Raw genomic sequence first — 57,671 nt, 5'->3', positions numbered from 1 at the left:
ACAGGAAGCCGCCGGTGCCGAGGATCAGCGACCATGCCACCAGAACGTTGGCGGTGAAGCTGTCGATCTTGATGACGTTCTGCATGAAGAACAGGGCATAGAACTGCCCCGAATACCAGACGACGGCCTGGCCGGCGACGAGGCCGAACAACGCGATCAGGGCGATCTTGCCATTCTTCCAGGTCCCGAAAGCTTCACGCAGCGGAGCCTTGGAAGCAGCACCCTCTTCCTTCATCTTCTTGAAGGCAGGCGATTCGTTCATCTGCAAGCGGATGTAGAGCGAAACGAGCAGCAAGCCGATCGAGGCAAGGAACGGAACGCGCCAGCCCCACAGATCGAAGGCCTTGATCATCTTCTCCGTGCCGTCGGGGTTCATGACCACCGCGCCGGCCGCGTCGAGAACCGCCGTCGGCGCCCAATTGGCATTGACGTAGCCTTGCACCGACAGGATCACGACCAGCGACAAAAGCAGGCCAAGGGTCGCCGTGGTCTGGATGAAGGCGGTAAAGTAGCCGCGTTGGTTGGCTGGAGCGTGTTCGGCCACATAAACCGCCGCGCCGCCATATTCGCCGCCGAGGGCCAGACCCTGCAGCATGCGCAATCCAATCAGGATGATCGGCGCCGCAGCGCCCCAACTGCTGTAGGACGGAAGCAGACCGACGAGGAATGTTGACAGACCCATGATGAGAATGGTCATCAGGAAGGTATATTTGCGACCGACGATGTCACCCAGCGCACCAAAGACCAGCGCGCCGAACGGGCGCACGATGAAACCCGCCGCAAAGGCCAGCAGCGCAAACACGTTGCGGGTGGCTTCGGGAAAGGCGGTAAAAAACTGTGCGCCGATGATAGCGGCAAGCGAACCGTAGAGATAAAAGTCGTACCATTCGAAGATAGTTCCGGCGGACGAGGCCATGATGACCTTCCGCTCCTCTCCCGTCATCGGGCGCGAACGATCCGTCGCGTCTACCCCTGCTACTGCCATTGATTCCTCCTCCTTGTTCGCTGACCTTGCGATCCCATTGTGCCATTGACGGTTAAACCGCTCCCCAAAGGCACATTTCCTCCACGTAGACGGGGCAGACTAGCCTGAGCGCACAAGGTGCCAAGCCCACGATTGGTCGTAAGACGAAAGTCTTATGCAACCGAGCAGGTGTTTTCGAAGCCTTCAAGGGAAGTTGTACAGTTGGTTTTGCGTGCTCTGGATGAACTCAGAGCGCCGTCATGGGCGGGTACTCAAAACCGAGATCACAGGCGAAAAATCGATACATGATATCGCGCTTTGGGGTGCCAAAGCCCTTGCATTCGGCCGCTTACCTGAGACAGCGCCTCGAAGCTCAGCCGATAGCCGCAAGAAATCCCGCCGCCGTACATTTGCGGCGGCGAGTTAGAACTCGATCCAAGGAATATGTTTGCAGTCTGAACTCACACCAATGACGGAGACGCTTTGCCTGCCCAAAGCCACGGGCAGGTGAGGCGTCCGCCAGTGATTAAAGAACGCTGACGTTTTCGGCCTTCGACTTGCCGGTCTTGCGGTCCTGGCCGATTTCGAAGCTGACCTTGTCACCTTCTCTGAGCGAGCCGCCCCGCTGCAAGGAAGACACGTGAACGAAGACATCCGTTCCGCCGTTTTCCGGCGTAATGAAGCCAAATCCCTTGTCGTCGTTGAAAAATTTCACAGTACCGGTGGGCATGATAGTTCCTCTTAAATCCCCGGAGCCGTCTGGCCCCGCGACAAACTTCTTATAGCGCGATTGCTTTCTCATCAACCTCCAACACAGCGATAAAGGCTAAATGGTGGAGTTGAGGGCTCCCGCAAGCCCCTTCGTGCTTTACTTCACCCTTTCTTTCCCTAACGACCGTCGAAATACTTGGTTCCGGACACAGGAGTTCATCCGTGTTCGCCGCTTTTGGTTGGGATGCAGATGCATTGCATGCCAAGCCAGATTACGTCTCTCCATCCGACGTGCCGGCCAGGTCAAGGGCATCCAGAATGGCTGCCTGGACAGACTTATCCTGCGCAGCCACAGCCGCCGTCAGTTGCAACAAATGCCGGCGAGTTTGGTATAGCTGATCGACCAAAGAGAGTACGGTCGGCAGCGTGTCTTTATCGATCTCCAGTTCATAGTGCAGCGTGCAGATCAGGCGGATGCGGGCGCATTCCCTCTCCGAAAAGACGATCACACCGCCATCGTGATGCGGCACGATCAGCGCTTCTGTGATCCACACATCGAGATCGCTGCGCTGAAGCGCGTCTATTTGCTCCACAATATCCTCGACCCGCATCATTTCAGCATCTCCGCGCGCGGCGCGTCCGGCGTTCTTGGTTGCCAAGTCTCCAGAAACGCAGCCAGCTCCGGCTCCTCGCCCTGCGGAAGAACAACTTTCAACGTGACGAGTTGGTGCCCGCGCTGACCCGTTTTCCGGTTGAGAACACCCTTGTCACGAAGTCGCAGCGTCTGGCCGGTGTTAGCGCCTCTCGGGATCGTCATCGTGACCGGGCCGCCAATGGTGGGGACCTCGATCCGCCCGCCCAGTACGGCCTCCCTGACCGTGACTGGCAACTCGCAGTGAATATTGTCGTCCTTGCGATGGAAGAATGGGTGCGGCTCGATATGCAGCTCGACAAAGGCGTCCCCCGCAGGCCCACCGCCAAAACCGGGCAGTCCCTGCCCCTTCAGCCGCAGCATCTGCCTGTCGTCCGCGCCCTGCGGAATCTTGACCTGGAGCGTCTTGCCCTCAGGAAGCGTAATGGTACGCGTCGCACCGGTGGCAGCGTCCAGGAAGTCAACCGGCAACACATAGGTCACATCCTGCCCGGGCGCACGGAACGTGTCTTTCGTCCGTCTCGTTCCGCCTTTGAAGGCACGCGACAGAAAGTCTTCAAGATCCTCATTGCTGGCAAATCCATCCTGCGCTGCATGAGAGGTGTTGGACGGCCCATCGGCAAAATCGCGATAGAATCGCTGTTGTTTGCGTTCCACGCCGCTGGCATCAATTTCGCCTGCATCGAACCGCCGCCGCTTCTCCTTGTCCTTGAGGAAATCGTATGCGTTGGAAAGGGCCTTGAATGTCTCTTCGGCGGTCTTGTCGTCTGGATGCAGATCAGGATGGGTTTTTCGCGCCAGCTTTTTGAAAGCGTCCTTGATTTCCTTGTCGGTGGCGGAACGGGCAACGCCGAGAGTTTCGTAAGGGTCGTTCATGCAGCAATCTCACCTCAATCTCGCCTGATCTCACAATTTGATGGCTTCAGTCGGATCAGTTCTGAATTCGTCGTGGAATGGGGCCGACTTCGCCATGGAGGCACTTGTAGGAATGGGCCCAGCCAGAATGGACAATGAAGGCAGCCTGGATGGATTGTCCTATATGAACAAGCTCACACCCCGCAACAAACGTGCGACGACGCCCGTGCGGGGCGCCTAAGCGGGAGATCTCGCCACCTGGCGAGGCAACGAATGCACCGCGTTTGCGGGCTAGCGGTATCTTTTCCAAAAGCAGACCGATCTTCAGAACAAGCCAACACCTAGCATGAAAATTCGGACGGCAATTGATATTGATCAACACAGCTTAGCCGATAGTCTGGAAAGTTGCCCCTGCGCCGCTCAGGCGATGGACCAGGAAGGGCTAGCTTGAAATGTCTGATCACGACACCCATTCCGGAATAGCCGCGCTTAGCATTTGCGAGGCCCTGCTGCCGACGCCGAACGATGTTCGGGTCCTTCCGGAACGCAAGATCGTTGGCATTCTCCAACACGCGGCCGCCTCTCGTGCAAATGCAAGAGGTGCAAACGGAGGCCGAAGTTGAAATGCACACAGCCTTCGTGAAGCCGATCAATAACATCATCGCTGATGGAAATTCGGTCCGTAGGCCGTGAACCTGGCTTCATGGTTTCGGGCGATCGTGTTCAGCCGCCCAGCGTCTCAAGTCGTGGTGGTCCCCGACGCTTGGACAGGGTCGGATTGTTCACACCAGCCCTGACCTTTGAAGATAGGCAGGGCCACCAATTGGCGCAGACAGTACGCAGTTCGTAAAGGATCACAATCATGACAATGCAACGAGTAAAGATGGCTGCGGCGGTGCTGCTAATCCTCGCGGCCGGCGCCGGTGGCGGCTGGTATTGGTGGCAGAGCCAGCAAGACACGGTCCCGGAAGGTCTCGCATCCGGGAACGGACGCATTGAATCGGACCAGGTCGACATCGCCGCAAAGTCCGCCGGACGCGTTCGGGACGTGCTGGTGCAGGAGGGCGACCTCGTCGCGGCAGGACAAGTCGTCGCCCACATTGACAGTGCAGAATTGCAGGCCGAACGCGCCAAATATGCCGCTGATGTGCTTTCCGAAGAGGTCTCGATGCTGGAGGCGCAAGCCACCGTTTCCCAACGGCAGGCAGAATTGATCCTCAAGGAAGCAAATCTTCGTCGGGCGCTCACACTTTCCGGCACCGGTTCCATCAGCGAGGAATCACGCGACGAGGCACTCAGCGAACGCGACTCCGCGAGTTCCGTCCTTGAGGCTGCCAAAAAGAATGTCGAGGCCCGCGAGCAGTCGGTTGTGGCTGCGAAAGCATTGGTTGACCAGATCGATGCCCAGATTGCCGACAACACGCTGGTTGCACCTGTGAGGGGTCGGGTCCTCTACCGCCTTGCCAACCCCGGAGAAGTTGTCTCGGCCGGCGGCAAGGTCCTGACGCTTGTCAATCTGGGAGAGATTTACATGGAGATCTATCTTCCATCCGAGCAGGCCATGGGAGTGGCGCTCGGATCACAGGCGCGTATCGTCTTTGACGGCGCGGATTTCGCAGTGCCGGCCAAAGTCAGCTTCGTATCTCCGGAAGCACAGTTCACGCCCAAGCAGATCGAAACGCGCAGTGAACGGGACAAATTGATGTTCCGGGTCAAGCTGCGTATGCCGACGTCCCTCGTCGACAGTCATATTGAGCAGATTAAAACCGGTGCTCGCGGTGTCGGCTACGTGCGCTACGGCTCTAGCCAGCCTGACTGGCCTGCTTCCCTCCAAAAGCGAATCCCAGGCGACCCTCTTGATGCCGAGGATTGACCCATGGAGCATTCTGTAGCCACAGTTTCCAGCCTCACGCACATGTATGGCAAGACCACGGCTCTGGACGCGGTCTCGCTCACGCTGCCGCTGGGCCGGATGACGGGGATCATCGGTCCTGACGGCGCCGGAAAGTCGACGCTTCTGGGGCTCATCGCCGGTTCGCGAAAACTGCAGTCGGGATCCGTCGAGGTTTTGGATGGCAATATGGCAGATGGGCGGCATCGCCGCTCCGTCTGCACCAAGATCGCCTATATGCCGCAGGGACTGGGCAAGAACCTCTACCAGGAGATCAGCGTCAGGGAGAACCTGGTCTTCTTCGGGACTTTGTTCGGTCTGTCGGCGTCGGAACGTGACGCACGCATTCGCCGACTTGCCGGCTCGACGGGGCTCCTCCCCTTTCTTGACCGGCCCGCCGGAAAATTGTCCGGCGGCATGAAGCAGAAGCTCGGGCTGTGCTGCGCCCTCATTCACGATCCGGATCTACTCATTCTCGATGAGCCGACCACAGGTGTCGATCCGCTGTCACGCCGACAGTTCTGGAATCTTATCCGTGACCTGAGGCGCGAGCGTCCGACCATGAGCGTGGTCGTTTCCACAGCCTATATGGACGAAGCAGCCCATTGTGACTGGCTGATCGCAATGGATGGCGCCAAGGTGCTCGCCACAGGTTCGGCGGACGAGTTACGCGCCGCGACCGGCGAGCAGGATCTGGAAGCTGTTTTTGTTGCTCTCCAACCTGGCCAAACGGGAAAGCGCGAGCGCTTCGTCATTCCGCCGCGCGAAAAGAGTGCAGAGGCACCGGTAATCGTCGCCAACAATCTGACATGCCGTTTCGGCAACTTTACCGCCGTCGACAACGTGAGCTTTTCCATCGAACGGGGCGAAATCTTCGGTTTCCTCGGCTCGAACGGCAGCGGCAAGACGACGACCATGAAGATGCTGACCGGACTTTTGTCACCCAGCGAAGGAGACGCCAAGGTTTGTGGAAGTCCGGTCGACGCCAATGACCTGTCGATGCGCCGGCGCGTCGGTTTCATGTCCCAATCCTTCTCGCTCTATGGAGAGATAACCGTACGGCAAAACCTCCTCCTTCATGCCCGCCTGTTCAACATGAGCGAGGCGGACGCCAAGGCCCGCACCACGGAACTCGTGACGAAACTCGGCCTTGAGGCCTATGCCGACGCCGTGGCCAATTCGCTTCCGCTCGGGGTGAGGCAACGCCTCTCGTTGGCCGTCGCCATCGTGCATGACCCCGAGCTTCTCATTCTTGACGAGCCGACCTCCGGTGTCGATCCGCAGGCACGCGACGAATTCTGGGCTCTGCTCGGCGAACTCTCCCGCTCCCGCAATGTCACGATATTCGTCTCCACCCATTTCATGAACGAGGCAATGCGCTGCGATCGCATCTCGTTGATGCATGCCGGCCGCGTCCTTGTCTGCGACACGCCTGGCAATGTCATAGCCTCCAAGCATGCGGCAGATCTTGAGGAAGCGTTTGTCACCTACATCGAAGAGGCCGAAGGCTCCCAACCGCAGGCTCCCTCGCCTGAAGAGCCGGTCGCACCTGATGCCAATCAGGACGTGAAGCCGTCCCGGCCAGGCTTCATGCCGCTGCGACGCGTGCTGGCTTATTCGCAGTGCGAGACGCTATCGCTGATGCGCGATCCTGTGCGGTTGGCCTTTGCCTTTCTCGGATCGTTCATCATGCTGATGATCTTCGGCTTCGGCCTGTCGAGTGATGTGACCGAACTGAACTACGCAGTCTTCGATCAGGACAACACACCGGAAAGCCGGTCCTATCTCGCGAACTTCTCGAGCTCTCCCTACTTCATCGAGAAGTCGCCCATCAGCAATCTCGATGAGATGGAACAGCGCCTGAAGTCAAACGACATCGAACTTGCCATCGAGATCCCCCCCGACTTCGGCCGGATGGTACAGCGTGATTCGAGCTGGCAGATATCGGCCTGGATCGATGGCTCCAACACCTCCCGCGCCGCCACGATCGAAGGCTATGTCGAGAAGGCGCACAACCTGTTTTCTGAGCAACGCGATCGGGAGGCCAGCAGCCCGGCCACATCCAGCGCAACGACAAGCCTTCTGGTGCGCAATCGCTACAATCCGACATCTGAGAGCATCTATTCCATGGGGCCGTCCATTCCTGCCCTGCTGCTGATGATGTTCCTGGCGATCCTGATGGCCGTCAGCGTCGCCCGGGAAAAGGAAATCGGTACCATCACCAATTTCTACGCAACGCCGACGACGCGGCTGGAATTCCTTGTCGGCAAACAGCTGCCTTATCTCGGCATTGGCATGATCAATTTTCTCATTATGACCGCGACCGTCGTCTTCATATTTCAGGTGCCGCTCAAGGGCGACGGCTTAACTCTGGCGGTTGGAGCACTGTTCTACGCAGCTGCCGCGACCGGCTATGGGCTTTTCATTTCGAGCTTCACCTCCAGCCAGGTGGCAGCGGTCTTTGCCGGAGCGGTCCTGTCGATGCTTCCCACCATGCAGTTCTCTGGCATGTCGCAGCCCATATCGACACTTGAGGGCGGCGCGCGCCTCATGGGATCATTCTGGCCGACAACCTACTACATGCAGATCAGCGTCGGTGCGTTCACAAAGGGGCTTGGTTTCGGGGACTTGGCATACGATCTGTTGGCGCTTGCGGCTTTTAGCCCGGTCTTCCTGGTTCTGTCGATGCTACTCCTCAAAAAGCAGGAAAAGTAACATGCGAAGCCTTTCCAACATATTCTGGCTCGGCGCCAAGGACCTCCGCACGCTTTCGAAGGATCTGACGATGATCCTGTTCATCCTCTATTCCTTCGGCCTCAGCATTTATATGCAAGCCGTGGGAGGCGGCGAGACGGTGAATAATGCCTCCATCGCGATTGTCGACGAGGACCAGTCCAGGCTCTCCCGTTCGATCGCGGGAGCGTTCTACCCACCCTATTTCCAGGCGGTAAAAACCATCAGTGCTGCCGATATCGACCGCTCGATGGACGAAGGGCTTTACACCTTCGTCGTTGTCATCCCTCCCCACTTCGAAAAAGATACAAGGATGGGACGCGACACGGAGGTCCAGGTCAATGCAGATGCTACTGCGGTCCAGCAGGCGTCGCTCGGCTCCAGCTACATCCAAAACATCGTGACGGATGCGGTCAAGTGGTATCTCCAGGAGGCGGAACAGAACACGGGCCTTTCGTCCGACCTGGTCATACGCCGCGCCTTCAACCCCAACGGGACCCAGTCCTGGTTCCGGGCAATCGTGGGTCTTGCCGATCAGCTGTCGATGCTGGTCATCATCCTGACAGGTGCTGCCCTGCTGCGCGAGCGTGAGCATGGCACCATCGAGCATCTCATGGTGATGCCACTCACTGCGTTCGAGATCGCTCTGGCCAAAGTGTGGTCGAACGGCGTGGTCATTATCTTCGCCTTTATTTGCTCTCTGCTGTTTGTCGTCGAAGGAATGCTCGATGTTCCCATTGCCGGCTCGCGGGGGCTTCTGCTGCTCGGCACCGTCATCTATGTATTCGCCGCCGCGGCGATCGGCATTTTTCTCGGCACACTGGCTAGAACCATGGCCCAGTTCGCGCTGTTGATGATGATGACGATCATGCCGATGATGATGCTGTCAGGTGGCATGTCGCCTGTGGAGAGCCAGCCGCAGTGGGTTCAGTATTTCACGTGGTTCCTCCCGTCACGCCACTATGTGAGCTTCATGCAAGCGATCGTCTATCGCGGCGCTGACTTCAGCATTGTCTGGAAAGAGTTTTTGACTGTGCTGGTGATGGGAGTGACGTTTCTCGGTGCAAGTTTGATTTTGTTCCGGAGATCCGTTGCAACGCTGAAATGATCGGCTTCGAGACGAGGCCACGCTTGGGTCTGGCAGCTATGCGTTCGACCTGACCATGCATTACGACTGGGTCTGGATGATTTCGACCGGGCTTGCGGCCGGGGCCTTCGCCAGAACCAGTCATTTGAGACGTTTTCGCGAGTATCCCGATTTGGTCTGCTTTCTGCGGCCGTATAAACGACCGGTCCGAAATCAGGATCTGCTCGACAGAAGCGTCCGTTTGATAGCAGTGGGCGGGCGTTTGTAGACTTCCTGAAAGACCGCATTGAAGCGTCTGAGACTCCCGAATCCGGATTGCAGCGCGATGTCTGTTATCGGCAGGTTCGTTTCGGTCAGCAAGCGCTTTGCCCGTTGCACGCGAGCCGTCTTGGCGACCTGGATCGGGCTTGCCCCGAGATGCTTCTGAAACAGCCGGGATAAATGGCGTGCACCGATGCCGACGCGCTCCGCCAGAGTTTCCACTGTCGCACCGCGCTTATCAAGCGCGCCTTCCTCTCTTATGAGTCTGACTGCCTTTTCGACGATCGTTACGCTTCCCTTCCAGGCCGGACAAAAAGGGGCGGATTCGGGCCGGCAACGCAGGCAGGGGCGATAGCCGGCCAGTTCGGCCGCCGCTGCGCTCGGCAGAAACTCGACATTGCGGCGATAGGGAAGGCGCACCGGGCAGACGCAGCGGCAATAGACGCCCGTTGTTCGCACGCCGATGAAGAACCGACCGTCGAAAGCGGGATCACGCGCAAGCCAAGCCTGCTCGCATATGGAAACATCCAAACTCATGACGTCACCTTACAGCAGCGCCCGCCCTCGCAGAAGGACGGAGTCCGAATCCGGCGAGCAACCGGCACGGGGTCGGATAATCCTGCAGCATCGCGTCAAGGCAGGATCACACCATGCAAAAAACTCAAACCATTGGCCTTATCGATTGGGCTCTTCTTCTCATTCTATCCGTTCTATGGGGCGGCTCTTTCTTCTTCTCCAAGGTCGCCCTTTCAGAACTGCCGCCGTTTACGATCGTTCTCGCGCGGGTCGCGATTGCGGCGATCGCGCTGTTCATCTATCTGCGAGCAACTCGACAAGCCATTCCAACAGCGACCGGGACATGGGTCGCATTTCTCGGTATGGGGCTGTTGAACAATCTGATCCCGTTCAGCCTGCTTTTCTGGGGGCAAACGCAGATAGCAAGCGGCCTTGCCTCGATTCTCAACGCGACAACACCAATCTTCTCGATCGTCGTGGCACATGTCCTCACGACCGACGAACGGATAACACCGAACAAGGTCGCCGGCATTGTCCTGGGCTTTGCAGGTGTCGCAGTTCTCATGGCAGGCAATGCCCTCTCCTCGCAGGCGCTTCCTTACCTCGCCCTGCTCGCCTGCCTGGCCGCAGCTCTGTCATACGGGTTCGCGGGCGTTTTTGGCCGGCGGTTTCGGCGCATGGGGATTGCGCCGGCGACCAGCGCGTTTGGCCAGACGGCAGCAACAACGATCATGATGCTGCCGATTGTCGCGTTCGTCGATGCACCGTGGCATCTGGCGATGCCGAGTGGCATGACCATAGCTGCCCTCCTCGGATTGGGCCTGCTTTCAACCGCGCTGGCCTATATCATCTTCTTCCACATCCTCGCCGTAGGCGGCGCGATCAACAGCTCTCTCGTGACCTTATTGATCCCCGTGAGCGCCATCCTTCTTGGAGACTTTGTTCTGGGGGAGATACTGGCAATCAACCATTTTGCGGGCATGGCCCTGATTTCTCTGGGTCTGCTGTCGATCGACGGGCGGATTTTCCGATGGCTCCGCAGAAATGGAGCAAGTTGAGCTGTCCATGAACGGCGTGCGCTGGCTGTTTATGGATGCTTGATGCTGACAGGTGACGGCTGCCGGCTATCCCGAGTTGGTATCTTTCACGGCTTGATGAATGAGTCTTCGGCGAAAAGACGATGGCGGGCGTTTGTAGACGGCTTGGAAGGCATCGTTGAACCGGCGGACACTGCCGAAACCGGCCGTGAAAGCAATTTCGGCCAGCGACATGTCCGTTGCATCTATCAAGCGCTTTGCTGTCTGCACCCGTTTGGTCGCCGCGACTTCGCTTGGGCTCGCTCCCGCATGGCGCATGAACAGGCGTGACAGATGGCGCGGCCCGACGCCGAGTGCGGTCGCAAGATCGGCCACCGACCTTTGATCCAGGAAACCGTCCTCAATCATGCGCATTCCTCGCGCCACGGTCGTGGCCGTTCCCCTCCAGGCCGGTGATCCCGGCGCTGTTTCCGGCCTGCAGCGAAAACAGGGGCGAAATCCCGCTCGCTCTGCGGCGGCGGCAGTTGCGTAGAAGGTAACATTCTCTGACCGTGCTGGTCGCACCGGGCAGACCGGGCGGCAATAAATTCGTGTCGAGCGAACGCCGGAGAAAAACAAGCCGTCGAAGGCCGGATCGCGCGCCAGTCGCGCACGGTCGCATGTCGCCCAGTCAAGGTGTGGCGGCAAAGTCTGCACATGGGGTGAAACCTTCGTCATGTCAGCAGTTTATCTCTGCCGCCTTTTGCTGAGTAGCTGAAATCGGACATGACCGGGCGATGAGGTCCGATTCCGGCGAGCATACCTCGAAGTTCCGGATGATCCTGAAAGCCCGTTCGAGAGGAATCACCGTGAGTACAGAAATTTCAGCCGCCAGATCCAACGCGTCGAAAAGCGACCCGAAACAGTTCAATCTTGCCCTGGAGATCGGGCTTTTAATGTTGCTATCGCTGATATGGGGCAGTTCTTTCACCTGGATCAAAGTCGCGATCGATGCGATCCCGCCCTTGACCATGACGTCTGCGCGCGTCGCAATTGCAGCGCTTCTTTTGATCCTGATTGCAAGACTGCGCAGGCTTTCGCTGCCACGCGAGCGCGGGGTCTGGGCAGCCTTGTTCCTCCAGGGTTTACTGCAGAGCGCATTGCCATTCTCGCTCATCAGTTGGGGTGAGAAGCACATATCAAGTGGGCTTGCCGGCGTGCTGAATGCGACGCCGCCGATGTTCGTGTTGCTGATCGCCATTGTGACGGGGTACAGAGGTCAGCGCATCACAGGCCAGAATGTCTTGGGTGTCGGGCTTGGTTTGGTGGGCGTGCTCGTTACGCTTGGCTTTCAATCGCTGCAAGATATGCATACTGCCGCGCCCCTCGCCCAAGCCGCAGTCCTTGGCGCAAGTCTTTGCTACGCAGTAGCACCGATATGGGGACAGCGGTTTGCTGCGCTCCCGGCGATTGTGACGGCGGCCGGTGCCATGAGCTGTGCGGCTTTCATGATGGTTCCGGCAGCCCTCGTCTTTGAACGACCATGGACATTGACGCCAACGCCTGAAGCGGTCGCCGCCGTGATTGTCCTCGCGGTTCTCTGCACGGCGACCGCCATGGTCATCTACTTCCGCCTGGTGCGGACTCTCGGCTCCCTCGGGACAGCCAGCGGCAGCTATCTTCGCGCCGGATTTGCAGTCGCCCTCGGCATCATTTTCCTTGGAGAAGGCTTCGACTGGTCAGCCTTGGCCGGAATGCTGCTGATTGTTCTTGGCGTCATTGTGGTGACAGTCCCATTTCGTCGGCTTCGGCGAAAAGGCTGAATCTGTTGGAGCCGGCCTTGGCTTGCGGTGGCGAGAAACCTTGTCGAAGCCAAGGGCCGGACCATAGTCACAAGCAACCGCTCCGAGGGCCGCCCGTGTAGAACTGCGCTTCCCATTGGTCGAGCCTCAAAAGGGATCGGAAATCCCCTTGGAATTTTCCAAGGTCGGATGAAGCAGGCTGACGAAATCAAATTCGCCGGCCTCTCGATTCTGCAAGAATCCTGAATTTTGAGGTAGATTATGGCCCTAACCCAAGACCAGCCTCGCGCTCACGCGCGAACGCCTCCACCCGAGCACAGCATCCCTCCAGCAGAAATAGTTGTTGACGCGCGGCGTCTTCGACAATAATCTTTTTTACGCGCGGTAAAATTTAATATTGCGCGACGACACATTTATGGCTTGTGGGCGGTAGCTGGAGGTGCTCACCTCTCGAACGTCGTGTGAGATATATGTGTCGACCACTTCGATCCCTGGGAGGAGATCTTCAACTATGAGACACGTTGCCGTTAAAGTGGCGATAGGTGCGAGCCTTGCCGCGATCCTAACAAGCAGTGCCGCGTTTGCAGGCGATGCAAAAAACATCGCTGCGGTTATCAAGGGATTGGACAATCCCTTCTTTCAGACCATGCAGCAAGGCATTGAAGGGAGCGCCCAAGAACTTGGTGCCAAAGTAACTGTTCAAGCCGCGACCAACATGGGAGATGCGTCCGGTCAGGCCGACCGACTGTCGGCCATGGCCCTGCAGGACTACGGTTGCTACATTGTCAATCCAATCAGCGTCAGCAATCTGGTGCAAGCCTTGGTACCGCTTGCCAATAAAAAAGTTCCCATCGTCAATATCGACAGTTCGATCGATACGGCTCAGGCAAAAGCAGCTGGTTTCGAGGTCACAACCTATATCGGCACCGATAACGTTGCCGCCGGTCATCTTGCCGGCGAAGAAATGCTGCGAATTGTTCCGGCAGGATCAAAAGTTGCCCTGATCGCGGGGATTGTCGGAGACATCGGCAGCAATGCCCGTATCGAAGGCTTTCGGGAAGCGACAAAAGGCAAGCTTGAAGAGATCGTGATGGTCAGCGCGGACTGGGATCGAGAGAAAGCGCTCACGGCTGCGACCGATATCATCCGTGCAAACCCGGAGGTTGCAGGCTTCTTTGCCGCCAATGATATCATGGCATTGGGCGCCCAGCGCGCCGTCGACATGTCCGGCAATAAAGCTATCAAAGTCATCGGGCTTGACGGCATCGTCGATGCTATGAAGTCGGTTGAATCCGGCGGAATGGCCGCCACGGTGGCTCAATACCCATACATCGTTGGTGCAATGGGGACGGAAGCCTGTGTGGCGGCCTCGCAAGGCGCAACACTGCCGCCCAAGGTTAATGCCCCTGTGCTTGTCGTGAACAAGGACAATGCGGCGGCATCCCTGAAAAACTTCCCACGGCCTGGTGGAGATTATCCCGATCCGCTCCGAGATCTCATAAAATGACGAAGGCCACAAATTCCACTGGTGGTTCAGCGGAAAATACGGTCGGAAAACGCCGTTACCCTTCATGGGTAACGGCATTGTCCGAACCTTCTTTCTGGGCTGATTGGGCATCGGCAGTCGGGCTTCTCGGTCTGGTGGTCCTGTTCACCATTTTAAAACCTGTCTTCATCACCGGGCCAAATCTTCAGGCCTTGCTCGTTGCCGCCGCCATTTTGATCGTGCTGGCTGTTGGGCAGACATTCGTCATCATGACGGCAGGCATAGACCTTTCCTTGGCCGCTTCCGTCATGCTGGGTGCCATTGTGCTTGGCCTGACCAACAATGCCGGATGGGATATCGGCTATGCTTGCCTGTTTGCAGTCATGGCAACATGCGCCATCGGCTTCCTGAACGGGGTGTGCATTACAAGCGGCAAAATACCGGATTTTGTTGTGACATTGGGCTCTCTTTCCATTGTCACCGGCATTGGACTGATCTTGTCAGGCGGCAACCCGAACACCGTCAGCAGCCTGTTTCTCCTGAAACTGGCCTCCGGCTCGTTGGGGATCCTCGGCTACCCGTTTTTAATTGCATGCGCTGTCGCGATTGTTTCTCACGTTGTGCTTTTTCACACACGTTTTGGCGTTCATCTCATGGCAACTGGCGGGCAGCAGGAAAATGCGCGATCGCTGGGTATCCGCACGGGAAAGATGCGCATTGCCGCCTATACGATTTCCGGTGCTTGCGGTGGTATCGCAGCCATCTTGCTTGTCGCACGGATTGGATCCGCTGAGCCGACCATCAATACAAATCTCCTGCTTAATTCCGTCGCTGCCGTGGTGCTGGGCGGCGTCAGTTTGTTTGGTGGTCGCGGCAGTATTCTTGGACCCGTCCTGGGTGCCATTATGCTCACAACTCTAGTCAATGGCCTGACGCTGTTGAGCGTATCGGCCTTCTACCAGCCAATTGCCGTTGGCATGATTGTGGTTATGGCCGCCTTGATTATGCGGTATCAGAAATGAGGCCGGAAATGTCAAAATGCCCACCTGATGCTATTTTGTCTTGTGACGGACTGAGCAAAAGTTTCGGTGCCATTCAAGCTTTGTCAGATGTCTCCTTCTGGGCGCTGCCGGGTGAAGTCACGGCTCTCATTGGCGACAATGGAGCTGGAAAATCAACACTCGTGCGGTGTTTGGTCGGCGTCTATGAACCCACGACCGGCACACTTTCTATGGCTGGCAAAGCGAACCCTTATTCAACGCCTGACGAGGCGCGCAATGCCGGCATCGAAACCGTGCACCAGAATCTGGCCCTGATTGACGAACTCACGGTCGCACAGAACCTGTATCTGAACCGCGAGATCGTTTGGCGGCTCGGTCCGTTTCGATTTTTGAACCATCGCGCCATGCGGCATGGCGCCGAAGCCATGTTGTCGCGGCTGTCGATTAATGTTCCTTCCGTTCATCAACGAGTCCGGCGACTTTCCGGAGGCCAGCGCCAGGCTATTTCGATTTGCCGGGCCGTTGGTGCCGGAGCGAAGATCGTGATCATGGATGAGCCGACAGCAGCACTTGGCGTCCAGGAAACCGCCAATGTCGAGGGGCTGATCCGCAAACTGAAGGAGGAAAAAGTCAGCGTCATTCTTGTGAGCCATAATTTCGATCAGGTCCTGCGTCTGGCAGATCAGGTCTGGGTTATGCGCGCAGGCAAGGTTGCAGGCACAGTGCGCGCGGCCGAAACCACCGGCGAACATCTCGTTGCGCTGGTAACAGGTGCGGCCTGAACGGACATCCGAGACGCGATGACCTGCCCTGAACACTGACAGCTTAGCTGTCCATTGCCCGATTTATCAAAGGAGTTTTATCGTGAGCGCACTGCGTGTCGGCCTTCTGGGCCTGGGTGAAGTCGCCCAGTCAATCCACCTTCCGGTTTTGCGCGATCAGCGCCATCTCTGGAAAGTGGCGGGTCTTTTTGATGTCTCGAAAAAACTGATCGATCTGGGCCTGTCGCAAAATCCAGGCGCCGTCGGCTATGAGTCCGCGGCCGCTCTGATCAATTCGCCTGACATCGATGTTGTCTTCATCTTATCATCCGACGAAACCCATGCCCCCTTCTTGCATGCCGCCATCAATGCGAAAAAACACGTCTTGCTGGAAAAACCGGCATGTCTGACCACTGGTGAGCTCGATGCTCTGATCGAACATGCTAAGGGCTATGAAAAGACGATTTTTGTAGGCTACATGCGCCGCTATGCCTCGGCCTATCAAGCGGCAAGAGCGGAATTGCCGGCGTTTGAAGACATCACCCATGTCCGAATTTTCGATCTGATCTCGGAAGGGCGGCATTTCTTGAGCAAAAGCCAGAATGTTCTTTATCCCGATGATATCGACCCCGACCTTCTCCAGAAGGGTGCGATGGCGCGCGCTGCCTTGATTGGCCAAGTTGTCGGCGACAAAGCCCCCGCGGATCTTGTTCGCGCCTATCGTGGCCTGACTGCTTTGAGTTCGCACCACATCAATGCCATGCGGGGTCTGTTGGGGGAACCTGAGGGGGTTCTTGCCGCCCACCGCACCAATGCGGGTGCCAATACAACGGTGATGTTTGACTACGGTCACTTCGTCGCCAACTATGATGCTGTCGTCGATGATCTCGGGCTTTTCGATGCGATGATTGAGGTGCGTTCAAACACCAAACGCGTGCGCATCATCTATGACACGCCCTATATTCGCAGCCTGCCGACGCGCCTTGAGATTACCGAGGCCTCACCCACCGGGCCACGCCATCGCACCATGGACCCAATCTACTCCGATGCATTTTCCAACGAATTGCTGACGTTCCATCGCCATATCATGGATAAAACCGCGCCTGAGACCGATCTGGAGGATTCACGGCGAGATTTGGCCTTGATGGAAAAAGCGATCGCCAAAATGAAGGAAATTAGAGCGTCGTAACGTCAGGTTTCTCTGGCGGAACCATCAACGACCAGACCGTCCGGCTTGCGCCGCTTCTTGAAGGCGGAGGAAGGCTCGGTACCGATGTGCATGGGTCTGAGCGACCGGCTCGCCGGCCGGCTCGTAGACGGCGCAAACCGCCGATAGCGCCTCCATGGCGTGACGGACGTCGGGGAAGGCGCCGGCTGCAACGCTGGCCAGAATGGCAGAGCCGAGCAGCACGGGCTCTTCGGCCGCCGGCGCGATGACCGGCTTGCCGCAGGCATCCGCCAGGATCTGGCGGACCAAAGGACTGGCGCCCGCACCGCCGCTGATCACCACACGCTCGACCGATGCGCCCGCTTTCGCCTGCGTCTCGATGATCTGGCGCAGCCCGTAGCCGATGCCGCAGAGGCCCGCGACGTAGAGGGCCACAAGGCTGTCGAAGTCCCGCTCCATCCCGAGCCCGGCAATGACCGCACGGGCATGCGGGTCGGCAAAGGGCGCGCGGTTTCCGAGAAATTCGGGGACGACATGCAGGCCGTCGGCCAACTCGACAGCCTTGGAGGCGTCTGTGACCTTCTGCCCCGCAGCCTCGGCCATGAAGGCCGGCAGGGATTTCCCCTGCCCGCGCGCGGTGATCATCGCCTCGCTTGCGGCCGGATGAAAGGACAGCAACTGGTCGATGGCGGCACCGGCCGCACTCTGGCCGCCCTCGTTCAGCCACATGCCGGGCACCATGGCGGAGTAATAGGGACCCCAGACGCCGGGCACGAAAACCGGCTCCGCCGTAGAGGTCATGGTGCAGGAAGACGTGCCGAAGACATAGGCGAGGTTTTCCGATGGTGCGCCGCCGATGCCGACCGTGCCGATGCCACCGGCATGGGCATCGATCATACCGGCGGCAACCGGCGTGCCGGTCTTCAGCCCCATGGCGGCCGCAGCCGCCTCGGTGAGGCCCTGGGCAAGGCGCGTGCCGGGCTCGACAATCGTCGTGCCGATGCGGGCAAAGCCCTCGTCAGACAGTTCCTTCAGCCCGATCGTCTCGAAATAGCTCGCATCCCAGCGGGCCTCATGGGCGAGATAGGTCCACTTGCAGGTCACGGTACATGTCGAGCGGGACAGGTCACCGGTCGACTTCCAGGTCAGGAAGTCGGCGAGGTCGAAAAACTGCCAGGCGGCGGCGAATGTGGCGGGCCGGTTTTCCTTCAGCCACAGGAGTTTCGGTGTTTCCATTTCTGGCGAGATGCGCCCGCCGACATAGCGCAGCACGTCATGGCCCATGGCATTGATGCGCTCGGCCTGGGCGATGGCGCGATGGTCCATCCAGACGATGATGTCGCGTTCAGGCTCTTCCGAGGGTCCGACGGCAAGCGGCTTGCCGCCCTCCCCCAGCACGACCAGCGAGCAGGTGGCGTCGAAGCCGAGACCTGCGACATCGGCCGGATCGACGCCGGCCGATGCAACCGCCTCCCGGATGATGGCGCAGACCGCGTCCCAGATCTCGGTGCTCGATTGCTCGACGATCGAGCCTGCCTCGCGAAACAGCGTGATGTCCCGCTTGGCGACCGAGAGCATCTGGCCTTTGAGATCGAAGAGACCTGCCCGTGCGCTGCCGGTACCGACATCGACGCCAATGAGGTAACGCGGCGTCTGCGTCGGTGACGTGGTCTGGTCTTCGATCATCGTTCTATCACTCTGCTGGCGACGTTGTTCGGACGGTTCCGGCATTCGATGACAACACCTCAACCTGATCAGTTCGGGCCAATGCCATGGGTCCGTGCAGATGCACAAGGTCGCGTGCTGTGTTGGAAGGCGACCTCGAGCATATAGATCATGGCAACAGCTTAGCCACCAAGCACAAATCGAGAGAACGCGAGCGAATTGCGGGCATCCTCATCCATCTTGGCTTCGTCTGCGCCGTCTGTCAGGTCGCGCCAGACGCGGATGTCCGAGCCGATCGTTCCACCCGTCTTGACGAACGGTTCCATCACGACGGTACCCTGATAATTGATCTCGCGAAGGGCAAGGCCGATCTCATGCCATGGGATGCGGCCTTTGCCCGGCACGCGGCGGTTGCTTTCGCCGGTGTGGAAATGACCGAGCAGCGGACCGGCGGTGCGGATGGCATCGCCAAAACTGTCTTCCTCGATATTCATATGGAAGGTATCGAGCATCACCTTGACGTTCGGCTTGCCGACGTCCTTGACGAAGGCAACGCCTTCTGCGGCCGTGTTCAGAACGTGGTTCTCGAACCGGTTCAGCACCTCGATGCACAGGTTGATGCCCAGGTTGTTGGCAAAATCGGAAATGCCGTGAATGCCTTCAACGCCACGGGCCCTGTCGCCTTCCTTGTCAACCGGCTGCGAATAATCGACCGGCCAATAGGAATGCAGCGCGCCACCAATGGTCTTGATGTCCAGCTTGGCAACGTTGGTCAGCGTCTTCTCGAAGAAGGCCTTGCCCGCGGCACGCACCGAAGCGTCTGCCGATGCCAGGTTCTTGCTCTTCGAGGGACCAATGCCTGCCGTCAGGATGATGTTATTGTCGATGGCGCTCTGCCGGATGGCGGCAAGTTCAGCGTCGCTATAGTCATTGATATGGTGTGCTGCCACTTCGATCACGTCGAAGCCGAGCTTTGCCACTTTCTCGATATGGGGCCCGAATTTCGCGCTCCATTCATGCTCCCAGTACGAGTAGTAAATTCCGTGTTTCATGGATGGCTCCTTTTGATAGCAAATACTGGAAAGGGTGCCTCAGTCCCTTGGCGGTACCGTCGGACGGCCAAGGACCCGGGCAGTCTTATGCGCCGTTGTTGACGCGCAGATCGGGCTCCGCGCTATTCGACATAATGAAGATGCCGTTCGGCAGATCGTTCTCTTCCACCTTCTTGGCGATCTCCTGCGGATCGAGCCCGAACCCACGCCAGCGTTCCTGAAGGCGATGGCGCAATGTCTCGACATCGACGTCGACGAAAATGGTGAGGTCGAAGATCGGCTTCAGCCGGTCCCATGGCGCCTGGCGCGCGAGCAGGTAATTGCCCTCGCAGACGATGATTTCGGTCGACTGCGGGATCAGGCGTCCGCCGGCGCGGGCGATCTCGATCGAGCGATCGAAGACCGGAACGGCAATGAGGTCGTCTTCATTGGCCTTCAGCCGTGCCAGCATGTGGCGCAGTCCATGAGCGTCGAACGTATCGATGGCGCCCTTGAAGGGACGCCGCCCCATGGCCTCGAGCACGGCATCGTCATAGTGATAGCCGTCCATCGGGAAGAGCGCGGCACGACGACCATGCTGCCTCTGGAGCAGATCGACAGCCTGCTCGGCGAGCGTCGACTTGCCCGAGCCCGGAGCGCCTGCAATCGCCACGACAATGCGCGACCGGCCCAGCGCGCCGAAACGTTCGGCAGAGGCTGCCGCGATCGTCTTTGCCGTCGCCTCAATGCTGTTCGAGATATCCTTAGCCATGATGTCCAGTCTCCACGCCTCTTTCGGTGCGCTCACACCAGTCCATACTGGACCGCCTTGTTGCGGATAAAGGAGAGCCCATTGTCGAAGACTTCCTCCGCATCACGGGCAACCGGCCGCCATGTGGAGATGGCACCGGCCATCTCGACCGGCATGGCCGCGAAGCTTTCGAGCGTGAGCGCCCCCTTGAATCCGATGGCAGCGAGTGCGGCAAAGATCGCGTCCCACGGCACATTGCCGTAACCCGGCGTCCCACGATCGCTTTCTGAGAGGTGCATGTATTTGAGGTGGTCGCGCGCGGCGAGGATCCCGTTGGCAACGCCCTTTTCTTCCATCGTCATATGGAAGGTGTCGAGATGGACGAACACGTTGTCCATGCCGATCCGCTCCACCAGTGCCACGGCCTGCTCGGCGGAATTGACGAGATGGTTTTCGTAGCGGTTGACGGCTTCAATGCCGAACTGGAGGCCCAGTGCCTTGGCGTGCTTCGCTGCCGTCCCCAGTGCGCGGGTGAGGTTATCGTATTCGGCCTGCGTCGGCGGAAAGCCGGTGCGCTCGTTCGTGCCGCCATAGGTCACGCCGGTCAGGGCTTCGGCACCCATTTCGGCAGCCTTGTCCAGCGCCGACTTGAGATGGTCGATCGCCGCATCGGGCCGCACCGAGGCCCAGGCCGGCTCGGGCAGAACGAGGGAGCAGGCGGCGCGAAGCGCGTATTTCTCCAGCAAGTTCCGGCTGTATTTTGCGTCGACAGACGGGATGTCGATCAGGGGGATCTCGATGAAATCCTGCTTGTAGTGGGCAGCGCCGGCAATGGCTCGCTCTGCCCCGGCGTGATCCCACACCGTCGTCCACATCATTGCGTGAATGCCAAATCCCTGCACGTCAGGCCTTCTTTCTGCTGAAAATGGGGTAGTTGGATGCAAGCGAGCGTGCAGCCATGACGACGATCATCAGGACGCCCCAGAGTGCCGTGGCGAGGTGCTGGTTGGCGCCCATCAGGTTGAGGCCGGACGACAGCAGCTGCAGAACGATCAAGGCCACGAAGACCGGCAGGACGCGCCCAAACCCGCCGAACGGATTGACGCCACCCAGGAAGGCCGCGAGCACGGTGATCAGCAGGTAGGATTCGCCGTGCCCGACCCGCACGGAATTGAAACGGGCGAGCATGATGATGCCGGCGATGGCGCACATGATGCCAGACAGCGTGTAGACGAGCACGACGATCTTGCGTGTGTTCAGGCCGGAATAGTGGGCTGCCTCCATATTGGACCCGATCATCAGCAGTCCGAAGCCGAGCTTGCTGCGCGTCAGAAGCACGTGCCAGACGGCAACGCAGATGATGAAGATCAGCAGCGGGATGGGAAACCCCAGAAGCGAGCCGTGGCCGATCGGCGCTATGTAGCTTGGGAAGCCCGAGATATCGCCGCCCCGCGTCAGAAACTCTCCCAGGCCCCGAAGGAAGATCATCATCGACAGCGTCACCAGGATGGGGTGGGCGCGGGTAAAGGCGATTGCCAGACCGGTCAACGCCCCTGCTGCTGCGCCGGTCGCGATGGCGGCAAGGCATGCGAAGACGAAGACGCCGGCAGGAGCGTCCACACCGCCATAGGCTTGCAGCACCCAGGCGGCAGCCAGGCCGGAAAGATTGGCGGCAAAGGTGATCGACAGATTGATACCGCCGGTGAGGAGTGGCAGCAGCATCGCCAAAGTCAGCAGGCCCAGTTCAGGAAGCTGGAAGGCGACGGAGCCGAAAGTCGCCAGGGAGATGAAGTTATCCGCTGCGAGACCGAAGACGAGCATGACGGCGAGGAAGGCAATCGCCGGCCCGCCCATATCCGCGCCGAAGGTGGTCTTGAACTTGTCAACGAAGGCTTTCATGAGCGCTTGCTCCCCTTTTTCGCGGAGCTCTTCAGAGCCTCCGGCAACAGCGTGTCGAGCCTCGCCGAGGACAGCACGATGGCGGTGAGGATGATGGCGCCGACGATCATCTTGAAGGCGAACGGAGAGACGCCGATGAGGTTGAGGCCGTTTTGCGTAATGGCGACCAGAAGGACGCCGAGAACACATCCAAGGACCGAGCCCTTGCCGCCGCCGAGGCGAGCACCGCCGAGAACCGTGGCGGCCAGAACATCGAGTTCGCGTCCGTACAGGGCATTGGGCACGACTTCCTGGGCGTAATGGGCCTGCATGAGACCGGCAATGCCGGCCATCAGGCCCAGCCAGCCGAACGAGATATAGTGCATCGCGCCGATATTGATGCCGAAGCGGCGTGCGCCTTCCGGGTTGTCGCCAAAGGCATAGAGCTTGCGGCCGGTCGTCGTCCGCGAGATCATGAACGAGGTCGCAAGGCAGCACAGGATCATCACGACGACCGGCAGCGTGAGTTCCACCCAGGAACCGTCTGCCATTTCACGCTCGTAGAACACCACACGGGTGGAGAGCCAGTCCGGCAGATTGTAGATCGACACGCCTTTGGTGAAGAACATCAGCAGGCCGAAGAAGATGTTGAAGGTCGAGATGGTGGCGACGATCGAAATGATCTGGAACCGATAGATCAGCAGGGCATTGACCAGACCAAGGCTGATGCCGACGGCGCCGGCGATCAGAAAACCTTCCGCCCAATTGCCGCCGCCGAGCGCGGTCAGTGCCAGAACCGTGACATACTGCACCACGGACGCTGCCACGGCGAAGGAGATGTCGATGCCGCCCGAGATCAAGACAACCAGAAGCCCGACCGCGAAAATGATGTTGACGGCTGAGACGTTCAGGACGTCGAAGGCGTTGGATATCGTCAGAAACCGGTCCGTGCCAAAAGACAGGCCGATGCACAGCAGGATCGTGACCGCCAGAAGAATGAATTCGGTCGTATGATTGAGAATCAGCCTACGCATAGACGGCGGTCTCCAGTTCGGTAAGCGACGTGCTGCGCGGGTCGTAGGTTGTCTGGAAACGACCCTCCGCCATGTGGACGATCCGATCGGCGTTGAAATAAACTTCCGGCGGCTCATCGGAGATGATGATGATCGCAAGGCCTTCGGCAGCGAGTTTCCGGACGATCTCAAAAATGCCGGCTCTCGCTCCCACATCGACGCCCACGGTCGGGGCATCGAGGATCAGGATCTTGGGGCCGATCGCCAGCCATTTGGCGATGGCAACACGTTGCTGGTTGCCGCCGGAAAGGGTTCGGATCGGATCCTGCGGCGTGCCGATCTTGACTCCGAGCTCCGAGATCCAGTGAGAGACGACGGCCGCCTTCTTGGTCGGGGACAAAAGACCGCCCGAGAGTATCCGGTCGAGCGACGCCATGACGAGATTATCGGCAATGGATTGCGGCTGGTTGAGGCCGAGCGACAGCCGGTCCTCGGACAGATACGCCACACCTGCCGCGATGGCATCCCGGTTGGAGGTAAAGCTGACCTTCTGCCCCTCCAGGAGGATTTCGCCTTCATGGGGGCGGTGCATGCCGAACAGCGTCAGCGCAAGCTCTGTTCGCCCGGCGCCCAAGAGGCCGGTGATCCCCAGAGTTTCGCCACGCCGCAGGTCAAAGGAGACGTTGCTGAATTCACCGTGCCGGGTGAGGTTCCTGACCGAAAGAACAACCGGTGCCTGATCATGATCGCCGGCAATGACGCCGCTATCGAAATTGCGGCCTGTCATCAGCTCGGTCACCCGCGACTGTGTCATGCCCTCGACGGGATAGACGCCCACCAGCGCACCATCCCGCAGAACGGTGATGCGATCGGAGATCTCCAATACTTCGGCCAGGCGGTGGGACACGAAGACGACAGCGACACCTGACGCCGACAGATTGCGGACGATCTCGATCAGGTAATCTGCTTCCGACTGGGTCAGCGATGCGGTCGGCTCGTCCATGAAGACGAGACGCGCTTCACCCACCAGGGCGCGGGCAATCGCCACGATCTGGCGCTGCGCGATGGCCAGTTCCTTGAGCGGCCTGTGGATGTCGAGGCTGACGCCAAGCCGTGCGAGCGCCTTTTCTGCTGCTTGAGCGATGGCACGTTTGTCGATGAGGCCATACTTGCCGTTGACCGCCAGCTGAAAGCCGATGTTTTCGGCGACGGACATCTCTCCGAACAGCGCCAGGTCCTGCCAGATCACCTGAATGCCCAGCGACTGGGCCAGCGTCGGCGTCATCGCGGAGATCGGCTTGCCGTCGAAGATGATCTCGGCACCATCTTCAGGCTTGTAGACGCCGGTGATGACCTTGATGAGCGTGCTCTTGCCACACCCGTTTTCGCCGGCGAGGCAATGGACCTCGCCCGGATTGACTTCGAAGGACACGCCCTTGAGGGCACGGACCCCACCGAACGTGACCTTGACATCCTTCAGGGAGAGGAGCGGCTCTACACTCATGATGGTGTGTTTCCTCGTCTGACCAGGCTGATCCCCGGCCGATTGATGTATGGCTTGACGGAAAGAAGCTGCACGGGCCATGCGCCCGCGCAGCCTCCTCGGGCTCCGGGAGGATCAGAGCCCCATGGACACGAGCTTATCGATGCTCTCCTTGTCGATCTTCAGGAGCTGATCGACAACGATGGTATTGCCTTCCGGGTTGATGGTGCCGAGGCCGTCGATCGTGTCACCGGCTTTCGGGGTCTGACCCTTGGCAATCTGATCGGCAAGCGTCACGAAGACTTCGCCGGCCTGTTTCGGGTTCCACATGAAGCCGCCGGTCAGAGCACCGCTCTTGATCAGCTTGGCGCCCTGGCCGGGCGAGAACGGACCCACAACGAAGACCTTGCCATCCTTGCGGCGCTCTTCGACGGCGCGGCCAGCGCCGATCGGACCCTGCGATCCGAACGCCATGAAACCTGCCAGATCAGGATTGGCCGACATCAGGTCTAGCGCGGTCGACCGGCTCTTGTCGAGATCTTCGGCAACGCCGTAACGATCGCCGACGAGCTTCATGTCCGGATAGTTGGCCTTGATGTAGGCGATCGCCGCATCAGCCCAGGCATTGTGCAGCGGAACGGTCAGCGAACCGACGAACACCGCGTAGGAGCCCTTGCCACCCATCTTCTCGGCGAGCAGCTTGCCATGCGCTTCACCGAAGCCTTTGGCGGAGGCCAGTTCGAAATCCCAGTCGGCACCGGCCTGATTGGGGGATTCATGGGTGATGACCTTGATACCGGCGGCCTGGGCCTTCTTCAGAACCGGCTCCAGAACCTTGGAGTCGTTTGGCACCACGCCGATGAAATCGACTTTCTGGGCAATCAGATCTTCGATGGCCCGCACCTGAAGGGCCGGGTCAGCGCTGGTCGGGCCGACCATGAAGCCATTGACGCCGAGCTTTGCGCTCTGCTCCTTGATGCCGGCTTCCATGGCATTGAACCACGGAATGCCGCCGATCTTGACGACGACGCCGATCTTCGTTTCGGCGGCAAACGATGCCGTGGATGCCAAAAGCGCCAGCGAAACGCCAAGCGCGGCTGCAAAAATTTTCTTCACAGGATTCTCCTCCTCTGTTGTCCCCTGACGTGGAAAGGCATGCCGGCAGGAGATCGTGCCCTGCGGTCGAATTGCTCAAGCCCAGAACAGGCCCCCCTCGTCGCTCCTCAAGCGAACCATCCGCACAATCGATATTTCTTTCTTGCACAATCGATGGTGCAGCTACATTATCACCGGGCGGGGTTTCGTCAAGAGGGTCCCTCATCTACAAGATGCCAGGAGCGGGGAGATTCCGGCATGTCAGAAAAAGAACAGAAGAAGGCAACGATTTACGACCTTTCGGTCAAATCGGGCGCATCGGCTTCAACGGTCAGCGCCGTCCTGAACGGGAGCTGGCGCAAACGCCGCATTTCGGAGGAAACGGCCAAGAGGATCATGTCCCTGGCCAAGGAGCACAAATACACGGCCAACCAGCAGGCCCGGGGCCTCAGAAGCTCGAGGTCCGGTCTGGCCGGTCTGCTTTTGCCTGTCTACGACACCCGCTTCTTCTCCTCGATGGCGCAGACCTTCGAGGTGCAGGCCCGCAAGCGCGGGCTTTTGCCGGTCGTGGTGTCTGGTCGCCGTGATCCGGACGAAGAGCGCCGCACCGTCGAGTCCCTGGTCTCCTACTCGATCGATTCGCTTTTCATTGCAGGGGCAACCGACCCCGATGGCGTGCACAAGGTCTGCGTCCGGGCCGGTCTGCCCCATGTCAATATCGACCTTCCGGGCGAGTTGGCCTGTTCCGTCATTTCCGACAACAGACATGGGGCAAGGATCCTGACCTCCGCCATCATCCGTCACGCCCAGCAGGCGGGGCCCCTGGGCCCGGATGATGTCTATATGTTTGGCGGGCGGGATGACCACGCAAGCCGCGAGCGCACCATCGGCTTTCATGCGGCGAAGACGGAAGCTTTCGGCACCTTCGCAGGCAATGACACGGAGAGTACGGGCTACTCGCCCAGTATGACGGCGCTTGCCTTCGAACGCTTCTACGACCGTCACGGCCGGCTGCCGCGGTGCTTCTTCATCAACTCGTCGATCAACTTCGAGGGCCTGCTGCGCTTCATGGGCAAGCATGATGGAGAGGCCTTCGGTGACATCGTCGTCGGCTGCTTCGACTACGATCCTTTCGGCTCCTTCCTGCCGTTCCCCGTCTACATGATCAGACCGAATATTTCGGAGATGCTGGAGAAAGGCTTTGAGCTCCTGGAGACGCCGGAGGCTGCGTCTCACATCGTTCTCGTCGAGTCTCAATTGGTGCTGCCACGCACTGCTCTCGAAGGCCCGCTGGATGAGTTGAAGGACAACTCCTGACCCTGTTTAGCTCCGGGAGATGGGCATCGGACATCTTGAGCCGATCGGGCGCTGGTTCTTCGGACTGGTGGTCCTGCGGCTTAACCGGCTCGGTCGATCTACCCGCGACGCCTGCGCATCCTTGAACCCGAAGTCAGGACGGCGTCCCCAGTTCGTCGAGAAACCGCTTGCGGCAAAGACGGAAGATATCCTTGTGCTTGCCTACGTTTCGATCATTCAATCCGCATATTCGTGTCCGCGTCGAACAGATGAATATGTTCCTGTTGGAAATCAAGTCCGATGGTCTGGCCGCCGGTTATGCAGGTACGTCCGTTCATGACCACGACACATTCTGGCATCGTCGCGGTGGTGATGTACGTCACGGAGCCGGTCGATTCAACGAGACTGACAGGCACTTGTAGTGCCCCTTTGCCGTCTTCTGCAATGTTGAGATGTTCGGGACGCAAACCGACTACGAGTTGGCGATTGGCAGGAATGGCACGGTCCAGACCAATGATCTGAGGCCGGCCAAGATCAAGAATGAGGCTTTTTCCGTCTGGGCTTGCCGTAGCCGGAATGAAGTTCATGGCCGGCGAACCGATGAATCCGGCCACGAAACGATTTACGGGCCGGTCGTAAAGCGCAAGCGGTTGCCCCTGCTGCTCGATCACGCCTTGGCGCATGACCACGACATGATCGGCCATCGTCATCGCTTCGATTTGGTCATGCGTGACATAAACCGAAGTTGCCCCGAGCCGGTCATGCAGCGCTCTGATTTCCTTGCGCATATGGACGCGCAAGGCAGCGTCGAGGTTGGACAAAGGCTCGTCGAACAGGAAGGCCTTGGGGTTGCGGATAATGGCTCGGCTCATCGCCACGCGCTGTCTTTGTCCGCCGGAAAGCTCGCGAGGATATCGATGCAACAGGTTCGAAAGGCCTGTGATGGATGCCACATCCTCGGCCGCTTTCTTCGCCTCCGCCTTTTTGGTACCGCGGATGCGCAGGCTATAGGTCAGGTTTTCCTCAACCGTCATGTGTGGATAGAGCGCATAGGACTGGAACACCATCGCCAGATCCCGCTTGCGCGGCGGCACGTTGTTCATTCGCTCACCAGCGATCACGAGATCGCCTGTGGAGATCGATTCAAGCCCTGCGAGTGAGCGAAGCAACGTAGACTTGCCACACCCGGATGGTCCCACAAGGGCAACGAAGGCACCTTTGCGAATGGTGAGGTCAATGTCCTTGAGCGCGTGGTAGGCGCCGTAATATTTGTTGACGCCCGATAGTTCGATTTGATTGGTCATTTGAGAGCTCCCGATGTGAGTCCGGAAACGATACGGCGCTGCAAGAGCACGAAAATCGCAAGGATCGGCGTCACATACATGGTCGCATAGGCCATTATGTTGTTCCATTCGCTGGTGTTTGGCCCCATGAACGAGTTGAGACCGACGCTTGCGGGCTGCAATTCGATGTCCTGAATCATCGATTTCGAATAAACGAATTCTCCGAATGCCTGCATGAAGATGAGAATGGCGCTGACAAGAATGCCGTTCCGGGCAAGCGGCAGCACAATGTGGAAAAAAGCGCCGATGCGGGAGTTGCCATCGACCAATGCGGCCTCCTCAAGCTCCATTGGCACCGCCATGAAGGTCGCCCGCACCAGCACCACGAAGAACGGCATGCTCTTTGCCGCAATTGCCAGAATGACGGCAATGCGCGGATAGTCCAGCAATCCGACCTGTGAAAACCCGACAAAGATCGGGGTGATCATCAAGGACGCGGGCAAAACCTGTAGCATCAGAATGAGGAAAAGGCCCACATCCACCCAGCCGTTGCGGTAACGCGCCAGCACATAGGCGCAGCCGGTTCCGAGAACGGCGATCAGCGCCACCGAGCCGAAGGCGATGAAGGTCGAGTTCCACAGATAGCGGCCCATATTCCGGCTTTCCCAGACATAGACGAAGGTGTTCCACTGCGCTGTCGATGGCCAGAAGCTCGGCGGGGTGGCGAACATCTCCGAGCCGGTTTTCAGTGCCGTGATGTACATCCAGTAAAGCGGAAAAAGATAGACCGCCGCCATGATGAGGGCGATAGCGAGCATCAGGCGGTTTCGGCTGGTTTCGGTCATCCGCGCACCTCATGACGGGTCGAGCGCACATAGACGATCGCCGCAAACATCACGAACACGGTCATGATGACCGAGATCGTCGCGCCTTTGCCAAAGTCGTATTGCCGGAAGGACAGGTCCCAAGCCCAGTATTGGGCGACGTTGGATGAGTTGTTCGGTCCGCCATCGGTGATCGCGGCGAACAGATCGAATTGCTGCAGAGTGAAGATCAGCCCGAGCGAAATGATTGCGCCGATGGTGGAGCGCATCATCGGCAGGGTGATCGTCCAGAAGCGCTGCCAGGCGTTCGCTCCGTCCAGCTCAGCGGCTTCATAGAGATCGCCGGGAATGGCGGAAAGACCGACGGAGAGAAGGATCATGTTGAAGGAGGTTCCGAGCCAGATATTGGCAAGGATGACGGCCCACAGAGAGAAATCGGGGTCGGAGCGCCAAAAGATATTGCTGTCAATCAGGCCGCTTTCACGCAGAAAGAAGTTGAGGACGCCAAAATCCCCCGAGAGTATCCAGTTCCAGATTGCACCGACGACCAGACCCGGCATGACCCAGGAGACCAGAAACAGTCCTCGCAGCCACGACGATCCTGGAAAATTGATCCAGAAAAACAGTGCAAGGCCAAACCCGATGAGAAACTGGCCGGCAATCGAGCCGACCACGAAGATAACGGTGTTGTAGAGAATAGGCAGGGTTTCAGGCTGTTTGAAAAGGTCGACGTAATTCTTGAAGCCGACGAACGGCCTGATGATGCTTCCCAGACTGAACATGTCCACTTCCTGAAAGCTCATCAGGATATTGTAGAGCAAGGGCAATCCCGCGAGAAGAAACAGGAAGCCAAAGGGAATTGCCACGAGCCCGATGTCGAAGCCGCGGCCATCCGTGATGCTGGAAAGTATCCTTTTCATGGAAACCCCATATGAGCCGGGATGGAGCTGTCTGCTCTTGACGAACGCGACAGCTCCGCCGGGAGGAAAAGGTGGATGGCACGAATGCCATCGGCTCCTGAGGCCGGCAGCGTAGCCTTAACCTTCGATGAGCTTGATCTTCTCGGCAGCCTGATCGAGCGCCGCCTTAGGCTCCATCTGGCCAGTCAACGTCGCTTGGATGGCATCTTGAATTGCCTTGGAAATCTTCGGCCATTCCGGTGAGGGACCGCGTGGCTTGGCGTATTTCAGCTGTTCCACAAAGGTCTTGAGAGCTGCGTCCTTGCGCGCGTTACCCGTTGATGGGATGGCCAGGTCCGAGCGAGCCGGGATCTGGCCAAAATCCTGATACATGGTCACGTCCTTGGAGGCGAAGAACTCCAGCGCCTTGAATGCCTCGTCAGGATGTTTGGTGTTGGAGAAAATCGCCCAGTTGTAGTCGCCCATGGCGGAAGAACGCTCGGCACCTTGCTGTGGCACCGGCAACAACGCGGTTCCCCAATCGAACTTGGCATCCGCCAGCATGCGGTCGATTTCCCAAGGGCCGGAAATGGCCATGGCGGCATTGCCCGCATTAAAAGTTGCCGTGGCATCCCACTGACTACGCGTCAGCGTGTCAGGAGACGCCATTTTGCCGTCCAACAATTGCTTCCAGACCGTCAGCGCCCTGACGGCACCGTCGCTATTGATGGACTTGTAGGTGGCTCCGCCCATCTGCGCCCAAGGCAGAAACTGGAAGGTGCCTTCCTCGTTGGCCTTAGCCGAGAACGTGATGCCATAAACACTCTTGGACGGGTCCGTTAGCGTCTTGGCGGTTTCCAGCAATTCATCCCAGGTTTGCGGTGGTTTTTCCGGATCGAGACCGGCAGCCTTGAACAGGTCCTTGTTGTAATAGAGCGCGATCGTGTTCGTAGCCTTCGGCACGCCGTAATGTTTTCCGTCCCAGGTGGCTGAGGCGAGGGGTCCGGGGAAATAATTCTCCGGCTTGATGGCCGTCGATTTGGCAATCATATCGGTGAGATCAAGAAAGGCGTTTCGCGAAGCGAACATTGCATGATTGGGATTGTCGATCGTGATGATGTCGGGTGCGTTGCCGGTCGAATAGGCCCGCATCGCTTCGCTGACGACGTCATCGAACTGGATCTGGCGATACTCGATTTCGATGCCGTTGTTCAGGGCGTTGAATTCCTTGATAAGATTGGGGGCAGGCTGAATGTCGCGGTCGAGCGACCACAGCGTCAGCTTGACGTCGCCTGCTTGCGCGCCGAGCGCGAAGAGCGAAGTACTCGTTGCAAGCGCCGTTGCGACAGCAATCCAATATGTGCGGATACCCATGTTCTCCTCCTTTGTGGTTATCCCTACTTCCATGAACCGGGACGCCAACCTCCTCCGTGGGAGCCCCTCGAATTGACCGACTTACACCGAATCGACGACGAAACTGCCGCCACGCGCCTGCTTCAGATGGTTGAGGCCGTGGATCTGCCCGGTCATTTCCAGTGCATCCCGATAGACCGGGTCGTGCCAGCCTTCGATGTCGATGGAACCAGCCCAGCCCGCCAGCCGTAGCTCGGAGATGATGTCCGTCCAGTTGCTGTCGCCGAAACCCGGCGTCCGCATGAACACGAACGGATGTTTGCCGAAGATGCCGTGCTCACGGATGACGTTCCAGCGGATGGTCGCATCCTTGCCGTGAACGTGGAAAATTTTCGAAGCCCATTTCCGGATCTGCGGCAACGGATCGATCAGGTAGACCATCTGGTGGCACGGCTCCCACTCGAGCCCGATATTGTCATCGGGCGTCTCGTTGAAGATCAGTTCCCAAGCGTCGGGGTTGTGCGCGATATTCCAGTCACCGGTTGCCCAGTTGCCGTCCATCGCGCAATTTTCAAAGGCGATCCTTACGCCCTTGTCGGCCGCGCGTTTGGCAAGCTCGCTCCAGATCTGCTTGTAGCGTGGCAGGCTATCGGGCAATGGCTTGTTACGGATGCGACCGGTGAAACCGGCAACGCAGGTTGCGCCGAAGTGGTGCGCGTTGTCGATGCAATCCTTCCATCCCTGCAAGGTCTGAAGGTCCATATCGGTTTCTTCCAGAGGATTGCCGAACATGCCGATCGTTGAGATCGTGATGTCGCGGTCACCAATCGCCTCGCGGCAGCGCTTGCCGAGATCCGCGATGTCTTGACCATTGGTCGTCTGCCAGAAAAACGGCTCGAAACTTTCAAACCCCATGTCGGCGATCTGTGAAATGCGCTCGGCCGCCTGGCCCTTGGAGGCGCTGACCATGGTGCCGATGCGAATGGACTGTCCCTGCTGATCACTCAATGTCGCGGTCCCTATGCTGCAATGTCGACGGGTTGACCCGACTTGGCGCTTTCAATCGCGCCAAGCACCATGGCCAGGCTCTTGATATTGTCGTGGCTGACTGTCTCGGGTTCGCGCCCGGAGTTGATGGCGTTGAGGAAATCGGCAATCACGCTGACATGGCCATGCGTTTCCTCGTCCTTGTCCGGGGGCGGCACGTCGATGGGTGTAAAACCGTGCAGGAGCCCAGGTTCGGTGCCGGCGACGGCAGCCTTGAAGGTCTCCTCGCCGTCCCAGGTCAACATGCCTTTTGAGCCAACGATGCGCCAGGCGCTTTCCCAGCTTGTGCGTTCACCTTCGGCACACCAGGAGCCGCGATAGGTAAAGACCACATCATCGGACAGCCTGAAAATGGCAGTGGCTGCGGCGCCGTGGGCGTACCACGAGCCTGATGGATTGGTCTCAAGGCAATAAACCGAAAGGGGCGACTTGCCTGACACGAAGCGTGCGGCATCGAAAGTGTGAATGGCCATGTCGAGAAGCAGGACGTTGTGCATCTTTTCCCGGAAGCCCCCGAAATGCGGGCCAAGAAAGAAATCGCAATGAATGCCGGTAACCGTACCAATGGCACCGCTTGCTACCAACCGGTGCATGCGGCGCACGCCTGAAATAAAGCGTCTGTTCTGAACGATTGCGTGGATACGGCCCGCTTCTCTGGCGGCGCGGCGCAAATCTTCTGCCTCTTCCATCGAAGTCGCCATCGGCTTTTCGCTTAGCACATGGCAGGCATGGGCAAGGCCGGTCGTGACGACCGAATGGCGGGCGGCTGGGATAACCACATCGAAGAGAATATCGGGCCTTGTGTCCGACAATACGGTGGCCAGATCAGTCCCGATGACAACCTGGTGGAGATTGAACTCGTCAGCGATTGCCTGCGCCATATCCCGATCCAGATCGACCAGGCCGACGATGGTGACTGGATGTTGCATTTGCGACGTGGTCTGCAACGCTCTGAGCCAGCCTTTGGCCATGGCTCCGCATCCACACAAAACGGCATTGTATGTCACTGATGTCCTCCTGATACGGCAACCGAAACTCCTCTTCCGGTTCTCCGTAAACGTTTACGATACTATGGACAGGAGCCCATTTTTGTCAATACTGTTTCCCAAGTCGCTTTAGAACTGCGGAAAGGCACTTTATGAAGGGCATTCGCCAGCTGGCAGAACATCTTGATATTTCTATCGGTACGGTCTCCCGTGCCTTGAACGGAAAGGCGGATGTCAATGAAGAGACGCGACGCCGTGTGCTCGAAGCGGCCGACAGGTTAGGCTATGTCGCAAATCAGTCGGGACGCTCTTTGCGCAAGGGATCGACCGGTGTCATCGGTTTCATGATGCAGACGGGGCCTGAGATTACCGGGCAGGGCGACACCTTCTTCATGAGTGTCTTTGATGGCGTGCAGACCGTCTTTGCCCGTCATAAACTCGACCTGGTAGCACTGCTCTGTTCATCCGACGAAGACCCCGACGCCTATCTACAGCGCGTCGTTGCCCGCGGTTTTGCTGACGCCATCATTCTTTCCGCCACCCGTTTACACGATGCCCGTTTCGAACTTCTTGCCAGGCGCAATATTCCATTCATCACGCTGGGACGAAGCCAGACCGATGTTGGACAGCCCTGGATCGATCTGGATTTCGAGGGCATGGCGGACGTTGCCATCGAAAGGTTGGTGAAGAACGGTCACCGGCACATCGGCCTGATCTGGCCGCATGGCGATCTCAATCTTGGTCATTTGTTCGTCCGGCGCTCTCGTGAGGTTCTTGGCCGACACGGGCTGTGTTTGGCAGAAAATCACATCTTTCGTGCAACGCCGAGCGAAACAGGCGGTTACGGCGTGGCTCATCAAATCATGGCCTGCGACCCCCGTCCGACTGCAGTCGTCCTCGTCAACGAAACGCTGGTGACGGGACTCTATCGCGGGCTCGAGCAGAGTGGATTAATGCCCGGAAAGGACATTGCCATCATCGGGCGACAGAGTTCGCAGGCGCAGTTCCTGAAACCGAGCCTTACCTGCTTCAGCCTTTCTCTCCGCGATCTTGGCATAAGCCTTGCCGAGGGCCTGTTGTCGGTCATGCCGGAATACAAGGTGCACTACCCCGATGCGATTAAACGCAAGGTGTGGCCAATGAACCTGATTGAAGGGGAAAGTGGCTAAACGGCACCCGAGTGCCCCCTGCTCGTCTGGCTGAATATCGAGCATTGCGTAGGAGGATAGCTTTCACTGGCACGATCTGGTCGCGGGAGGGGGAATGCCGGAGCTCATGGGCCGCGCCATGACGAACTGAAGGCCAAAAACGAAAAAAAGCCCCATGATGGGGCTTTGTTGGGATCACAGGGATGGTTACACAAACGACTGATCATGCGTTCATTTTCGCAAACTCGAAAACTGCATCAATCACAGCGCCCTGCCTGGCGATCTTCTCGCTGCCGCGACGCCAGAACACAACGTATTCATAGGTCACGGCCGGATGAAACGGGATCGACTTCAGATCGAACATCGCGCATTGCCGCGCGATGAAATCGTTCACCACGGTGATTGCAGAGCCGTAGGCGGCAAACGCGGCGACAAAGCCGACGGCGTCCGTGCGCACCCTGACATTCGGGCTTCGTCCCTTGTGGGCGAAGGCGTTCAGCACGAGTTGGTTTGACGAAAACTCACGATCCAGCGTGATCATATACTCCGACGAGACGTCCTCGGCGGTGAGCCGTTCCTTGCCCGCAAGCGGGTGATCCGGCCGGACCAGGCAGACGCTGCTGCTTTTGGAAATCGTCTTCCATTCGAAGAAACGTTCGTCCAGCGGTAGCCGGGAAATTCCAATGTCCGCCTCGCCCGTCAGCACATGCTGGGCAATCTGATCGTAGCCCTGGGCTCTAATGTAGAATTCCAGCGACGGATTGGTCCGCTCGAACTCCGCGACGAGTTTCGGGAGCATGGAGAGGCAAACGATATGGGGAGCGGCGATGCTCAGGCTATTGCGGGCGACCGCAAACGAACCGAGAATTTCCCTCTCGATATGACCTAGCGTCTCGAAATACCGGTCGATCCGGTTATAGATCTCGATGGCGCGCGTTGTCGGGATCAGGCCGCGGCGGTCCCTCACGAACAGTTTTTCACCGACCAGTTCCTCGAACAGTTTCAGTTGCTGGCTTACGGCCGATTGGGTGATCTGCAACACCTTTGATGCGCGCCGGGTTGAGCCCGACCGGATGATCTCCCTGAAGATCTGGGCTCGCCTCAACCCGATACCTGTTTCGTCCTGCATCCTGTCCATGCCGTGCCTCGTCGTCGTGATCATCTCTTTCGAACTATATCAGCTCAGCTAATAGGGTGGCACAAGAACTTAATAAATTGACGAGCAGCCGGGTTTTTCGAATGTTAGCGCTCAGGAATTTCCTGATGCTGCAGGCAACATCGCGCGCATTGATTGCTTGCCCTTCACAAAGACAAAAAGGGGACTTCGCATGACGTCGACAAAACGTTTTCTCTTCAACGGGCTGGGTGCGGCCGCCGTATTAACTGCACTGTTCACCATGCCACCGACTGGTGCTTCGGCTCAGGAATTGCGCATCGCCACATCCTACAAGCTGATGACGCTCGACCCGCATTATTCCACGCTGAACGAAAATTCCTCGCTGCTGTCGCAGATCTACGAGCGGCTGGTCTATCAGGACGAAAAATTTAACCTGAAACCGGGCCTCGCGGTATCATGGCGAAGGCTTTCGGACACAAGATGGGAGTTCAAGCTCCGGGAAAACGTCCGCTTCCACGACGGCTCGCCGTTCACGGCACAGGATGTGATCTACACCATCGAGCGCATCCAGAACTTCCTCAAGCCGCCGAGCGGCGGCTTCCAGCCCTATGCCAAGGGCATCAAATCGGCCTCGGCACCGGACCCGCTGACCGTCGTCTTCGAAACCAACGGCAGCCAGCCGACATTGCCGCTCTCCCTCTCGTCGATCTTCATCATGCCGAAGAGCGCATCCGGCTTCAAAACCACCGAGGAACTGAACGGTGGCGCGGTGCCGATCGGCACCGGTCCCTACAAGTTCAAGAGCTGGCGTTCCGGCGAAGTGTTCGAGGTCACCAAAAACGACAGATATTGGGGTGGCGAACCGTCCTGGTCGGACGTGACGTTCCGCATCGTCGAAAGCCCTGCGGCCCGCGTCGCAGCTCTTTCGACCAATGATGTCGACATCGCCGATTTCATCCCGGCGCGCGACGTGCCGTCGCTCAAACAGCGCGGGGCGAAGATCGCCAATATCGCCGCCGCCCGCGTCAACTTCGTGCAGTTCGACATGTTAAGAGACAAGGCTCCCGGCGTTACCGACAAAGCCGGTCAGCCGATCCCGAACCCTTTCCGCGATCCGAGGGTGCGCCAGGCGCTCTCCATGGCCGTCGACCGTAGCGTGATCGTCGAGAAGATCCTGTCAGGCTTCGCAACGGCGGCGGTGCAAGTCTTCCCGAACGGGTTACCCGGCACGTCCGCGAACCTGGTGGCTGGGCCGCCGCGCTATCCGGAGGCCAAGGCGCTGCTGGCGCAAGCGGGTTATCCGAACGGCTTCAACGTCGTGCTGGCCGGACCCGCCGGCCGATATCCCGGCGACGCGGAATCGCTGCAGGCCATCGCCCAGAGCTGGGCGCGCATCGGCGTCGGCGTGCAGCCCCTCGCTGTGCCGTTCTCGGTGTTCAACACGAAACGGTCCGCCGGCGAATACGGCATCTGGTATGGAGGCGGTTCCGGTGAATCGGCGGATATCGTGCTGGATGCCCTGCTGGCATCGGTGAATGCCGAGCGCGGCACCGGCGCCCTGAACTACGGGAAATATTCCAACCCGACCTTCGACGACATGCTGATCAAGGCAGAGACGCTCGAAGTCGGGCCAGAACGGGACAGGGCGCTTGCGAGCGCGACGGAATTCGCCATGCGCGATCAGCCGGTGATCCCGCTCTACCACTTCGACCACGTGTTCGGCTACGGCAGCCGCGTCGCGTCCTATGTCATGCATCCGCGCGGCTGGACGACGGCGATGCAGGCCACGCCGGCGGAGAAGTGACCGCCATGGGTCTCGTTTCCGTCATCACGGGAAGGCTTTCACAAGCCTTCCTTCTCATCTTCGTCATGTCGCTGGTCGGTTTAATCGGCATCCACAGCGTCGGCAACCCCGTCTATAACGTGGTCAATATCGAGACCGCGACGCCCGAAGACATCAGGCGCGCAACCATCCTGCTTGGGCTCGATCAGCCGGTCTGGCGCCAGTATCTCGTCTTCGTCCAGAACGTCGCGACCGGCACGTTCGGCACGTCCTACATCTATCATCAGCCGGCTTTCGGGCTGGTTCTCGACAAGCTGCCGGCAACCTTCGAGCTGGCATTCCTCGCGATGCTCGTCGCGACGACCGTCGGGACCGGCATCGGGCTGCTGGCTGGCACCCGGCCCAGCAGTGCGCTCGATCGCGTCATCGTCACGTCGAGCGTCTATGCGTTGAGTGTGCCATCCTTCTGGCTCAGCATGATGCTGATCCTCGTCGGGGCCGTCATGACCGGCTGGTTCCCGCCAGGAGGCCGCGGCACGACTGCGACCCTCCTTGGTTTTAACTGGAGCTTCCTGACCGGCGACGGGCTGAGGCATCTCGTTTTGCCAGCCCTGGCGCTCGCCATTCCCAACATCGCGCTCGTCGCCCGTCTCGCGCGCGCCGGCACGGTCGAAGTCGAACGAATGGAGTTCACCCGCTTCTGCATCGCAAAGGGTTTGTCAAAGCGACGCATCCTGTTCCGCCACACATTGCCGAACATCAGCCTGCCGATCATCACCATCGTCGGACTTCAATTTGGCGGCATGCTGGCCTTTGCAGTCGTCGTGGAATCGATCTTCGCCTGGCCCGGCGTTGGCAAGCTGCTGATCGATTCCATTCAGCTTCTCGATCGCCCGGTCGTCATGGCGACGCTGACCTTCACGGCCATCGCCTTCGTCGCGCTGAACACGCTCGTCGACCTTCTCTATGCCGTGCTCGACCCGCGCGTGCGGATTTCGGTTTAATCGGGGAGCCATGATGAAGATCGCGAACCCCAAAATGGCAAGTCTCAAACTGGCAGGTTTCAAAATGCTGGAACGCGCATCCTACCGGCAGGTCCTCACGGTGCCGAACATCGCACTGGCATGTTATGTGGCTGTTGCCGTTGCCGCTCCCCTGATCGCACCACAGAACCCCTATGACCCGCTGCAGATCTATGGCTGGGAAGCCTCCTCGCCGCCCGGCACCGTGGGCTCGGGTGGCTTCACCTATCTGCTTGGCACGGACGGCCTCGGCCGCGATATCGCCAGTTCCATCCTGTACGGCCTCCGCATCAGCCTGCTGGTGTCGATCGTCAGTGCGCTTGCTGCTGCCGTCATCGGTCTGACGGCCGGAGTCAGCGCCGCTTATTTCGGACGATGGATCGACGCGACGATCATGCGGGTGGTCGATCTGCAACTCAGCCTGCCGACGATGCTCGTAGCGCTGATCGCCATCGTCACCCTCGGGCCCGGCGTGGACCGCATCATCCTGGCGCTGATCATCGTCCAATGGGCGACCTATGCCCGCGTGGTGCGCAGCGTTGCGCTCAGCGAGACGGGAAAGTCCTATATCGATGCGGTGCGGACCATGCCGCTGCCGAAGACCCGGATCATCTTCCGGCACCTGCTGCCGAACAGCATCGCGCCCGCGATGACCCTGCTGCCGATCGAAATCGGCCATGCGGTGGCGCTGGAGGCAACGCTGTCCTTCCTGGGGCTCGGCGTTCCCCTCGACCAGCCGTCGCTCGGATCGACCGTCGCGAACGGCTTCCAGTACCTTTTGACCGGTCAATACTGGATCAGCCTGTTTCCTGGCTTCGCCCTCTTCGGGCTCATCGCAACCATCAATTTTGTCGGCGAAGACGCACGCCGCGTCTGGGACCCAAGGAGCAGATCGGTATGAGCGTTTCGACCACTACAACTCCGCTTCTCGAAGTACGCGACCTCACCCTCCGGCACAACGGCCGGGACGGCCAGACAACGATCGTTCACAATGTCAGCTTCACCCTCGGCCGCGGCGAGGTGCTCGGCATCATCGGCGAATCCGGGGCGGGCAAGTCGACCATCGGCAACGCGATCATCGGCCTCATGGGAAAGTCCTTTGAGCAATCCTCCGGCACGATCCGGCTGGACGGCGTCGCGCTCGAATCTCTCGGCGACAGGGAGCGTCGGGCACTGCGGGGAAGGACGATTGCCAGCATCTTCCAGGACCACACCTCTTCGCTCGATCCGCTGATGACGGTCGGCGCACAGCTCGGCGAAACGATATCGGCGATCAACCCCGGCCTGCCGCGATCCGAAATCCGTGGCCGTGCCATCGAACTGCTCGAGCGTGTCGGCATTGCCGATCCGGCCGGGCGCCATGACAGCTATTCGCACCAGCTTTCCGGTGGGCAGCGGCAGCGTGTCGTCATTGCCATCGCGCTCGCCGGCGCGCCGTCGATCATCGTCGCCGACGAACCGACGTCGGCGCTCGACGCCACTGTGCAGAAACAGATCCTCGACATATTGCGGGACCTGGTCGATGCCACCGGTCTTTCGCTCATCCTCATCACCCACGACATGGGGGTCGTCGCGGCGATCGCCGACAAGGTCCTGGTGATGAAGGACGGAGAGATGGTGGAGCAGGACGCCACATCCGCCGTTCTTCAAGATCCGAAGGAGCCCTACACACTGCGGCTGCTTGCCGCCGTCCCGCGCCTGCGCCTGTCGCCGCCGGCCGATCAGGGCCGGCCGGAGGAGACCGCGCCAATCTTGCTGGTGGAAAACCTGTCCCGAAGCTTCGGTGGCGGCAGTTTCCGCAGTCTTCTCGGCAAGCCCTCCGCCGAATTCGCGTTGAAGGCCATCAGTCTCCGGGTGCCGCGCGGCAGCGTGCTCGGAATCGTCGGCGAAAGCGGCAGCGGCAAGACGACGATCGGCCGGATATTGGCCGGGCTTGAGACGGCGGATACCGGACAGGTGACGCTTGACGGAAAATTATGCGACATTTCCCGCAACGGCCGCGGCGGACTGCTCGGCCATGTGCAGATGATCTTCCAGGACCCGTCTCTTTCGCTCAACCCGCGCATGACCGTGGCGGAAACGCTTCACGAATGCCTGCGCTATACCGCAAGGCAGGACGGCCGCCGGACCCCTGAAGAAATCACCGCGATGACTGACAGGATGGGGCTTGCGCGCACCCTACTGTCCCGCTATCCGCACCAGCTTTCTGGTGGCCAGAAGCAGCGGGTCTGCATCGCCCGCGCGCTGCTTGCGCGACCGGCGCTGATCGTCGCGGACGAGCCGACCTCGGCGCTCGACGTCTCCGTCCAGGCCGAAATCGTTTCGCTTCTCAAGCAGACGGTGACCGACAGCGGCCTCTCGATGGTCTTCATTTCCCATGATCTGGCGATCGTCCAGGACCTCTGCGACGCCGTCTGCATCATGAAAGACGGCCGGATGGAGGATTTCGGGCCATCGGACTTCATCTTCGGGCGATCTGAGAATGCCTATACGCGGCGACTGATCGACGCCCGGCCGAAGATTTTTACGCATTAACACCCGACGGGGGTGCGACCGGGCCGGCCTCTGCCGCCGACCCGGCGGCTGTACCGCGCCCTGACGACAGCTTTCCGAACCACATGCATGCCAAAACAAGACGAGGTATTCCCGATGAAAGAGGACTTTGTACTGGCCGTCACCGGTCAATCGCTCATAAAGCGTGACACCAGACAGGTGGAGGCGCCGGCTTTCGAGGAAGTGAAGCGCATCATCAAGTCCGCCGACCTCGCCTTCACCAATTTCGAAAGCACCGTCTTCGGCGATCATCGCGGCTGGCCGATGAAGGGCTCCTATTTCGGAAGCAGCAAACCCGTAATGCTCGATGCGTTGCATGACATAGGGTTCCGCGCGCTCTCGCTGTCGAACAATCACGCCTTCGACCTCGGCCCGTCCGGCGTGCTTTCCACCCTGCAGGAAGTCGAACGGCGCGGCTTCCTGCATGCCGGCATCGGACGCAACCTGTCCGATGCCGGCAACCCCGGAACCGGCCGGATCGGCGAGCGCTCCATTGCCGTCGTGGCGATGGACGGCGGGCCGGGACCCGACTTCATGTATGCGGCGGATGGTGACGAGAACCGTCCCGAGCGACCGGGCATCAACCGGCTTCACCTGACCCAGATCCTCGATGTTGACAACGATGCCTTCGGCCAGCTCGGCTCCATCAGGGACAGCATCGGCTACACCCCGGTCGACCTCATCAACGACAGCCAGCCGGACGACGGGCCGGACATCGATCCCGAAAACGAGATCGGCATCGGCCGCGCCATCTTCCGGCGCGCCACCCGTTTCGGTAAAACCGTGCGGATCGACGAGACCGATCTGGCGCGCAATCTGAAGGCCATTTCGGCGGCGGCAAAGTCCGGTAGCCTTGTGGTCGCCTATCTCCACCATCATCACTGGGCCTCGGACTGGCTGGAGGTTCCCGACTGGGTCGGCGCCTTTGCCCGGCGATGCATCGATGCCGGCGCATCGGCCTTCGTCAGCCATGGCGCGCCCGTTCTGCAGCCGATCGAGATCTACAATGGGCAACCCATCTTCTACAGTCTCGGCAACTTCATCTTCCATACTCGTTCCGACATATCGACCTGGCAGCGGTCGGAGGTGTGGGAAAGCGTCGTCGGTCTCTGCGCGTTCGGCGCCGATAACCGGCTGACCGGTCTGAAGCTGTATCCCGTCCTGATCGGCGGAGAGGAAGCCTTGCGCGACCCGACAGTCGAACGGCGTATTGCGCCGCATCTGGCGACCGGAGAAGCGGCGGCAAGAATCCTGCGCCGGCTCGCCGACCAGTCGGAACGGCTGGGATCCCGGATCGACATCGAAGATGGCATTGGCAGTCTCAGGTTAGGCTGAGCTATCCTGCCGATCATCGCACTTCGCTCAACCCCTCCCACCGACAGGACATGCCAATGGATCTGCGCGACGAACTGACCGAGCGGTTCTTCCGCTATCTCGCAATCGAGAGCCAGAGCGACGCGAAGTCCCCTGGCCTGCCCTCAACACCGGGGCAGGCCCGGCTCGCGGCGCTGCTGCAGGGTGAGTTGCGGGCCCTCGGCCTCGCCGATGTCACCATCGACGACCATGCAACGGTCACGGCGGTGAAGCGTGGAACGCTGCCCGACGCCCCACGCATCGGTTTCATCGCGCATCTGGACACGGTCGATGTCGGCCTGTCGCCGGCGATACGGCCGCAGATCCTGCGTTTTACGGGCGAGGACCTCTGCCTCAACCGCGACAAGGACATCTGGCTGCGGGTCGGCGAACATCCGGAAATCCGCGGCTGGGAGTGCGAGGACATCATTTTCGGCGACGGCACGAGCGTACTCGGCGCCGACAACAAGGCCGCAATCGCCGTCATCATGACGCTGCTGGCCCGCCTCGATGCATCAGGCCCCCATGGCGACATCGCCATTGCCTTCGTTCCCGACGAGGAAATCGGGCTGCGCGGTGCCAAGGCGCTCGACCTGAAGCGTTTTCCCTGCGACTTCGCCTATACGATCGACTGCTGCGAACTCGGCGAGGTCGTGTTCGAAAACTTCAATGCCGCGATCGGCGACATCAGCTTCACCGGCGTCAGCGCCCATCCCATGTCCGCAAAGGGCGTACTGGTCAACCCGCTGCTGATGGCGATGGATTTCATCGCACAGTTCGACCGCGGCGAGACGCCGGAACGGACCGAAGGACGCGAAGGCTATTTTTGGTTCAAGGATCTCGTCGCGAACGATACCGAGGCCCGTTTGACGGTGATGATCCGGGATTTCGACAGGGCAGGTTTTGAAAACCGCAAACGCAGGTTGACCGAGGTCGCCGAAATCATCAGCGCGCGCTATCCGACCGGGCACATCATCTCGCGGGTCAGCGACCAGTACCACAATATCCACGATCACCTCGGAGACGACACCCGGCCGAAGGCGTTGCTGCTAGCCGCGCTGGAAACATTGGGCATCCAGGCAAAGCCCCTGGCGATGCGCGGTGGGACGGACGGTGCCGCATTGTCTTCGAAGGGTCTACCGACACCGAATTTCTTCACAGGCGCCTACAATTTTCACTCGCGCTTCGAGTTTTTGCCAGTCTCTGCCTTCGAGAAATCATTCGAGGTCGCGCGGAAAATCTGCCAACTCGCGAGTAGACATGGTGGTGATGCGTTAGCTCAAAGGTCGTGAACGAATTTGAACCGACGTCCCGCGAATCCTTGAAGCCAGTCTCGATATTGCGCTCTCACGATGTGCGCAGATCGTTCGCACACACGTTCGTCCTTAGCAGATATTACTCTAGGAATGACCACGGAGCCCGTTCTGACTCAAATTATGGGCATCGCGCCGCGCGGATCGGCTCAGCCGCGCGATGCCACCGGTGCATCGCCTTTGAGGCCTGCATATTCTTCGTAGGAATCTTCCACCGTGAGGATATGGGCGCGCATGAGAACCGAGGCGCTGTCGCGGTTTCCCTGGAGGATTGCCCGGAGAATTCCGTCATGTTCCGCATAGGATCGCGCAAGACGTCCGGAACTGAGAAACTGGGCACGCCTGAACGGTGAGAGCCGGCGTCGGGTCGCCAGCGTCAACTCGATCAGATAGCTGTTGTGGCTGCCGGCATAGATAGCGCCATGAAAATCCTCATTGACACTGTGATAATGGCTGGGATCGTTTTCTCGAAGGACAATCGCCAGTCTGTCATGGATACCCTGGAGTTCACGGCGCTCCGCCGGCACCATGCAGACGGCCGAAAGACCAGCGCATAACGCTTCCAGTTCTGCCATAACATCGAACATCTGCCGAATATGATCGGGCGAAGGGCGCCTGACGATGGCACCGCGATGCGCCCGTGTTTCGACAAGCCCCATGGCGACCAGATCCCTGATCGCTTCGCGCAGAGGCGTTCTCGAAACGCCGTATTTCGCCGCGATCTCCGTCTCATCCAGCGGCATTCCAGGAAACAGTTTGCCGTCAATGATATCGTCGGCAAGCTTGGTCCTCACCTCTTCGGCGCGAGTCAGCTTTCTGGCAACGGCACCCTCGGCCGGCTTGTTCTGCCGCTTGGCAACCAATCTATCGTCCATTATCGTTCCACACTTTGACAATACTCAGCCGGCGTCTCGTCGACGAGAACAAAAACTGCGCCAGCACTGGCGACCGTCGCCCTTTGGCCCCCAGTCAGGGCTGGTATACTGCCTCTCCGCCACCGCCAGAGCAACATGATCGCGACCCTGCTGATTCCCGAGAATAGGCCAAACCAGATGCCGACAACACCGAAATTGAATTGGCGGGCCAGGATTGCAGCGGTTGGCATGCCGATGAGCCCTTGCGAGAGACCACCGGCAGCGAGCGCCGCACCGCTGATGCGACCCAGCATGAACCTCGCTGCCCGATTCATGATGCGTTGGCTGACTCGGGGAATGGCCAACGGCGCTGCGATCGACAGGATCGATCCCAGCTCAGCCCGGAGGTTTCTCGGCATCGGTTTATGAAATCAGGACTTTGCACCGTGGGCGGCAAAGGCTGAGATCACCTCTTCGGCCTGACGAAGGGCGCCGGCCTGAAGATATTCCATCGCAACCAGCGATGCGTTGTGCGCAGCGATGCTGGAACCCGACACGCAATCCTCCACGACGCGGCAATAGTAGTCACCCTGATGGGCATCGGCAAAGCTGTAGTGAATGCAGACATCGGTGAAGCCGCCAACGAAAAACAGCGTCTCTGCCTTTACAGCCTTCAGAAGAATTTCCATCTCAGTGCCATAGAACACCGAATAGCGGCGCTTGGTGATCCGAAGATCCTCGGGCCGCATCTCCAGCTCTTCTTCCGGGAAGGGGGTCCCCGGATTGCTTTCCAGGCAGTGGATGCTTTCCGAACCATCAAGCTCGCGACCGAAATCGATCAGGCTGTCGCGATGCTCTTCCTTGACAAAGATGATCGGAATGCTGGCGGCACGCGCGGCATCGATCACCCTTTTGGCGAGCAAGTTACGTTCAATATGATCGCCCATGAATGCAAGGCGCGACGTCTTGGGGCGCGGCATGAAGCCTGACTTCTGTATGTCAACGACGACCAGGGCTGGCTTTCCGACGATCATCGGCTTGGGAACGATTTCTTTGGTGTTTGTCATCGGCTTGCTTTCCTTAATCCCTCTCCTGCGACGGAGAGGCCGAACGGTTGCGGCGACGGGCGCCTATGAATGGACGGCGCCAGTAAGGCCACCATGAATGCTATTATGCACACTTGAGATTCGTATGCAATCTTGCATACAATGCGATTAATTTATGTGCATTTGGAAATTTATACGCCACAGAACGGCGCGCTTGATGCCTTCTGTTTTCTGCGCTCTTTCATTATCAAATTGTATTTGTTATATTTTCTGACGTGGCATGCAAATTGCGTATTCTGTAAGCGCAATCGATTAGTAGGCCTCATCTCAGGAGATTCTTCATGTCGTCACACCAATCGTCCGGTTCGGCCGATCCTATGCTCAGTTTATCCGCCAACCGCAGATCGATCCTTAAGGGAGCTGCAGTTGCGGTTGCCGCGGGCGCCCTCAATGCTCCCTATATCCGAGCATCCCGCGCCGCCGAGCCGCTCAAGATTTCAAACTTCGGAGGCTTTTTCGAACAAGCCTTTGCCAAGAGCGTCTATCCCGTCTTTACCGAAAAGACCGGCATCGCAGTGCAGTCCATTCCTCAGTCGGGAAGCTCGCAGTTCCTGATCCAGCTCGGTCAGGCGGTGCAGGCCGGCTCCGCGCCGATGGATATCTGCTGCGCTGGCCAGGCAGACGTTATCCGCGGTCGCCAGCGCGGCCTTTGGACGACGATTGCCGAAGGCAAGCTGAAGAACACCGGCAACCTCATGGACGGCTTTGTCTACAGCGATAACGGCGTGATCGACGGTGTCGGCGCCATGGCCTGGTACATCACGCTCGTGGCCAATCCCGAAGAGTTCAAAACCCTGCCCGACAGCTGGGAGGAGTTGTGGAAGCCCCGCCCGTCCGCCTGGGGCCTGCAGGCCGGCGGCACGACCGTGCTCCTCGATATCGTCGCTTCGGTCTATTTCGGCGGCCCGCAAATCCTCGATACCGAGGAAGGCATCGCCAAGGTCATTGCCAAGATTGGCGAGCTGAAGCCAAACGCCAAACTGTGGTGGACCGACGAAGGCTCGATGCAGAGCGCCTATCAGAATGGTGAAGTTGTCGGCGGCATGTATTTTCATGACGTTTCGATGATCATGAAGTCCGAGGGGACCGATATTGTATCGATCGCTCCAAAGGAAGGTGCCGTCCTGGGATTCAACGCCTGGTGCGTTCCGAAGGTGGCGCAAGTCGACGAACGCGTTCTCGCATTCCTCGACTGGAGCGCGACCCCGGAATGCCATGAACTGATCGCCCGCAATGTCGGGGCGGCACCGCTGATCGAGCGCTCCAAGCTCAATCTGACAGATGCGGAATTTGGTGCCGTCTCCTTCGAGGGCAAGCCCATCGTCGTCGCATCGGCCGCCAAGGTGAAGCACGCCGACTATATTTCCAACCAGTTGCTCACGATGCTCAGCAACTAAATCGGGCTGAACACGATGCAAGGACTGGAAATATCGAATCTGACGAAGCGTTTTGGTGAGGCTCTCGCCGTATCCGACGTCTCACTGAAGATCGAACAAGGCAGTTTTGTCTGCTTTCTGGGGCCTTCCGGCTGCGGAAAGACAACACTGATGCGCATTGTTGCCGGACTGGAACAGGCCACGGAAGGCAAAGTGTTGTTCGATGGGCGTGACATGACCAGGGTTCCCACTCACGAACGCAACTTCGGCATGGTTTTCCAGGCCCTTGCCTTGTTTCCGCACCTCAATGTAGCCGACAATGTCGGCTATAGCTTTCGCTTCCGCGCGATGGACAAAAAGCAACGGGATGAGCGGGTTGCCGAGCTGTTGAAATTGGTCGATCTGCCCGACATGCAGACGCGTCGGGTCGACCAGCTGTCCGGCGGGCAACGTCAACGCGTGGCAATTGCGCGGGCGCTGGCTCAGGAGCCGCTGCTATTCCTGATGGATGAACCGCTGTCCGCCCTGGATGCCAAGTTGCGCGACCATATGCAGGTCGAGCTACGCCAGCTTCAGCGTAAACTGAAAATCACCACGATCTTCGTCACCCACGACCAGCGGGAGGCCATGACCATCGCCGACAAGATCGTCGTCATGGCGCATGGCAAGGTGCAGCAGGTCGGCAGCCCGGTCGACATTTACCGTCGGCCGGTCAACCGGTTCGTTGCGGACTTCATTGGCCAGAGCAACCTGTTGGAGGTTCAACTGCTAAGCCGGACCCAGGTCCAGCTTTCCGATCTGACGGTGGAGGTCGAAACTGTTCCTGCAGGCCTGAAAATCGGCCAGACCGCCACGCTTTGCGTGCGGCCGGAAAGCACTGTTCTGACACCCGCCTCCAGAGGCACACCCGGCCTTTTGGGCAAAGTCACTTTCGTTCGCGATCTTGGATCGACCGTCGAGATTTTCCTCAATGTTGCTGGTCGAGAAGTGCTTGCATCGCTGCCGCCGGCAACCTGGGCGCCCATGGCACAGGAAAGCGAGTTCCGCATTTCGGTGGCCCCGGACAGCGCTACCGTATTGGAGGACTGAACATGTCGGATTCCGCCACAACTGGTCCGTCAAGGTCGATCCGGCACCTGCAACAGTATGGCCTGGTTTGGCCACTGTTCATGATCGTTGCATTCTTCGGCGTGCCGTTTTTCATGCTATTGCGGGTCAGCGCATCCAACACCGACCCCGCCGTCTATCGGGGCGTAGGCTGGTCATCGCAAGCCTATAGCGCACTGCTTGAACCCATGGTCCTGAACGGCCTGGCGTTTTCGCTGCAACTTGCCTTCACCGTCGCCACGATCAGCATGATCATTGCCTTCCCCGCGACCTATTTCATCACCCGGATGAGCCGCAGGGCCCAGGTTGTCTGGCTTGTCGGTCTCTTGACGACGCTCGCGTTGTCCGAAGTTCTGATCACGTTTTCATGGCAGATCCTGTTGTCCAAGAGGGTCGGCCTGTCGAACATTCTCGTCTTGGTGGGCCTGCTCGACAAGCCGGTCTCGCTGATGCCGAGCTTCTTCGGCGTCGTCGCCTGTCTGGTCTATGTCGTTGTCCCCTTCAACGTCATGACAATCTATCCCGGCCTTTCGCGGATGGACAAATCCTATATGGAAGCTGCCGCCACCATGGGCGCACCGCCGTTGCGGGCCTTCGGCAATGTTCTTTTACCACTGATGCGCAAACCCGTGGCCACCGCTTATCTTACCACTGTCGTGCTTTCGATCGGCGCCTATGTGGGGCCGCTCGTGCTGGGCGGTCCGCGCAACTGGACGATCGGCGTCATCATCAGCGAAGTGGCTATGACGGCTCAAAACCTGCCGCATGCGTCTGCGATAGCGGTTCTGCTCCTGGTGGTGACCGGCGCAATGATTTTGTCGATCAGACGGATTGGCGGAAAGGGGTTCGCATCATGAATCTGCTCGCTCAAACCTTAGCACGTCGCCTTTTCCTGATCGTCCTTGCGCTGTTTCTGGCCGCTCCATTGGTGATTGTCACGGCCGTCAGCTTCAATGGCACGGCCCAGATGACCTTTCCGCCCCAGAACCTCAGCCTCAGATGGTACGAGACCTTCTTCGCCGACCCGATGTGGACGGCCGCCTTTTCACGTTCGGTGGTCATAGCGCTTGCCGCCTCGGTTCTGGCGACAAGCATCGCCTTTCCGGTCGCTTACGCACAGTGGAAGGTAAACTCGCGCTTCGCCAATCTGTTGGCTGGTATGGTGGGCGTTCCGTTCATTCTGCCACCGGTGGTCATCGCGGTCCTCTTCCTGCTGTTCTGGAGTGCCGTCCGGCATGTGGGACAGATCGAGAATATCATCATCAGTCACGCGATCACCTTCATTGCCGTGCCCCTGGTGATGATCTCGCTCGGCTTCAGCACCATCGACCAGTCCCTGGTGGAAGCCGCCCGCACCATGGGTGCCCGCAGCAACGATGTGCTGCGCACGATCGCTCTGCCGATGGTCATACCCTTCATCGTCTCCAGCATGATCTTCACGGCGATCTTCAGTCTCAATGAATATGTCATCGCCTTCATGGTGGCGGGCTTCACCGCGGAAACCATGCCGGTGAAGATTTTCTCGAATATGCGCACGGGCTTTACGCCCACCATGTGCGTCGGCGCTGTCCTGTTCATGGTGATCGGCCTTTGCGGTTTCATCACGGTGGCGCGGCTGGGCAATCTTCCCAAGCTTCTCGGTTCCCGTCACTGACCCTCGAAGGAGACTATCGATGCAAAAGAAACAGAACCCCATGCTCGTCGGCCAGCCTGTTCTGATCGTCGTCGACATCCAGAAATCGGCCTTCATGGACGATGGTGCCATTCCGTTGATGCCCGGCATGGTCGACAGGATGCTGAAGGCACGCCGTGTGATCGATGCGGCACGCGAAGGCGGGGTGCCGATCATCTTTCTGCAGGAAAGCCATCGCAAGAGCGGCGTCGACTACGGTCGCGAAATGGATGGCGACGAAGACGAACACCTGCGGGAAGACTGGGAAGGAACCAAACTGGCTTCAGAGGAAATCGGACTGCGTGACGACGACTACGTGATCGTCAAGCGACGCTACTCCGGCTTCATCGGCACGGATCTGTCGATCCTGTTGCGCGGCCTGAAGGCCGAGACCTTGGTCATGCTCGGCGGCCTCACCAATATCTGCGTGCACTACACCTTCGCCGATGGCCATCAGAATGACTATCACTGCCGCGTCGTCGATGATTGCGTTGCCGGGTCCTCGATCGAGGCCCATGACGCGGCGCTCGCCAATATGGAATATCTTCAGCACGGGGCCCGTCGTTCCTCCGACGAAATCGTTGCCGCGTTCCGCACGTTCTCAAAAGACAGGGCTGCCTGACATGCAGGATACGATGCGGATGGCGCGCCAGAACTGGGCCGAGATTGCCGGTGAAATCGAAGGCCTTTTTGCACAATTATGGGCAGTTCCCGAACTTCCCGCAATGGAGTTCACCTCGTCCGACATCCTCTGCTCCTTTATGGAGCGCCACGGTATTGCAGTCGAACGCGGTGCCTTCGGCATACCGACGGCGTTTGTCGCCAGCGTCATCCACGGCCAGGGGCCGCGCGTCGGCATCCTCGTCGAGTATGACGCCCTGCCAGCACTTTACAATGATGCGGTACCCTATCGACAGGGCAATCGCCGCAAGCCCGGCCACGGCTGCGGCCACAATCACATTGGGCCGGTCAACACCGGGGCCGGAATTGCCGCGATCAAGACCATGAAGACGCTGTCGCTGCCGGGCGAAATCCGCATCATTGGCTGCCCGGCCGAAGAAATCGGCTGGGGCAAGCTCGCGCTCCAGGCCGCGGGTGCTTTCGATGGCCTCGACGTGATCATCACATCGCACGGCGATTATCAGAACGGTTCTCTGGCCCGCCCATGCCATTCCATGGCCAGCGGTGAATTCCGATTTACCGGCGTCAGCGCCCATGGCGGCAAGGTGGCGACACGCAACGCGCTGGAAACGGCCGAGGCCGCCTTTGCGGCTTTCGTCCGCATAAAGGATGAAATCCCGGGCTTGCAGCTCAAGCATGTCTATCGCGACGCCGGCATCACGCCCGGAGTAACGCCGGAAGAAGTGCGGCTTTGGGCCTCCGTCAGACATCCAGACTTCACTGTCGTTTCGGAGGGCTACCGGAAAATGGAGGAAACGTTCCGCACCATAGCCGGGGAACGCAATGTCGACTTTTGCGCCGAACAGATCGCCTCCTGCCGCGGCTATCTGGGCAATGACACGGTAGGACGTGTGCTCGACGACTGCATCCGCGAAGTGGGCCCGCCCCGTTGGACGGATGATGACATTACCTGGATGACGGAATTGTCATCGGCCTGCGATCCGGGAGCGCCTTTCGATCTGCATCGCGAGATCGACTATTTCGACACCGGGATCGACTATTATGGTCAGGACGATGGCAATGTCAGTTGGGTTGTGCCGCTTGGCCGCGTCAATTGGGCCTATCCGAACAATGTGCCGATCCACCATTGGGCCTGGACGGCGCTTTCGGGCCACTCATCCTCCAGTCCGGGGGCGCTGATGGCATCGGAAACGCTCGCCATGGCGGCGGTGCGTCTACTCGCATCGCCCAAAACAGTCGAGGCGGCCAAATCCGAACTTCAGGCACGCGTTGAAGACAGGATCATAACGCCGCCCGCACCCACCATCACCGACGTGCTGGTCAAGGATCCGCAATCCTTTTGGGACGCGACCTGGAGCCGGTGACACTCGCACTACGACCGCCCTGCAATCAGCATTGTTCGTCTGCATTTCGGTCGACCACAGGAAGGAAAGACAATGAAAACCCTACTTACCCTGACAACGGCTTTGCTGCTATCGACGGCAACCCTCAGTCTTGCGGGCCCTCTGAGCCCCGAGGCCCGAACGCAGATCGCTTCTTACGTCGACCAGTTGACGCCGCGCATCAACGAGATTGCCCACGACATCTGGCTTCATCCGGAACTCGGATACAAGGAGCTCAACACCTCGAAACTTTTGGCCGGCGAACTTGAAAAGCATGGCTTCAAGGTCGAAACCGGTGTCGCCGATATTCCGACGGCTTTCGTTGCAAGCTTCGGCGACAAGGACGGCCCGGTGATTGCGATCATGGCGGAAATGGACGCCCTGCCCGGTTTCTCGCAGGATGCACAGCCAACCAAGGAAGCGATCGACGGGCTGGCCGACGGCCATGCCTGCGGACACAATTTGTTTGGCGCCGGCTCCGTTGGCGCCGCGATTGCCATTTCCGAGTGGATGACGGCGAATAATATCAAGGGCCAGGTTCGCCTTTATGGAACCCCTGCTGAAGAAGGCGGCTCAGGCAAGGTCTACATGGTTCGCGCCGGCCTGTTTGACGATGTCGATATCACGCTGCACTGGCACCCCGGCAGCAGCAACGGGGCCTGGCAGGACAAGTCGCTGGCCAATATCAGCGCCAAGTTCCGCTTTCACGGTGTTTCCGCCCACGCAGCTCTCGCCCCCGAAAAGGGCCGCTCCGCCCTCGATGGCATCGAGGCCATGGATTACATGGTAAACATGATGCGCGAGCATGTGCCCGAAAAGACCCGCATCCATTATGTGATCACCAATGGCGGCAAGGCACCGAATGTGGTGCCGGATTTTGCAGAGAGCTATCTCTATGTGCGTCACCCCGACCCCAAGATGGTCTCGGAGATTTTCGAACGGATCGAAAAGGCAGCGGAAGGTGCGGCCCTGGGGACCGGCACGACCGTCGACGTCGAGCGGATCGGCGGGGTCTATTCGCTTCTGCCCAATGACACGCTGGGTCGGGTGATGGATGAAAACCTGCGCGCTGCCCGTCCGATCGAATGGACGGCGGAAGAAACAGCATTCGCCACCACGCTTCAGGACAGCATGAAGAAAAAGAAGGACCTGTCCGAGGCCTTCAGCATCGAAGACTATGACTTCGGCTTCGAGGGCTCCTACTCCACCGATGTCGGCGATGTCAGCTGGGCAACGCCCACCGTCGGTCTCGGCACCGCAAGCTGGGTGCCGGGCACACCGGCACACTCCTGGCAGGCGGTCGCGGCAAGCGGCATGTCGATCGGTGAAAAGGGCATGCGGCTGGCGGAAGAAACCCTGGCCACCACGGCGGCGACCCTGTTCCAGTCGCCCGACGTGATCACGGCCGCCAAGGCGGAGTTCGACAAGGCCCGGGGCGATGACTTCAAATATCTGCCCCTCGTGGGCAGCCAGAAACCGCCGCTCAACTACCGCGACGGAGCCGTGATCGAGTGATCCGTCATTGGAGACCCGTCTGCCTCTGGGCTTCCGCCACGTTTGACCTTGGCCCTGATGCGTCGCTTCCTCCATGACCGGGAAGAAAAGCTGCTAGAGCAATTCCAGCAAGAGTGCGCAGCGGTTTTGCTGGAATTGCGTAAAAACAAAGAGGGAGAGCGCTTTCGCAGTTCGAAGAAAAGCGGAAATTCTCTCATGCGCGACGACGGAGCGCAGTCCGCCATCTGGCCGCCCGCTTGCCGGGCGCCACCCCATATTCGGCCAGCGGGCCGACCCGGCCATACAAGGCAATCGTCGGGACGAACCGACCTGCAGTTACCAGGAGACGAACCGTGCATATCAAACGCTCAGCCGAGGAAATCGCAGCCAATCGTGCGCGCTACGAGGAACATCAGCGCAAGGGGCTGCAATTCGCTCCAAAAGCCCTGCCGGAAAAGAGCAGGCTGCCCGCGCCGGCCGCGGGCGCCGACACCGTCGTGCATCGGGAGGTGATCCCGGGCGGCTGGTATTGGTGGACGTCCGTCAAGAAGAACGAGACCTTGCGGATCGCGCTGGATGACGGTTTTTCCACCATGTCGCTCGTCGCCTGGAATGCGGTAGACCCGTCCGAACGGCTGAACCTGCCGGACACGGTGAAGGTGCAATGGACGACAGGGCTCGGCAAGGGCCGGGTGGTCTTTTCGGACATGGGCAAGGTCATGTTCTCCATCTGCGAGGACTCCAGCGGCGCCCACGATTGCCTGATGGGCGGCTCGACCGCAGCCTCCAATGCCGCACGCTATGGGGACGCCAAGACCCGCAATACCCGTGATAATTTCGTGATCGTCGCCAACAAGCTCGGCCTCGACAAGCGAGACCTGCCGGCCGCGCTGTCGCTGTTTGCCCCTGTGCGAGTCGACAAGGACGGCAAATTCACCTGGAAATCGGATCTGCTGAATGGGGCAGACTATGTCGAACTGCGCGCCGAAATGGACCTGTTCGTCGGTTTCTCCAACTGCCCGCACCCCCTCGACCCCAACGAAAACTATGCGCCCAATCCGGTCACCGTGACCCGCATTGCAGCCGTCGCACCTGCGGCTGCCGATCTGTGCCGCACCGCCACCGCGGAAGCCGTGCGCGGTTTCGAAAACAACGCATTCGCGCAAGCCTGAGGGAGACAAGAAAATGACCCCATTCACAGCCACCTCCCCCGCCCGCAGCCTCGAAAACGCGGTTCAGGATCACCATGTGCCGGCGGAAGCCCCCTTCTCGACTATCGTCAAAAAGGGCCAGATCCTGCGCATCGAAGACGGCTATGGCCAGCAGGCGATCGACACGCTGTTCTACAATGCCGACGATTTTTCCGAGCGCTACTCCAATCAGGATACCATGCGCGTACAAGGCATGGCTTACATCTCGACCGGCACGAAGATCGTGTCGAGCGAGGGCCGCACCATGCTGACCATGACCGCCGACAGCTGCGGTCGCCATGACACCGCCGCCGGCGCCTGCTCGTGCGAAAGCAACACCGTGCGCTTCGGTCACGAAACCAGATATCTGCATGCCTGCCGCGATAATTTCGTTCTGGAAGTGTCCAAACACGGCATGAGCAAGCGCGACGTCGTGCCGAATATCAACTTCTTCATGAATGTGCCGATCGAGCCCTCCGGCGAGATGACCATCGTCGACGGCATTTCCGCACCCGGCGACTATGTCGAGTTGAAGGCCGAGATGGACGTTCTGCTGGTGATCTCGAACTGCCCGCAGATCAACAATCCCTGCAACGGCTTCGATCCCACGCCGATCCGCGTCCTGGTCTGGGACGACAAGGCTTGACGATGGTCCGGAGAGCCATGGCGGCAAACTGCGGCGAGGCTGCAGTTGGTCTATCCCGCCGTCTGAAGCGACGAGGATCGCCCCGGTCTGCGTCTGTTCGCACGCCGTTCTGCTCTCGAGGCCGTCATGACAGCCGCCGCAACCACCCACCTTGGTCCGGCGCTGGCAACCGGCAACCATCCTGACGTCGCGATACCGCCTCTGCCGATGGGGCGCGTCCACAAACTGCTCGCGGCCCCGGGCCGCACGATGAAGGCTGGCGATGTCCTGGCCGTACTAGAGGAAAATTGATGCTTCCGACCATTCTCGATCTCAGCTCCGTTCGCGCCGCCTATGCCGATGGCCTGACGCCGCTTGCCCTCGTGGAAGAGGTGATGTCGCGCTGCGACTCCCTGGAAGACCCGGCCGTCTTTATCACCCGCACGCCGCCAGACACGTTACGGGCGCAGGCCAAGGCCCTGGTGGAACGGGCACCCGAGCCCAACAGCCTGCCGCTCTGGGGCATTCCCTTTGCCGTCAAGGACAATATCGATGTCGCGGGCCTGCCGACGACCGCGGCCTGCCCGGCCTTCGCATATCATCCGGACAAGGATGCCACGCTGATCGCCCGTCTGAGGGCCGCCGGCGCCCTCGTCATCGGCAAGACCAATCTCGACCAGTTCGCCACGGGCCTGAACGGCACGCGTTCGCCCTATGGGGCTCCGCGCTCGGTCTTCGACAGTGCCTATGTCTCGGGCGGTTCGTCCTCCGGATCCGCCGTTGCGGTGGCCTCGGGGCTTGCGAGCTTTTCGCTGGGCACCGACACGGCCGGCTCCGGCCGCGTGCCGGCTGCCTTCAACAACCTTGTCGGCGTGAAGCCGACACCGGGGCTTGTGCCGAACACCGGCGTCGTTCCGGCCTGCCGCAGCGTCGATGTGGTGACGGTCTTTGCCGGCACCGTCGGCGACGGCATCGCCGTCAGACAGGTGATGGAAGGCTATGATGCCGAAGACCCGTTTTCAACCGATGCCCGGCCGGTCACGCTTGCGCGCGGGGGCTTGAGGATCGGCGTTCTGGCCGGCGGCGAGCGCGAGTTCTATGGCAATGCCGAGGTCGAGGCCCTTTATGACGCCGCGATCGAACGCGCCGGATCGCTCGGCGCCACCATTGTTCCCTTCGACTACGCACCCTTCCGCGAGGCGGCCGAACTGCTCTATAACGGCCCCTGGGTCGCCGAACGCCTGGCCGCGGTGAAGGATTTCCTCGACAGCCATGGGGAGGATTTCGATCCGACGGTCCTGGCCATTATCGAAGGGGCGAAGCGCTTTGACGCCGTCGATGCCTTCGAGGGCAAGTACAAGCTGGAAGCCCTGCGTCAAAAGGCCAAGGTCGAATGGGGCAAGGTCGACATGCTGCTGCTGCCCACCTCGCCGACCACCTATACGGTCGAGGCGATGCTGGCCGATCCGATCGCCAAGAACAGCCATTTCGGCCGCTACACCAATTTCGCCAATCTGTTCGGCTATGCCGCGATCGCCATTCCCGCGGGCTTTGACAGCAAGGGACATCTTCCCGCTGGCGTGACCTTGGTCGGCCCGGCCTTCAGCGATGACGCGCTGGCACCGTTCGCCGATCAGATGCATCGCGCCCTGGCAGCCGGCATGGGCAAAGATCGCACGGCCGCCTTGCCGGACGCATCGAAAGTGCCGGATCCCGAAGATGGCATGATCGAAATCGTCGTTGTCGGCGCTCATCTGACCGGCATGCCGCTCAACCACCAGCTGACCAGCGGTGGTGGCAAGCTGGTCAGACGCTGCCGCACGGCCGGCGATTACCGTCTCTACGCGCTTCCCGGGACGGTCCCGCCGAAACCGGGGCTCATCCGCGATCCGGGGTTTGAGGGTGCTGGCCTGGAGGTGGAAGTCTGGAAGCTGCCGGCGGAGGCCTTCGGGCGGTTTGTCGCCGACATCCCGGCGCCGCTTGGCATCGGCAAGGTGACGCTCGATGACGGCAAAGCGGTATCGAGCTTTCTGTGCGAAGCGCATGCGGTAAAGGGTGCCGAGGAGATCACAAAACTCGGAGGCTGGCGCGCCTTCATCACCTTGCGCAGTTCAAAAATACTCAAGGTGAACTAGGGCGTCGTTACCTGGGTCTGTCTCGCGGTGGATTGAGCACGAAATTCCATTTGGCAACGGAAGCGCTCGGTCTGCCGATACGCCTGATCGACATGCCCGGACAACGCAACGATATCGCCTTGGCGCACGCGATCTCATACCCATCTTGTAAACCCTTAAGAGTCTGTGTTTCGGCGTGCAAAATTGACCCCATTAGCGGGGTAATCGGCGTCCAATTTTGACCCCCTTCGGATCTATCTGACCATCCGTTTTTTTGACGGCGGATGGAGAGGGAGTTGAAGCGAGTGGATA

50 protein-coding genes (1 of these 50 running past the window's edge) are annotated in these 57,671 nt (G+C 59.4%); 27 read left to right on the top strand and 23 right to left on the bottom strand.

Translation table 11 applies throughout. The features are described from left to right. From HGO38_RS08280 to HGO38_RS08265, 4 genes are all read right to left on the bottom strand, one after another. Window positions 1–985, bottom strand: the 5' portion of a protein-coding gene (locus HGO38_RS08280) for an MFS transporter (protein ID WP_250955422.1). The gene continues 809 nt to the left of window position 1, outside the view; 985 of the gene's 1,794 nt are visible here — the first part of the coding sequence; its start codon is at window positions 983–985; its stop codon lies beyond the left edge, outside the window. A 505-nt stretch (window positions 986–1,490) separates the two neighbouring features. After that, entirely contained in the window at window positions 1,491–1,694 is a 204-nt protein-coding gene (locus HGO38_RS08275; RefSeq protein WP_250955421.1) for a cold-shock protein, read from the bottom strand. A 253-nt stretch (window positions 1,695–1,947) separates the two neighbouring features. Then, on the bottom strand, window positions 1,948–2,289 hold the full coding sequence (locus tag HGO38_RS08270) for a hypothetical protein (protein ID WP_250955420.1): 342 nt from the start codon (window positions 2,287–2,289) through the stop codon (window positions 1,948–1,950). Then, window positions 2,286–3,203: a DnaJ C-terminal domain-containing protein gene (locus HGO38_RS08265; RefSeq protein ID WP_250955419.1), complete on the bottom strand. Its 918-nt coding sequence runs from the start codon at window positions 3,201–3,203 to the stop codon at window positions 2,286–2,288. The genes HGO38_RS08270 and HGO38_RS08265 overlap by 4 nt, the downstream gene beginning before the upstream one ends. Window positions 3,204–4,044: 841 nt before the next feature. Here HGO38_RS08265 and HGO38_RS08260 point away from each other — a divergent pair. The 3 genes from HGO38_RS08260 to HGO38_RS08250 are packed head-to-tail and all read left to right on the top strand — an operon-like array spanning window position 4,045 to window position 8,914. Continuing rightward, window positions 4,045–5,055, top strand: a complete 1,011-nt coding sequence (locus HGO38_RS08260; protein WP_250955418.1) for an HlyD family secretion protein — start codon at window positions 4,045–4,047, stop codon at window positions 5,053–5,055. A gap of 3 nt (window positions 5,056–5,058) precedes the next feature. Continuing rightward, the gene (gene rbbA, locus HGO38_RS08255) at window positions 5,059–7,788 is read left to right on the top strand and encodes a ribosome-associated ATPase/putative transporter RbbA (RefSeq protein ID WP_250955417.1); all 2,730 of its coding nucleotides are present in this window, start codon (window positions 5,059–5,061) and stop codon (window positions 7,786–7,788) included. 1 nt (window position 7,789) lies between these two features. Further along, window positions 7,790–8,914, top strand: coding sequence for an ABC transporter permease (locus HGO38_RS08250; protein ID WP_250955416.1), 1,125 nt, complete (start codon window positions 7,790–7,792; stop codon window positions 8,912–8,914). Window positions 8,915–9,106: 192 nt separating this feature from the next. Here HGO38_RS08250 and HGO38_RS08245 read toward each other — a convergent pair whose 3' ends face one another. Beyond that, window positions 9,107–9,691: a bifunctional transcriptional activator/DNA repair enzyme AdaA gene (locus HGO38_RS08245; RefSeq protein ID WP_250955415.1), complete on the bottom strand. Its 585-nt coding sequence runs from the start codon at window positions 9,689–9,691 to the stop codon at window positions 9,107–9,109. A gap of 113 nt (window positions 9,692–9,804) precedes the next feature. Here HGO38_RS08245 and HGO38_RS08240 point away from each other — a divergent pair, with 113 nt between their 5' ends. Then, window positions 9,805–10,728 carry a DMT family transporter gene (locus HGO38_RS08240; RefSeq protein WP_250955414.1) on the top strand — a complete coding sequence of 308 codons (924 nt, stop codon included), beginning with the start codon at window positions 9,805–9,807 and terminating at the stop codon, window positions 10,726–10,728. 66 nt (window positions 10,729–10,794) lie between these two features. On the opposite strand, the gene HGO38_RS08235 is transcribed toward HGO38_RS08240, so the two are convergent. Continuing rightward, window positions 10,795–11,424, bottom strand: coding sequence for a bifunctional transcriptional activator/DNA repair enzyme AdaA (locus tag HGO38_RS08235; protein WP_250955413.1), 630 nt, complete (start codon window positions 11,422–11,424; stop codon window positions 10,795–10,797). Between the two features lie 98 nt (window positions 11,425–11,522). Here HGO38_RS08235 and HGO38_RS08230 point away from each other — a divergent pair, with 98 nt between their 5' ends. The 5 genes from HGO38_RS08230 (at window position 11,523) to HGO38_RS08210 (ending at window position 16,925) form a co-directional block, all read left to right on the top strand. Then, a complete protein-coding gene (locus HGO38_RS08230) occupies window positions 11,523–12,509 on the top strand; it encodes a DMT family transporter (protein ID WP_250955412.1) in 987 nt (328 codons plus the stop codon). A gap of 490 nt (window positions 12,510–12,999) precedes the next feature. Further along, window positions 13,000–13,995 (top strand): substrate-binding domain-containing protein, encoded by a 996-nt coding sequence (locus HGO38_RS08225; protein WP_250955411.1) that lies wholly within the window; start codon window positions 13,000–13,002, stop codon window positions 13,993–13,995. Continuing rightward, window positions 13,992–14,996 carry an ABC transporter permease gene (locus HGO38_RS08220; RefSeq protein WP_250955410.1) on the top strand — a complete coding sequence of 335 codons (1,005 nt, stop codon included), beginning with the start codon at window positions 13,992–13,994 and terminating at the stop codon, window positions 14,994–14,996. The genes HGO38_RS08225 and HGO38_RS08220 overlap by 4 nt, the downstream gene beginning before the upstream one ends. Window positions 14,997–15,004: 8 nt before the next feature. Then, entirely contained in the window at window positions 15,005–15,757 is a 753-nt protein-coding gene (locus HGO38_RS08215; RefSeq protein WP_250955409.1) for an ATP-binding cassette domain-containing protein, read from the top strand. An 82-nt stretch (window positions 15,758–15,839) separates the two neighbouring features. Continuing rightward, window positions 15,840–16,925, top strand: a complete 1,086-nt coding sequence (locus tag HGO38_RS08210; protein WP_250955408.1) for a Gfo/Idh/MocA family protein — start codon at window positions 15,840–15,842, stop codon at window positions 16,923–16,925. A 24-nt stretch (window positions 16,926–16,949) separates the two neighbouring features. Here HGO38_RS08210 and HGO38_RS08205 read toward each other — a convergent pair whose 3' ends face one another. The 8 genes from HGO38_RS08205 to HGO38_RS08170 form a co-directional block, all read right to left on the bottom strand. After that, window positions 16,950–18,590, bottom strand: coding sequence for an FGGY-family carbohydrate kinase (locus tag HGO38_RS08205; RefSeq protein ID WP_250955407.1), 1,641 nt, complete (start codon window positions 18,588–18,590; stop codon window positions 16,950–16,952). 161 nt (window positions 18,591–18,751) lie between these two features. Then, entirely contained in the window at window positions 18,752–19,621 is an 870-nt protein-coding gene (locus tag HGO38_RS08200) for a D-psicose 3-epimerase (protein WP_250955406.1), read from the bottom strand. An 85-nt stretch (window positions 19,622–19,706) separates the two neighbouring features. Further along, complete coding sequence (locus tag HGO38_RS08195; protein ID WP_250955405.1) at window positions 19,707–20,372, bottom strand: nucleoside triphosphate hydrolase; 666 nt, start codon at window positions 20,370–20,372, stop codon at window positions 19,707–19,709. Between the two features lie 32 nt (window positions 20,373–20,404). Beyond that, window positions 20,405–21,253: a sugar phosphate isomerase/epimerase family protein gene (locus HGO38_RS08190; protein WP_250955404.1), complete on the bottom strand. Its 849-nt coding sequence runs from the start codon at window positions 21,251–21,253 to the stop codon at window positions 20,405–20,407. A 1-nt stretch (window position 21,254) separates the two neighbouring features. After that, complete coding sequence (locus HGO38_RS08185) at window positions 21,255–22,250, bottom strand: ABC transporter permease (protein WP_250955403.1); 996 nt, start codon at window positions 22,248–22,250, stop codon at window positions 21,255–21,257. Next, a complete protein-coding gene (locus HGO38_RS08180; protein WP_250955402.1) occupies window positions 22,247–23,263 on the bottom strand; it encodes an ABC transporter permease in 1,017 nt (338 codons plus the stop codon). Before HGO38_RS08180 ends, HGO38_RS08185 begins: the two co-directional genes overlap by 4 nt. Continuing rightward, the gene (locus tag HGO38_RS08175) at window positions 23,256–24,746 is read right to left on the bottom strand and encodes a sugar ABC transporter ATP-binding protein (protein WP_250955401.1); all 1,491 of its coding nucleotides are present in this window, start codon (window positions 24,744–24,746) and stop codon (window positions 23,256–23,258) included. Before HGO38_RS08175 ends, HGO38_RS08180 begins: the two co-directional genes overlap by 8 nt. 114 nt (window positions 24,747–24,860) lie before the next feature. Then, a complete protein-coding gene (locus HGO38_RS08170) occupies window positions 24,861–25,841 on the bottom strand; it encodes a substrate-binding domain-containing protein (protein ID WP_250955400.1) in 981 nt (326 codons plus the stop codon). Between the two features lie 237 nt (window positions 25,842–26,078). On the opposite strand from HGO38_RS08170, the gene HGO38_RS08165 reads away from it, so the two are divergent. Continuing rightward, on the top strand, window positions 26,079–27,137 hold the full coding sequence (locus HGO38_RS08165; protein WP_250955399.1) for a LacI family DNA-binding transcriptional regulator: 1,059 nt from the start codon (window positions 26,079–26,081) through the stop codon (window positions 27,135–27,137). Window positions 27,138–27,349: 212 nt separating this feature from the next. Here HGO38_RS08165 and HGO38_RS08160 read toward each other — a convergent pair whose 3' ends face one another. The 6 genes from HGO38_RS08160 to HGO38_RS08135 all read right to left on the bottom strand — a co-directional run bounded on the left by HGO38_RS08160 (window position 27,350) and on the right by HGO38_RS08135 (window position 33,529). Further along, on the bottom strand, window positions 27,350–28,420 hold the full coding sequence (locus HGO38_RS08160; RefSeq protein WP_250955398.1) for an ABC transporter ATP-binding protein: 1,071 nt from the start codon (window positions 28,418–28,420) through the stop codon (window positions 27,350–27,352). Next, complete coding sequence (locus HGO38_RS08155) at window positions 28,417–29,244, bottom strand: carbohydrate ABC transporter permease (protein ID WP_250955397.1); 828 nt, start codon at window positions 29,242–29,244, stop codon at window positions 28,417–28,419. The genes HGO38_RS08160 and HGO38_RS08155 overlap by 4 nt, the downstream gene beginning before the upstream one ends. After that, window positions 29,241–30,143, bottom strand: a complete 903-nt coding sequence (locus tag HGO38_RS08150) for a carbohydrate ABC transporter permease (protein WP_250955396.1) — start codon at window positions 30,141–30,143, stop codon at window positions 29,241–29,243. Before HGO38_RS08150 ends, HGO38_RS08155 begins: the two co-directional genes overlap by 4 nt. Window positions 30,144–30,260: 117 nt before the next feature. Continuing rightward, the gene (locus HGO38_RS08145; RefSeq protein ID WP_250955395.1) at window positions 30,261–31,496 is read right to left on the bottom strand and encodes an ABC transporter substrate-binding protein; all 1,236 of its coding nucleotides are present in this window, start codon (window positions 31,494–31,496) and stop codon (window positions 30,261–30,263) included. 81 nt (window positions 31,497–31,577) lie between these two features. After that, on the bottom strand, window positions 31,578–32,444 hold the full coding sequence (locus tag HGO38_RS08140; RefSeq protein WP_250955394.1) for a sugar phosphate isomerase/epimerase family protein: 867 nt from the start codon (window positions 32,442–32,444) through the stop codon (window positions 31,578–31,580). A gap of 50 nt (window positions 32,445–32,494) precedes the next feature. Next, window positions 32,495–33,529 carry a Gfo/Idh/MocA family protein gene (locus HGO38_RS08135; RefSeq protein ID WP_250955393.1) on the bottom strand — a complete coding sequence of 345 codons (1,035 nt, stop codon included), beginning with the start codon at window positions 33,527–33,529 and terminating at the stop codon, window positions 32,495–32,497. A gap of 131 nt (window positions 33,530–33,660) precedes the next feature. Here HGO38_RS08135 and HGO38_RS08130 point away from each other — a divergent pair, with 131 nt between their 5' ends. Next, the gene (locus tag HGO38_RS08130; protein ID WP_250955392.1) at window positions 33,661–34,677 is read left to right on the top strand and encodes a LacI family DNA-binding transcriptional regulator; all 1,017 of its coding nucleotides are present in this window, start codon (window positions 33,661–33,663) and stop codon (window positions 34,675–34,677) included. 202 nt (window positions 34,678–34,879) lie between these two features. On the opposite strand, the gene HGO38_RS08125 is transcribed toward HGO38_RS08130, so the two are convergent. Continuing rightward, window positions 34,880–35,794, bottom strand: coding sequence for a LysR family transcriptional regulator (locus HGO38_RS08125; RefSeq protein ID WP_250955391.1), 915 nt, complete (start codon window positions 35,792–35,794; stop codon window positions 34,880–34,882). A 190-nt stretch (window positions 35,795–35,984) separates the two neighbouring features. Between HGO38_RS08125 and HGO38_RS08120 the strand changes: the two genes are divergently transcribed. The 6 genes from HGO38_RS08120 to pepT all read left to right on the top strand — a co-directional run bounded on the left by HGO38_RS08120 (window position 35,985) and on the right by pepT (window position 43,776). Further along, entirely contained in the window at window positions 35,985–37,577 is a 1,593-nt protein-coding gene (locus HGO38_RS08120; protein ID WP_250955390.1) for an ABC transporter substrate-binding protein, read from the top strand. A 5-nt stretch (window positions 37,578–37,582) separates the two neighbouring features. Then, complete coding sequence (locus HGO38_RS08115; RefSeq protein ID WP_250955389.1) at window positions 37,583–38,560, top strand: ABC transporter permease; 978 nt, start codon at window positions 37,583–37,585, stop codon at window positions 38,558–38,560. Between the two features lie 64 nt (window positions 38,561–38,624). After that, window positions 38,625–39,479 (top strand): ABC transporter permease, encoded by an 855-nt coding sequence (locus HGO38_RS08110; RefSeq protein WP_250955670.1) that lies wholly within the window; start codon window positions 38,625–38,627, stop codon window positions 39,477–39,479. After that, the gene (locus HGO38_RS08105; RefSeq protein ID WP_250955388.1) at window positions 39,476–41,113 is read left to right on the top strand and encodes a dipeptide ABC transporter ATP-binding protein; all 1,638 of its coding nucleotides are present in this window, start codon (window positions 39,476–39,478) and stop codon (window positions 41,111–41,113) included. The genes HGO38_RS08110 and HGO38_RS08105 overlap by 4 nt, the downstream gene beginning before the upstream one ends. 114 nt (window positions 41,114–41,227) lie before the next feature. After that, window positions 41,228–42,466, top strand: coding sequence for a CapA family protein (locus HGO38_RS08100; RefSeq protein WP_250955387.1), 1,239 nt, complete (start codon window positions 41,228–41,230; stop codon window positions 42,464–42,466). Window positions 42,467–42,522: 56 nt separating this feature from the next. After that, on the top strand, window positions 42,523–43,776 hold the full coding sequence (gene pepT / locus HGO38_RS08095) for a peptidase T (protein WP_250955386.1): 1,254 nt from the start codon (window positions 42,523–42,525) through the stop codon (window positions 43,774–43,776). Window positions 43,777–43,946: 170 nt separating this feature from the next. Here pepT and HGO38_RS08090 read toward each other — a convergent pair whose 3' ends face one another. Both HGO38_RS08090 and HGO38_RS08085 read right to left on the bottom strand, forming a co-directional pair. Then, window positions 43,947–44,672, bottom strand: a complete 726-nt coding sequence (locus HGO38_RS08090; protein ID WP_250955385.1) for a GntR family transcriptional regulator — start codon at window positions 44,670–44,672, stop codon at window positions 43,947–43,949. Between the two features lie 410 nt (window positions 44,673–45,082). Next, window positions 45,083–45,718 carry a cysteine hydrolase family protein gene (locus HGO38_RS08085; RefSeq protein ID WP_250955384.1) on the bottom strand — a complete coding sequence of 212 codons (636 nt, stop codon included), beginning with the start codon at window positions 45,716–45,718 and terminating at the stop codon, window positions 45,083–45,085. A gap of 320 nt (window positions 45,719–46,038) precedes the next feature. On the opposite strand from HGO38_RS08085, the gene HGO38_RS08080 reads away from it, so the two are divergent. From HGO38_RS08080 to atzF, 10 genes are all read left to right on the top strand, one after another. Then, the gene (locus HGO38_RS08080) at window positions 46,039–47,154 is read left to right on the top strand and encodes an ABC transporter substrate-binding protein (RefSeq protein WP_250955383.1); all 1,116 of its coding nucleotides are present in this window, start codon (window positions 46,039–46,041) and stop codon (window positions 47,152–47,154) included. 15 nt (window positions 47,155–47,169) lie between these two features. After that, window positions 47,170–48,222 (top strand): ABC transporter ATP-binding protein, encoded by a 1,053-nt coding sequence (locus tag HGO38_RS08075; RefSeq protein WP_250955382.1) that lies wholly within the window; start codon window positions 47,170–47,172, stop codon window positions 48,220–48,222. An 80-nt stretch (window positions 48,223–48,302) separates the two neighbouring features. After that, entirely contained in the window at window positions 48,303–49,097 is a 795-nt protein-coding gene (locus HGO38_RS08070) for an ABC transporter permease (RefSeq protein WP_250955381.1), read from the top strand. Next, window positions 49,094–49,894, top strand: a complete 801-nt coding sequence (locus HGO38_RS08065) for an ABC transporter permease (protein ID WP_250955380.1) — start codon at window positions 49,094–49,096, stop codon at window positions 49,892–49,894. The genes HGO38_RS08070 and HGO38_RS08065 overlap by 4 nt, the downstream gene beginning before the upstream one ends. 19 nt (window positions 49,895–49,913) lie before the next feature. Next, window positions 49,914–50,534 carry a cysteine hydrolase family protein gene (locus tag HGO38_RS08060; protein WP_250955379.1) on the top strand — a complete coding sequence of 207 codons (621 nt, stop codon included), beginning with the start codon at window positions 49,914–49,916 and terminating at the stop codon, window positions 50,532–50,534. Between the two features lies 1 nt (window position 50,535). Then, complete coding sequence (locus HGO38_RS08055) at window positions 50,536–51,918, top strand: zinc-binding metallopeptidase family protein (RefSeq protein ID WP_250955378.1); 1,383 nt, start codon at window positions 50,536–50,538, stop codon at window positions 51,916–51,918. Window positions 51,919–51,990: 72 nt separating this feature from the next. After that, on the top strand, window positions 51,991–53,451 hold the full coding sequence (locus tag HGO38_RS08050) for an amidohydrolase (protein ID WP_250955377.1): 1,461 nt from the start codon (window positions 51,991–51,993) through the stop codon (window positions 53,449–53,451). A gap of 332 nt (window positions 53,452–53,783) precedes the next feature. After that, a complete protein-coding gene (locus HGO38_RS08045) occupies window positions 53,784–54,602 on the top strand; it encodes an urea amidolyase associated protein UAAP1 (RefSeq protein ID WP_250955376.1) in 819 nt (272 codons plus the stop codon). A gap of 13 nt (window positions 54,603–54,615) precedes the next feature. After that, window positions 54,616–55,266 carry an urea amidolyase associated protein UAAP2 gene (locus tag HGO38_RS08040; RefSeq protein WP_250955375.1) on the top strand — a complete coding sequence of 217 codons (651 nt, stop codon included), beginning with the start codon at window positions 54,616–54,618 and terminating at the stop codon, window positions 55,264–55,266. A gap of 290 nt (window positions 55,267–55,556) precedes the next feature. Next, on the top strand, window positions 55,557–57,380 hold the full coding sequence (gene atzF, locus HGO38_RS08035; protein ID WP_250955374.1) for an allophanate hydrolase: 1,824 nt from the start codon (window positions 55,557–55,559) through the stop codon (window positions 57,378–57,380). Window positions 57,381–57,671: the final 291 nt, after the last annotated feature.

It is taken from the genome of Rhizobium sp. CG5, assembly GCF_023701945.1.
GTDB lineage: Bacteria > Pseudomonadota > Alphaproteobacteria > Rhizobiales > Rhizobiaceae > Allorhizobium.
This window is presented reverse-complemented; position numbering and strand designations above follow the sequence as displayed.

Bases quoted from the DNA above. Each gene is read 5' to 3' on its own strand.
- HGO38_RS08260 (WP_250955418.1), top strand. From the start codon at position 4,045: ATGACAATGCAACGAGTAAAGATGGCTGCGGCGGTGCTGCTAATCCTC.
- HGO38_RS08050 (WP_250955377.1), top strand. From the start codon at position 51,991: ATGAAAACCCTACTTACCCTGACAACGGCTTTGCTGCTATCGACGGCA.
- HGO38_RS08160 (WP_250955398.1), bottom strand. From the start codon at position 28,420: ATGACCAATCAAATCGAACTATCGGGCGTCAACAAATATTACGGCGCC.
- HGO38_RS08180 (WP_250955402.1), bottom strand. From the start codon at position 23,263: ATGCGTAGGCTGATTCTCAATCATACGACCGAATTCATTCTTCTGGCG.
- HGO38_RS08125 (WP_250955391.1), bottom strand. From the start codon at position 35,794: ATGGACAGGATGCAGGACGAAACAGGTATCGGGTTGAGGCGAGCCCAG.
- HGO38_RS08105 (WP_250955388.1), top strand. From the start codon at position 39,476: ATGAGCGTTTCGACCACTACAACTCCGCTTCTCGAAGTACGCGACCTC.
- HGO38_RS08250 (WP_250955416.1), top strand. From the start codon at position 7,790: ATGCGAAGCCTTTCCAACATATTCTGGCTCGGCGCCAAGGACCTCCGC.
- HGO38_RS08235 (WP_250955413.1), bottom strand. From the start codon at position 11,424: ATGACGAAGGTTTCACCCCATGTGCAGACTTTGCCGCCACACCTTGAC.
- HGO38_RS08075 (WP_250955382.1), top strand. From the start codon at position 47,170: ATGCAAGGACTGGAAATATCGAATCTGACGAAGCGTTTTGGTGAGGCT.
- HGO38_RS08195 (WP_250955405.1), bottom strand. From the start codon at position 20,372: ATGGCTAAGGATATCTCGAACAGCATTGAGGCGACGGCAAAGACGATC.
- HGO38_RS08055 (WP_250955378.1), top strand. From the start codon at position 50,536: ATGCAGGATACGATGCGGATGGCGCGCCAGAACTGGGCCGAGATTGCC.
- HGO38_RS08070 (WP_250955381.1), top strand. From the start codon at position 48,303: ATGATCGTTGCATTCTTCGGCGTGCCGTTTTTCATGCTATTGCGGGTC.
- HGO38_RS08120 (WP_250955390.1), top strand. From the start codon at position 35,985: ATGACGTCGACAAAACGTTTTCTCTTCAACGGGCTGGGTGCGGCCGCC.
- HGO38_RS08085 (WP_250955384.1), bottom strand. From the start codon at position 45,718: ATGACAAACACCAAAGAAATCGTTCCCAAGCCGATGATCGTCGGAAAG.
- HGO38_RS08115 (WP_250955389.1), top strand. From the start codon at position 37,583: ATGGGTCTCGTTTCCGTCATCACGGGAAGGCTTTCACAAGCCTTCCTT.
- HGO38_RS08040 (WP_250955375.1), top strand. From the start codon at position 54,616: ATGACCCCATTCACAGCCACCTCCCCCGCCCGCAGCCTCGAAAACGCG.
- rbbA (WP_250955417.1), top strand. From the start codon at position 5,059: ATGGAGCATTCTGTAGCCACAGTTTCCAGCCTCACGCACATGTATGGC.
- HGO38_RS08240 (WP_250955414.1), top strand. From the start codon at position 9,805: ATGCAAAAAACTCAAACCATTGGCCTTATCGATTGGGCTCTTCTTCTC.
- HGO38_RS08140 (WP_250955394.1), bottom strand. From the start codon at position 32,444: ATGGTCAGCGCCTCCAAGGGCCAGGCGGCCGAGCGCATTTCACAGATC.
- HGO38_RS08215 (WP_250955409.1), top strand. From the start codon at position 15,005: ATGTCAAAATGCCCACCTGATGCTATTTTGTCTTGTGACGGACTGAGC.
- HGO38_RS08175 (WP_250955401.1), bottom strand. From the start codon at position 24,746: ATGAGTGTAGAGCCGCTCCTCTCCCTGAAGGATGTCAAGGTCACGTTC.
- HGO38_RS08225 (WP_250955411.1), top strand. From the start codon at position 13,000: ATGAGACACGTTGCCGTTAAAGTGGCGATAGGTGCGAGCCTTGCCGCG.
- HGO38_RS08220 (WP_250955410.1), top strand. From the start codon at position 13,992: ATGACGAAGGCCACAAATTCCACTGGTGGTTCAGCGGAAAATACGGTC.
- HGO38_RS08065 (WP_250955380.1), top strand. From the start codon at position 49,094: ATGAATCTGCTCGCTCAAACCTTAGCACGTCGCCTTTTCCTGATCGTC.
- HGO38_RS08090 (WP_250955385.1), bottom strand. From the start codon at position 44,672: ATGGACGATAGATTGGTTGCCAAGCGGCAGAACAAGCCGGCCGAGGGT.
- HGO38_RS08230 (WP_250955412.1), top strand. From the start codon at position 11,523: ATGATCCTGAAAGCCCGTTCGAGAGGAATCACCGTGAGTACAGAAATT.
- HGO38_RS08060 (WP_250955379.1), top strand. From the start codon at position 49,914: ATGCAAAAGAAACAGAACCCCATGCTCGTCGGCCAGCCTGTTCTGATC.
- HGO38_RS08145 (WP_250955395.1), bottom strand. From the start codon at position 31,496: ATGGGTATCCGCACATATTGGATTGCTGTCGCAACGGCGCTTGCAACG.
- HGO38_RS08165 (WP_250955399.1), top strand. From the start codon at position 26,079: ATGTCAGAAAAAGAACAGAAGAAGGCAACGATTTACGACCTTTCGGTC.
- HGO38_RS08185 (WP_250955403.1), bottom strand. From the start codon at position 22,250: ATGAAAGCCTTCGTTGACAAGTTCAAGACCACCTTCGGCGCGGATATG.
- pepT (WP_250955386.1), top strand. From the start codon at position 42,523: ATGGATCTGCGCGACGAACTGACCGAGCGGTTCTTCCGCTATCTCGCA.
- HGO38_RS08205 (WP_250955407.1), bottom strand. From the start codon at position 18,590: ATGATCGAAGACCAGACCACGTCACCGACGCAGACGCCGCGTTACCTC.
- HGO38_RS08245 (WP_250955415.1), bottom strand. From the start codon at position 9,691: ATGAGTTTGGATGTTTCCATATGCGAGCAGGCTTGGCTTGCGCGTGAT.
- HGO38_RS08265 (WP_250955419.1), bottom strand. From the start codon at position 3,203: ATGAACGACCCTTACGAAACTCTCGGCGTTGCCCGTTCCGCCACCGAC.
- atzF (WP_250955374.1), top strand. From the start codon at position 55,557: ATGCTTCCGACCATTCTCGATCTCAGCTCCGTTCGCGCCGCCTATGCC.
- HGO38_RS08155 (WP_250955397.1), bottom strand. From the start codon at position 29,244: ATGACCGAAACCAGCCGAAACCGCCTGATGCTCGCTATCGCCCTCATC.
- HGO38_RS08080 (WP_250955383.1), top strand. From the start codon at position 46,039: ATGTCGTCACACCAATCGTCCGGTTCGGCCGATCCTATGCTCAGTTTA.
- HGO38_RS08270 (WP_250955420.1), bottom strand. From the start codon at position 2,289: ATGATGCGGGTCGAGGATATTGTGGAGCAAATAGACGCGCTTCAGCGC.
- HGO38_RS08100 (WP_250955387.1), top strand. From the start codon at position 41,228: ATGAAAGAGGACTTTGTACTGGCCGTCACCGGTCAATCGCTCATAAAG.
- HGO38_RS08150 (WP_250955396.1), bottom strand. From the start codon at position 30,143: ATGAAAAGGATACTTTCCAGCATCACGGATGGCCGCGGCTTCGACATC.
- HGO38_RS08110 (WP_250955670.1), top strand. From the start codon at position 38,625: ATGCTGGAACGCGCATCCTACCGGCAGGTCCTCACGGTGCCGAACATC.
- HGO38_RS08200 (WP_250955406.1), bottom strand. From the start codon at position 19,621: ATGAAACACGGAATTTACTACTCGTACTGGGAGCATGAATGGAGCGCG.
- HGO38_RS08275 (WP_250955421.1), bottom strand. From the start codon at position 1,694: ATGCCCACCGGTACTGTGAAATTTTTCAACGACGACAAGGGATTTGGC.
- HGO38_RS08130 (WP_250955392.1), top strand. From the start codon at position 33,661: ATGAAGGGCATTCGCCAGCTGGCAGAACATCTTGATATTTCTATCGGT.